Genomic DNA, 56217 nt, shown 5'->3' with positions numbered 1-56217 from the left:
ACGACAAGATCGCCGCCGCCCTCGCCGGCAAGGATGCCACCCAGCAGGCCGAGATTGACCAGATCATGATCGACCTGGACGGCACCGAGAACAAGGCCAGCCTGGGTGCCAACGCCATCCTGGCCGTGTCCCTGGCCACCGCCAAGGCCGCCGCCGCCGCCAAGGGAATGCCCCTGTACGCCTGGATCGCCGAGCTGAACGGCACCGCCGGCCAGTTCTCCATGCCGCTGCCGATGATGAATATCATCAACGGCGGCGAGCACGCCGACAACAACGTCGACATCCAGGAGTTCATGATCCAGCCGGTCGGCGCCAAGAACATCAAGGAAGCCCTGCGTATCGGCGCCGAGGTGTTCCACAACCTGGCCAAGGTGCTGAAGGCCAAAGGCCTGTCCACCGCGGTGGGTGACGAGGGTGGCTTCGCTCCCGACCTGGAGTCCAACGCCGCCGCCCTGGCCGCCATCAAGGAAGCCGTGGAAAAAGCCGGCTACGTGCTGGGCCAGGATGTGACCCTGGCCATGGACTGTGCCGCTTCCGAGTTCTTCGACAAGGAAAAGGGCAACTACAACCTGAAGGGCGAAGGCAAGGTGTTCTCTTCCCAGGAGTTCACCCATTACCTGGAAGAGCTGACCAAGCAGTACCCGATCGTCTCCATCGAAGATGGCCTGGACGAGTCCGACTGGGACGGCTTCGCCTACCAGACCCAGGTGCTGGGCGACAAGATCCAGCTGGTGGGTGACGACCTGTTCGTGACCAACACCAAGATCCTGAAGGAAGGTATCGACAAGGGCATCGCCAACTCCATCCTGATCAAGTTCAACCAGATCGGCTCCCTGACCGAGACCCTGAACGCCATCAAGATGGCCAAGGACGCCGGCTACACCGCCGTCATCTCCCACCGTTCCGGCGAGACCGAAGACGCCACCATCGCCGACCTGGCGGTAGGTACCTGCGCCGGCCAGATCAAGACCGGCTCCATGAGCCGTTCCGACCGTATCGCCAAGTACAACCAACTGATCCGCATCGAGGAAGAGCTGGGTGCCAAGGCCCCCTACCGCGGTCTGGCCGAGGTGAAAGGCCAGGCCTGAGCCCCGCTTTTCATCCTGTCGTGATATCGAAACCCCGCCTCGCGCGGGGTTTCTTTTGTTCGCGCCGCGAATATGGGAAACTAGCGCGCTACTTAGGAGGACCGATGCGCACCCTGACGTTGATACTGCTCGCCCTGTTAGGCACCCTGCAATACCACCTGTGGTGGGGGAAAAACGGTTTGGCCGAATACCACGAAGCCAGGGCCAGTGTCGCCCGTCAGATGACGGATAACGAGCAGTTGGTGGCGCGCAACGCCCTGCTTTACCGGGAAATCGAAGATCTCAATAGCGGCCTGGCGGCGGTGGAAGAGCTGGCCCGCAACGATCTCGGCATGATCAAGCCCGGGGAAACCTTCTACCGGCTGCTGCCTGCGCAGGATATGCCCCGGCGATGAACGCCTGGACGCCCTTGACGGCGATAGTGCCGGCGGCCGGCGTGGGCAAGCGCATGGCCGCGGACATTCCCAAGCAGTACCTGCCGCTGGCGGGCAGGACGGTGCTCGAACATACCCTGAGCCGGCTGCTGGAACACCCCGCCATCACCAGGATTGTGGTGGCCACGGGGGAGCAGGATGAGTGGTTTCCCACGCTGGCCATCGCCCGGGATACCAGGATCGAGCGGGTGATCGGTGGCCGGGAACGGGCCGATTCGGTGCTCAACGCCCTGGCCCGGGTCGATACCGGCCGGGTGCTGGTGCACGACGCGGCCCGACCCTGCCTGCACCGGTGTGATCTGGATGCGCTGCTGACGGCGGCGGATCAGCCGCAAGGGGCCATACTGGCGTGCCGGGTGCGGGATACCATGAAGCGGGGCGATGGCCGGGGCGCCATCATGGAGAGCGTGTCGCGGGACGAGCTGTGGCATGCGCTCACGCCCCAGTGCTTTGCCACCGGGCCGTTGCGCCGGGCCCTGAGCGCGGCACTGCGCCAGGGACTGGCCATTACCGACGAAGCCTCGGCCATGGAGTGGGCCGGCTTCCACCCCCGCCTGGTGGAAGGACGGGGCGACAATATCAAGATTACCCGGCCGGAAGATCTGGCGCTGGCGGCGTTTTTTCTGCAGCAGATGATAGAGAGCGAGACATGATGCGAATCGGGCACGGTTTTGACGTGCATAAATTTGGCGGCGAGGGGCCCTGTATCCTGGCCGGCGTGGCGGTGCCCTACCCGCAGGGGCTGCTGGCCCATTCGGACGGGGACGTGGTCCTGCACGCCCTCTGTGACGCCCTGCTCGGGGCCATCGGCGCCGGCGATATCGGCCGCCACTTCCCGGATACGGATGCGGCCTATGCCGGTATCGACAGCCGCATCCTGCTGCGCGACGTGTTCAAACGAGTCAGGCAGGCCGGCTTTGTGCTCGGCAACGCCGACGTCACCGTGCTGGCCCAGGCGCCCAGGCTGGCGCCTTTTATCGGCGCCATGGCGGCTAATATCGCCGCCGATCTGGAGACGGAGGTCGGCCGGGTCAACGTCAAGGCGACCACCACCGAACAACTCGGCTTTGTCGGCCGCAAAGAGGGCATCGCGGCCGAAGCCGTGGTGTTACTGGTAACAGCATGAACAACTGGCATTATCTGCACGGACAACCGGACTATCGCGGCCGCCTGAAGGCGGCGCCCGAAGATTTTATCGTGCGCGAGGACCTGGGGTTCGAGCCCGGCGGTGAAGGCGAACATATTCTGCTGCATGTGCGCAAGCGGGGCCAGAATACCCAATGGGTGGCGCGCGAGTTGGCCCGGCTGGCCGGGGTAGCCCAGCGGGACGTGACCTGGGCCGGGTTGAAGGACAGGCACGCGGTCACCGAGCAGTGGTTCGGCGTCCACCTACCGGGCAAGGATATGCCGGATTTCTCCCCCCTGGAAAACGACGATGTCCAGATCCTGGCCATTGCCCGCCACCATAAAAAGCTGAAGACCGGCGCCCTCAGGGGCAACTGGTTCGAGCTCAGGATCACCGGACTGGAAGGCGAAGGCGATCTGGACGCCCGCCTGGCGGCCATTGCCGCCCGCGGGGTGCCTAATTATTATGGGGATCAGCGCTTCGGCCGGGACTACGGCAACCTGGAGCAGGCCAGGGCCATGTTCGGCGGCCGCCGCATCAAGGATCGCAACAAGCGGTCGCTGTTCCTGTCTTCCGCCCGTAGCTATCTGTTCAACCTGGCCGCCAGCCATCGTCTGGTGGCCGGCCTGGGGGAACAGCTGTTGGACGGTGACTGCGTGATGCTGGCCGGCAGCCAGTCCTTCTTTACCCTGGGTGAGGACAACCCCCTCGACGAAGTCATGCTGGCACGCTTCGCCACTGGCGATATTCGCCCGAGCGCGCCCCTGTGGGGGCGCGGGCGGCTACCGAGCCAGGAGGCCGCAGCCGAGCTGGAACTGGCGGCGCTGGCGGGGCAGGACGAGCTGTGCGCCGGGCTGGAGGCCAATGGCCTCAAGCAGGAGCGGCGGGCGCTGCTGCTGAAGCCGGAACGGATGGACTGGCAACGGCAGGAACAGGTGTTGCGGTTGTCGTTCTGGCTGCCGGCGGGCAGCTATGCCACCAGTGTGGTGCGGGAGCTGATCAAGGATAGCGAGTTTGATGAAGATATTAGTGAGTAATGACGACGGGGTGAATGCCCTGGGTATTCGTACCCTGAGCCGGGTACTGGCGGAGTTTGCCGAGGTGGTGACGGTGGCGCCGGATCGCAATCGCAGCGGTGCCAGCCATTCCCTGACCCTGGAGGTACCGCTGCGGGCCGACCAGCTCGATGAGTCCGGTTTCTATTCGGTCAAGGGCACGCCTACCGACTGTGTGCACTGGGCGGTCAACAGCCTGCTGGATCCGGATCCGGACATGGTGGTGGCCGGCATCAACCACGGCGCCAACCTGGGCGATGACGTGCTCTATTCCGGTACCGTGGCGGCCGCCACCGAGGGCCGCCACCTGGGCCTGCCGGCGGTGGCGGTGTCCCTGTGCGGCCACCGGTACTTCGACACCGCGGCGCACTTCGCCTCCCAACTGGTGCAGGGATTGCTGCGGGCGCCGCTGTCGGCCAACCAGATCCTCAACGTCAACGTGCCCGACTTGCCCCTGGCGGAGATTCGGGGTATCAAAGTGACTCGTTTGGGTAATCGTCACCGCTCCGAGGCGGTACTGAAAGAATTCGATCCCCGGGGGCGGCCCATCTACTGGATAGGCCCTCCCGGTGCCAAGCAGGATGCGGGGGAGGGGACCGACTTCGATGCGGTGGAACGGGGCTTCGTTTCCATTACCCCGCTCACCATTGACATGACCGCCTATAGCCAGATGGCGGCGCTGGCCGATTGGATAAAAGAAGTGGAGTAACGTGTGCTTACGTTAGCAGGACAGCAGCTCTATCGTCAGCTGCAGCAGCAGGGAATCAAGGATGAACGGGTGTTGCAGGCGATCGCCCGTCTTCCGAGAGCGCAGTTCGTCGATGAAGCCATGGCCCACAAGGCCTGGGAAAACAGTGCCCTGCCCATCGGCTTCGGCCAGACCATTTCCCAGCCCTATATAGTGGCGCGGATGACGGAAATCCTGTTGTCCCGGCAGCCGGGGCGGGTGCTGGAAATCGGGACCGGCTCGGGTTTTCAGACCGCGGTGCTGGCCCAACTGGTCGAGCAGGTGTTTACCATCGAACGGATCAAGGCGCTGCAGTATCAGGCCCGGCGCCGGCTGCAGCGGCTGGATTTACACAACGTGGCCACCAAGCACGGCGATGGCTGGCAGGGCTGGGCCAGTAAAGCGCCGTTCGACGCCATTCTGGTCACGGCGGCGGCCAGCCAGACGCCCCAGGCCCTGCTGGCGCAGTTGGCCGAAGGCGGACGCATGGTGATCCCGGTTGGCCAAAGCAGTCAGACCCTGTGGCTGTACGAACGTACTGGCGACAGTTTTCCGCGTACCGAGCTTGAAGCGGTGCGCTTTGTACCTTTGGTTCAAGGTGAGCTTGAGTGAGACTATTTTCGCGTTTGTATCGACAGGTGATGATGTGGGCGGTGCACCGGCACGCCCCGGTGTATTTGTCCATGACCAGCTTTGTCGAGTCGATATTCTGGCCGGTGCCGGTGGATGTAATGCTGGCCCCCATGGCCCTGGCCAAGCCGGAGCTGGCCTGGCGCTACGCCTCCCTGGCCACCCTGTTTTCGGTATTGGGGGCGGTGTTCGGCTACCTGCTCGGTTATGCCCTGTGGGAGCCATTGGTGGAGCCCTTCATCAACACCATGGGCTATCAGGACAAGATACTACTGGCGCAGCAGTGGTTCAGTGACTGGGGCGTCTGGGTCATCTTTATCGCCAGCTTTACCCCCATCCCCTACAAGGTATTTACCGTCACCGCCGGCTTGTTGCAGATGGCGTTCCTGCCCTTTGTGGTCATCTCCCTGGTGGGGCGCGGCATGCGCTTCTTCCTGGTGTCCGGGCTGATGGTATGGGGAGGGGTCAGGATGGAGCGCAAGCTTATCCAGTATATCGACATCCTGGGTTGGCTCTGTGTCGTCGCGGCGGTGGCCGCTTACCTGTTGCTGAGACACTGATGCGGGGCTGGGGGCATCCTTTCCGGCTGGCGTGTATCAATCTGGTATTGATCGCGCTGTTGGCGGCCTGCTCCTCGTCCCGCCCGGCGCCGGTGGTAGGCGCCGGCGGCCACGCTCGTGGCAATATGCAGGCCGGCGGCCAGGGCTATGTGGTGGTCAAGGGGGATACTCTCTATTCCATCGCCTGGCAGGCCGGCACCGATGTGCCCACCCTGGCCAGGCACAATAATATCAGCCCGCCCTACCAGATTTATCCCGGCCAGACCCTGCGACTGGATGTGGCGGGCCGGGGGCGGGCGAGCTACCGGGTGCGAAGAGGCGATACCCTGAGCGCCATTGCCCGCCGAAGCGGGCAGTCGGTCGCCGATCTGGCCACCCTCAATGGCCTGAAGCCGCCCTATCGCATCTATGTCGGCCAGCCGTTGATCCTGCGTGCGGTGCTATCTCCAGCTTCTTCCCCTGTCGTCAAACCGAGTGTTCCTGAGGTCAAATCGCCCTCTCCGGCCGCCCGGCCGTCCGCCTCCCAGGGGGCCAGCCGCGCCGGCAAGCTGTCTGGTACGAGCACCCCGATAAAATCGACCAAGCCCCTTGCGCCGGTCCGAGGAAAGGAATACGCTGATTCGAAAGTACAAAAAAACGCCGCTGTCAATACCGCTATCGTCTGGCGGTGGCCGGCTCAGGGCCCGGTTATTTCCGGGTTCTCACTGGCCGAAACCGGTAACAAGGGTATTGATATCAGGGGCAGCAGGGGGCAGGCCGTCAAGGCTTCTGCCGCCGGTAAGGTAGTTTACGCAGGGAATGCGCTACGTGGTTACGGCAATCTGATCATCATCAAACACAACGATGATTACTTGTCGGCCTATGCCCACAACGAGGTGCTCCGGGTCAAGGAGCAGCAAGCGGTGAGCGCAGGCCAACACATAGCGGATATGGGAAGCAGTGATACCACTGATGTCCGGTTGCATTTCGAGATCAGACACCAGGGAACATCGGTCGATCCGATGCGATATCTGCCAAAGCGATAGACACCGGGAGTCAGGTAGTACCCGGATTTAGGGAGAACTGCCATGAGTCATAGCAAAGAAATGCTCCACGACGAAGACGTGGACTTTGATGCTGATGTTGAGCTGGAAACGATCGGCACTGCCCAGAGCGATGAAGAGCAGGAGAGTATTCAGGAAGAAGAAATCCTCAGCGCACCCAGTCAACGTACTTTGGATGTAACCCAGTTATATTTGGGGGAAATCGGTTTTTCTCCGCTGCTGACGGCGGAAGAGGAAGTCCATTATGCCCGTCGGGCATTACGCGGCGATCTGGCCGCCCGCAAGCGGATGATCGAGTCCAACCTGCGGCTGGTGGTGAAGATTTCCCGCCGTTACAACAACCGCGGCCTGGCCCTGCTGGATTTGATCGAAGAGGGTAACCTTGGCCTGATCCGGGCGGTGGAGAAGTTCGACCCCGAACGGGGATTCCGCTTCTCGACCTACGCCACTTGGTGGATCCGCCAGACCATAGAGCGGGCCATCATGAACCAGACCCGCACTATCCGCCTGCCCATCCACGTCGTCAAAGAACTCAACGTCTACCTGCGCACCGCCCGCGAGCTGGCGCATCGGCTCGATCACGAGCCTACCGCCGAGGAAATTGCCGAGGCGCTGGACAAGCCCGTGGAAGACGTGTCGCGCATGCTCAAGCTGAACGAGAAAATCAGCTCGGTGGATACGCCCATCGGTGGTGACGGCGACAAGGCCCTGCTCGATGTGATCACCGACGAGCGGGACACGGATCCGGAAACCGAAACCCAGGACGACGACATGCGCTTGAGCCTGGTGCACTGGCTGGAAGAGCTCAATCCCAAGCAGCGGGAGGTGCTGGCCCGGCGCTTCGGCCTGCTCGGCTACGAAGCCTCTACCCTGGAAGACGTAGGCCGGGAGATCGGCCTGACCCGGGAACGGGTACGGCAGATCCAGGTGGAGGCCCTGCGCCGGCTGAAGGAAATCTTGACCCAGCAGGGGTTGTCCATCGATACCCTGTTCCACAGCGATTAAACGCAAGGCGGCTTCAGGCCGTTCGGGATAGTTTTCGGGATAGTTAAAGCAGGACGGCGGAGCCACAAGCTCCGCCGTCTTCTTTTTATCCTCAATGGACAGTTGCGAGCCTACTAGCAGCTTCCGGCCTGACTCTTAGTCGCAAGTCCGGCTGTCTGATTTAACGCAGAGAAGAGGCTACAGGGCCACCTCCGTCGACACGCCGCAAGTACGTCTATGTAGGCTCGCACATGCCGAATGTTGCGGAAACCGGAGGTATCGCCGTGCTGCGACTTGCCACTGGTAACTCGGTCGCGGCAATACCTCCGGTGCAAGGCGCTTCGCGCCCCCTGGCATGTGACGGTCGGTGGAGGCCATCCCTGTTGCCTCTTTCCAGCCCCGACGCCGTCTGATAGTGGTGCCAACAGGCGGCAGCGGGGCGATAGGGAGGACAAAGGGCGCAGCGAAGCCGGCCCTCCGCGCCAGGGCCGGAAAATGCTCCTGCCGTTCCGGCATTCCCGCTATCCATGGCGGTCAGAGGCGCGGCGGAGCCCCCATGGGGCGAGCTTGCTCGCCGTGACGAGCCATTTCGGCCTGACCGAACACCCAGTGAATGTTCGCAGCAGGCCGAAATGGCGAGTATCAGGTCCCACGGCGTGCCGAAGGAGTAGTGCGCTTTGGCCGATGTTTTATGCCTTATCAAACGTCAACAAAAACTTGTGACCAAGAGTCAGGCTTCCGGCTTATAACGTTTGGCGCAGCTTTTTCATCTGATACAGCAGCTCCAGGGCCCGGCGCGGGCTCAGCTCATCCGGCTGTAATTCATCGAGCAGTGCCAGGGCCGGGTCCGGCTCGGCCTCGAACAGGGGCAGTGAGGGTTGGATATCACGCTTTGACCGGGGTTGACTGGCCGGCGGCTGATGGCCCTGCTCCAGTTCGGCCAGCTTCTGTTTGGCCAGCACCAGCACCGCCCTCGGCACGCCCGCCAGGGCGGCCACCTGCAGACCGTAGGAACGGCTGGCGGCGCCTTCCTGTACCGCGTGCATAAAGGCGATGCTGTCCTGGTGCTCCACCGCGTCCAGGTGCACGTTGGCGACCATGGGCCAGAGTCCGGCCAGCTCGGTCAGCTCGAAATAATGGGTGGCGAACAGGGTATAGGCATGCAGCCGGTTTGCCAGGGCATCGGCGCAGGCCCAGGCCAGGGCCAGGCCGTCGTAGGTGCTGGTGCCGCGGCCGATCTCGTCCATCAGCACCAGGCTGTGGCGGCTGGCGTTGTTGAGGATATTGGCGGTTTCGGTCATTTCCACCATAAAGGTGGAGCGGCCCGAGGCCAGATCGTCGGAGGCGCCGATACGGGTGAAGATGCGGTCCACCTTGCCGATCCTGGCTTTTTGCGCCGGCACGAAGGAACCGATATAGGCCATCAGCACGATCAGTGCCGTTTGCCGCATATAGGTGGATTTTCCCCCCATGTTCGGCCCGGTGATCACCAGCATCTTGCGTTGGGCCGAGAGGCTGAGCGGGTTGGCGATAAAGGGATCCGTCATCACCTGCTCCACCACCGGATGGCGTCCCTCCTCGATCTCGATCACCTCGTCATCGGTGAGCTCCGGCCGGCAGTAGTCCAGGCTTTCCGCCCGTTCCGCCAGGTTGGCGAACACATCGGCCTGTGCCAGCGCCGCGGCACTTTGCTGCAGCGGCCCCAGCCGCTCCAGCAGCCGGTCGAGCAGGGCCTCGTAGAGCTTTTTCTCCAGCACCAGCCCCTTGCTCTGGGCGTTGAGCACCTTGTCTTCATACTCTTTCAGCTCGGGGATGATATAGCGTTCGTTGTTCTTCAGCGTCTGGCGGCGCACGTAGTGCACCGGCACCTGGTGGGCACTGGCGCGACTCACCTCGATATAGAAGCCGTGCACCCTGTTGTAGGCCACCCTGAGGGTATGGATGCCGGTGGCGGCTTTTTCCCGTGCCTCCAGCTCTTCCAGGTAGCGGTGGGCGCCGGCGGCCAGCTCGCGCAGCTCATCCAGCTCGGGGCTGAAGCCGTCGCGGATCACACCACCGTCGCGGATCAGCACCGGCGGGGTGTCGACCACGGCGCTTTCCAGCAGCTCTGCCAGTTCGGGGAACTGGCCGATCCGCTCCGCCAGGGAGTCGAGGCAGGACGGCGCCGCCTCCGCCAGTATTGCCTGAATATCGGGCAGGGCCTGCAGGGCGGTGCGCAGCCGGCTCAAATCCCGGGGGCGGGCGGAGCGCAGCGCCAGTCGGGCCAGCACCCGCTCCATGTCGCCCACCTGACGCAACAGCGGCCGTAGCTCATCGTGGCGCCCCTGCTCCATCAGCATGGCGATGAGCTCCTGTCGTCCGCCGAGCTCGGTGGCATTACGGCTGGGCTGGTGGATCCAGCGTTTGAGCAGGCGGCTGCCCATGGGGGTGGCGGTGTTGTCCAGCACTTCCGCCAGGGTATTCTCCACCGTGCCCGACAGGTTGAGGGTCAGTTCCAGGTTGCGGCGGGTGGCGGCGTCCATGATCACCATGTCCTGGCCGCGCTCCAGGCGGATGCCGTTGATATGGGGTAGGGCGGTACGCTGGGTATCCTTCACATACTGCAGCAGGCAGCCGGCGGCGCAGAGGGCGGTGGCGGACTGCTCTACCCCGAAGCCGACCAGATCCCGGGTGCCGAACTGCTGGCACAGCAGGTGACGGGCGGTGCCCAGATCGAACTCCCACTCGGGCCGGCGGCGCAGTCCCTTGCGCTGCTCGATGAGGGGGAACCAGCCGAACCCTTCCGGATAGAGCAGTTCGGCGGGCTGGGTGCGCTGTAGCTCGGCGGTTAGCGCCTCTTCTTCCCGGAACTGGTTGATCACGAAACGTCCGGTGCTGACGTCGAGGATGCCGAAGCCGAACTGCTGACCGTCGTGGTAGACGGCCGCCAGGCAGTTGTCCTGGCGCTCAACGAGCAGGGCCTCGTCGGACAGGGTGCCCGGGGTGACGATGCGCACTACCTGCCGCTCTACCGGCCCCTTGCTGGTGGCCGGGTCGCCGATCTGCTCGCAGATGGCCACCGATTCGCCCAGCTGTACCAGCCGGGCCAGGTAGTTTTCCGCCGCATGGTAGGGCACACCGGCCATGGGGATGGGCGAGCCGGCCGATTGGCCACGCTTGGTCAGGGAGATATCCAGCAATCGCGAGGCTTTCTTGGCATCGTCGTAGAACAGCTCATAAAAATCCCCCATGCGATAGAACAACAGAATGTCCGGATGCTGCGCCTTGAGCGAAAGATACTGTTGCATCATGGGCGTATGCTGGGTTTTGTCTTGATTCATAATCTAAATCAATACCTTATCTTTTTATGAGTGTGTTGCTGAGGCGGATCGCGGGCGATTGGCATTGGCGCTGCCGGCCCGGGTCGGCATAATACCAGCATATTGGCTTGAGCACATGACCCGGGGAGGCGGCTTTGCACCAAGCGACACTGGCACGACAATTGGGCGAGGCATTGCAGGTGCGGGGCTGGATGATGGCGACGGCCGAATCCTGTACCGGCGGCGGTATCGCCTCGGCTCTCACCGATATCGCCGGCAGCTCGGCCTGGTTCGACCGGGGCTTCGTCACCTACTCCAATGCCGCCAAGAGCGAGATGCTGGGCGTGGATCTGGCGCTGATCGAGCGTTGTGGCGCGGTCAGTGAAGACGTGGTGGAGGCCATGGCCAGGGGCGCCTGTGCCAGGTCGGGCTGCGCCCTGAGCGTGGCGGTGAGCGGGGTGGCCGGGCCCGGTGGCGGCAGCGAGGAAAAACCGGTCGGTACCGTCTGGCTGGCTTGTTACCTGGCGCCGGCCGACCGGCTGAGCTGTCGCCGGCTGCAACTCGAGGGTGACCGGAGCGCCGTGCGCCGGCAAAGTATCCAGGCGGCCTTGCAGGACTGCCTGGCCCTGGTGCACGGAACCCGGACTTGATACTGTACGAATAAACAGTATACTCAACCTATATTTCAAGACGCATCAGCAATTCAGCGGAGCACCTCATGGATCAGAACAAAGAAAAAGCCTTGGCCGCCGCCCTGGGCCAGATTGAAAAACAGTTTGGCAAAGGCTCCATCATGCGGCTGGGCGACAACAAGGCTTTGAATGTCGAAGCCATTTCCACCGGCTCCCTGTCGCTGGACATCGCACTGGGCATCGGTGGCCTGCCGACCGGCCGTATCGTCGAGATCTATGGCCCCGAGTCTTCCGGTAAAACCACCCTCACCCTGCAGGTGATTGCCGAGGCACAGCGCCAGGGCAAGGTGTGTGCCTTCGTCGATGCCGAGCATGCGCTGGATCCGGTGTACGCGGGCAAGTTGGGGGTGAATGTGGACGATCTGCTGGTGTCCCAGCCGGATACCGGTGAACAGGCGCTGGAGATCTGCGACATGCTGGTGCGCTCCGGTGCCGTCGACGTCATCATCGTCGACTCGGTGGCGGCGCTGACTCCCCGTGCCGAAATCGAAGGCGAAATGGGCGACTCCCACGTCGGCCTGCAGGCCCGGCTGATGTCCCAGGCGCTGCGCAAGTTGACCGGCAACATCAAGAGCGCCAACTGCCTGTGCATCTTCATCAACCAGATCCGCATGAAGATCGGCGTCATGTTCGGCAGCCCCGAAACCACCACCGGCGGTAACGCGCTCAAGTTCTACGCCTCGGTGCGCCTCGACATCCGTCGTATCGGCTCCATCAAGGAAGGCGACGAAGTGGTGGGCAACGAAACCCGGGTCAAGGTGGTCAAGAACAAGGTGGCGCCGCCGTTCAAGCAGGCCGAATTCCAGATCATGTACGGCGCCGGCATTTCCAAGGAAGGGGAGCTGATCGAGCTGGGCGTCAAGCACAAGCTGATCGAAAAGGCCGGGGCCTGGTACAGCTACAAGGGCGACAAGATAGGCCAGGGCAAGGCCAACTCCATCAAGTACCTGCGCGAACACAAGAACATCTCCGACGAGATCGAGCAGCAACTGCGTCAGCTGTTGCTGCTGGCACCGGGGGCGGCCAAGGAAGACAACGGCGACAAGGATTATGAAACCGTCGCCGAGCTGGACGGACCGGACGGCGGCGACGACTTTTAACCGAAAGGCCGGGACATTCCCGGCCTTTGTTTTAGCAGCACACCATGGAAGCGAACCTTACCCCACAGCAACTCTGGGACTGCGCCCTGAGACTCCTGTCTCGTCGGGATCACAGCCGGCGCGAACTGGCGCAAAAGCTGCGCCAGCGTCAATTCGACCCCGAGTGGATCGAGCAGGCGCTGGATCGGCTGGAGCAGCAGCACTGGCTGGCGGACAGCCGTTTTGCCGCCGTGCAGGTGCGCCAGCATGTGCTGAAAAGGCACGGCCCCCTGCGTATCCGCGCCGAGCTGCAGCGCAAGGGCGTCGGCCCGGCGGAGATCGCGCAGGCACTGGCGGCGGAGGATCCCGACTGGTTCGAACTGGCCCGGCTGTGTTACCGGGCCCGCTTCGGTCCCGACGAGCGGCTGGACATGAAAGAGCGGGCCCGGCGCATGCGCTACCTGCAGGCCAGGGGTTTTGCCCCCGATCATATCCGTTATGCCCTGGAATCGGCCGACGAATAGCACTTTCTCTCCTGCCGCCGCAAGGCGCGTTTTACATTGCCCCGGATACCTTTTAAATTATCCGGGTTAACGCCTATGAAACCCAGCAATAGAACAGGATTATCCATGCAGATGACCACATCTGAGTTACGCACCGCGTTTCTCGAGTATTTCCGCCAGCAGGGCCACCAGGTGGTGGCGTCCAGCTCGCTGGTGCCCCATAACGACCCGACCCTGCTGTTTACCAACGCCGGCATGAACCAGTTCAAGGATCTGTTCCTCGGGCTGGAGCAGCGGGCCTACAACAGGGCGGTCAGCTCCCAGCGTTGCGTGCGAGCCGGCGGCAAGCACAACGATCTGGAGAACGTGGGCTATACCGCGCGTCACCATACGTTCTTTGAAATGCTGGGTAATTTCAGTTTTGGCGACTACTTCAAGCAGGATGCCATCCGCTTTGCCTGGGAATTCCTGACCGGCGTGGTCAAGCTGCCGCAGGACAAGCTGTGGGTGACCGTCTATGCCACCGACGACGAGGCGTTCGATATCTGGGCCAAGGAGATAGGGGTGCCCGTCGAGCGCATCGTGCGTATCGGCGACAACAAGGGCGCGCAGTATGCCTCCGACAACTTCTGGACCATGGGCGATACCGGTCCGTGCGGCCCCTGCACCGAGATCTTCTACGATCACGGCCCCGAGATCTGGGGTGGCCCTCCCGGCAGCCCGGAAGAAGACGGCGACCGCTATATCGAGATCTGGAACCTGGTGTTCATGCAGTTCAACCGGCAGGCGGACGGCACCATGGAGCCGCTGCCCAAACCGTCGGTGGACACCGGAATGGGCCTGGAACGGATCGCCACCATCCTGCAGGGGGTGCATTCCAACTACGAGATCGACCTGTTCCAGGCGCTGATCAAGGCGGCGGCCCAGGCGGTGGGCACCGAGGATCTGGACAACAAGTCGCTGCGGGTGATCGCCGACCATATCCGCTCCTGCTCTTTCCTGATCGCCGATGGCGTCATGCCGTCCAACGAGGGCCGGGGCTATGTGCTGCGCCGCATCATCCGCCGCGCCGTACGGCACGGCCGCAAGCTGGGTGCCGAGCAGGCCTTCTTTTACACCCTGGTGGGGGCGCTGTGCGAGCAGATGTCTGATGCCTACCCGGAGCTGAACAGCCAGCGTGCCGTTATCGAGAAGGTGCTGCGGCTGGAAGAAGAGCAGTTTGCCCGCACCCTGGGGCGTGGCCTGCAACTGCTGGAAGAGGCCATCGACAATCTGGGCGACGGCAAGGTGCTGCCCGGCGAGGTGGTGTTCAAGCTGTACGACACTTACGGCTTCCCGGCGGATCTGACTGCGGACGTGCTGCGTGATCGCGAGCTCAGCATCGATGAGGACGGCTTCGAGACCCTGATGCAGCAGCAGCGGGAGCGGGCCAAGCAGGCCTCCAACTTCGGGGTGGATTACTCCAGGGTGATCAAGGTGGACGGTCACACCGACTTCACCGGCTACCAGCATCTGGCCGAACCGGCCCGGGTGACTGCGCTGTTCAAGGACGGAGAGCCGGTGCCGGCACTGATCGCCGGTGAGGAGGGGGCAGTGGTACTGGACAAGACCCCCTTCTACGCCGAGTCCGGCGGCCAGGTGGGCGACACCGGGGTGATCAAGATGGACGACGGCCTGTTCGTGGTCAGGGACACCCAGAAGGCCGGCAACGGCATACTGCACCTGGGTTACCTGGAGCTGGGTACCCTGGAGCAGGAAGAAACCGTCACCGCCGCGGTCGACAGCTACCGTCGCCAGGCCACCGCACTCAACCACTCGGTCACGCACCTGCTGCACGCCTGCCTGCGCAAGCTGCTGGGCGAGCACGTGATCCAGAAAGGTTCGCTGGTGGGCCCGGACCGGCTGCGCTTCGATTTCTCTCATCTGGAGGCGATGAGCCCGCAGGACATCCGCGAAGTCGAGGACATGGTCAACAAGGAGATCCGGGCCAACCACGCGGTGTCCACCGCGCTGATGGACCTGGACGCCGCCAAACATGCCGGTGCCATGGCGTTGTTCGGCGAGAAATACGATGACGAGGTGCGGGTGGTGACCATGGGTGAGGCGTCCACCGAGTTGTGTGGCGGTACCCACGTACAGCGCACCGGTGATATTGGCCTGTTCAAGATCCTGTCCGAGAGCGGCATCGCCGCCGGTATTCGTCGCATCGAGGCGGTGACCGGTGACGCGGCCCTGGCCTACCTGCATCAGCTGGATCACGAACTGGCCCTGGCTGCCGGCATGGTCAAGGGAGACCTGTTCTCGGTTTCCGCCAAGGTGCGCCAGGTACTGGACCGCAGCCGTCAGCTCGAGAAGGAAATCGAGCAGCTCAAGGCCAGGCTCACCGCCCAGGCGGGTGTTTCCCTGCTGGAGCAGGTCATTGACGTCAACGGCACCAAGGTGCTGGTGGCCAACCTGGAGGGGGTGGATGCAAAATCCCTGCGCGGCTCGCTGGACGACCTCAAGGCCAAGCTGCAGTCCGGGGTGGTGGTGCTGGCGACCGTGGCCGACGGCAAGGTCAGCCTGATTGCCGGGGTGACCAAGGATCTGACCGACAAGGTCAAGGCCGGCGAGCTGGTCAACCTGGTGGCCCGGCAGGTGGGCGGCAAGGGCGGTGGCCGGCCGGACATGGCCCAGGCCGGTGGTACCGAGCCGGCGCAGCTGCCGGCGGCGCTGGCCTCGATCACGCCCTGGTTGACAGAGCGGCTATAATCCTGAACGGTGATAGTGGCAATTTCAGGGGCCTGTCGTTGACAGGCCCCTTGATTTTATGGCCGGCGCCCCCATTTGTTACCGGACGGGGACTAGGTTTTTTAGAGCCTTTATTGGATAATAAATAACATTTTTAACTAATACACAGATTAACAGGAGCAGCCATATGCTGATATTGACTCGTCGAGTGGGGGAAACCCTGATGATTGGTGATGAAGTCACCGTGACCGTGCTGGGCGTCAAGGGTAACCAGGTACGCATCGGCGTCAACGCGCCGAAAGAAGTTTCCGTGCATCGTGAAGAGATTTACATGCGCATACAGGCTGAGAAAGGCACCGGTCAGGACAGCCAGTACTAAGACTTTTCGGGGCGTTTTTTGTTCGGGTTGGCTGCTTTTAACCCATTGTGTTTGAAGACTGTTCGAATGGAAAACTGATTGGAAAAAGTGTTTGACTTATTTTCGCCGGACAGTAATATACGCCCCGCAAACACGGTGAGGTGGCCGAGAGGCTGAAGGCGCTCCCCTGCTAAGGGAGTATGCGGCTTATACCCGCATCGAGGGTTCGAATCCCTCCTTCACCGCCATTTACGCATCCGTAGCTCAGCTGGATAGAGTACTCGGCTACGAACCGAGCGGTCGGAGGTTCGAATCCTCCCGGATGCGCCATATTACACAAGACAGTTTTTTAGAGAAGCATCCGTAGCTCAGCTGGATAGAGTACTCGGCTACGAACCGAGCGGTCGGAGGTTCGAATCCTCCCGGATGCGCCATCTAAGATTCCCGATGATTTCAACATTGCATCCGTAGCTCAGCTGGATAGAGTACTCGGCTACGAACCGAGCGGTCGGAGGTTCGAATCCTCCCGGATGCGCCATTTTCCAAAAACAAAAAGCCGGCCTAGGGCCGGCTTTTTGTTTTCCTCTTTGATGTTCACTCCACCTCCCCCTTGTTATCAATTTGTATACAAACGACATTGATGATGGATTTTCTGCATATTTATTCTTAATTTTTAGCTTTAAATGTGTAAAGTGTGGCTTGAGTCATATTTTTTTTGTAATCTTTACAACATTTTTAGAATGTAACATTGCCAAGGCAACCTCAAGCTGGGTATGCTCTTGGCCGGATATTGTACAGCAAGGAGCATGCTGATGAATCAGGTCACTTCCCAACTGTTTGATGCCGCCACCTTGATGGGGTTGGGGATGGTATTCGTATTTGCCTTCCTGTCCCTGACCATAGTGGCGGTCAAGGTCCTCTCGCGGATTGCCGGCGAAGCAGCACCGCAACCGGTCGCGGTTACGACCACGGCGGCGCCAGCCCCAGCCCCCGGACCGAGCCCGCAGAAACTGGCGGCGATCAGTGCCGCCATTACGCAGTACAAAAACAATAAAAAAGGCTGAGCCCCGCTCAGACACGGACTAACCGGAAACGGAACTTAACGGAGCCTCGTCATATGACTAAACCTCTTGCCATCACCGATGTGGTGTTGCGTGATGCCCACCAATCCATCCTGGCCACCCGCCTGCGCCTGGAAGACATGCTGCCGATCGCCGCCAAGCTGGACGATATCGGCTACTGGTCGCTGGAAACCTGGGGCGGCGCCACCTTCGATGCCTGTATCCGCTACCTGGGGGAGGATCCCTGGGAACGCCTGCGCGCCCTGAAGAAGGCCATGCCCAAGACCAGGCAGCAGATGCTGCTGCGTGGCCAGAACCTGCTGGGCTACCGCCATTACGCGGACGATCTGGTGTACAAGTTCGTCGAGCGGGCGCGCACCAACGGCATGGACGTGTTCCGCATCTTCGATGCCATGAACGACGTGCGCAACCTGGAAACCGCCATCAAGGCGACCGTGGCGGTGGACGGCCACGCCCAGGGCACCATCTCCTACACCACTTCTCCTGTGCATACCCTGGAAATGTGGGTGGACATGGCGAAGAAGCTGGAGGACATGGGCTGCCACTCCATCTGCATCAAGGACATGTCCGGCCTGCTCAAGCCTTATGAAGCAGAGAAACTGATCAAGAGCATCAAGGCGGCGGTCAAGCTGCCGCTGGCGCTGCACTGCCACGCCACCACCGGCCTGAGCCTGCCGACCCACATGAAGGCCATCGACGCCGGCATCGACATGCTGGACACCGCCATCTCCTCCATGAGCATGACCTACGGCCATTCGCCCACCGAGACCCTGGTGGCCATGGTGGAAGGCACCGAGCGCGACACCGGCCTGGATCTGGTCAAGCTGGAAGAAATCGCCGCCTATTTCCGCGACGTGCGCAAGAAGTACGCCCAGTTCGAAGGCAGCCTCAAGGGTGTGGACTCCCGCATCCTGCTGGCCCAGGTGCCCGGCGGCATGCTCACCAACATGGAGAGCCAGCTCAAGGAGCAGGGCGCGGCCGACAAGATGGACGAAGTGCTCAAGGAAATCCCGCGGGTGCGGGAAGACCTGGGCTTTATCCCGCTGGTCACCCCCACTTCCCAGATAGTGGGGACCCAGGCGGTGATCAACGTGCTCACCGGCGAGCGCTACAAGAGCATCACCAAGGAAACCGCCGGCGTGCTGAAAGGCGAATACGGCGCGGCCCCGGCCCCGGTCAATGCCGAGCTGCAAAAACGGGTACTGGATGGCGCGGAGCCCATCAGCTGCCGCCCGGCGGATCTGCTGCGCGACGAGCTGGACAAACTGACCGCCGAATTCCAGGGCCTGGCCAAAGAGGAAAAACTGCGGGTTGCCGCCGACGAGGTGGACGATGTGCTGACCTATGCCCTGTTCCCGCAGATTGGTCTCAAGTTTATCCGCAACCGCGACAACCCGGCTGCCTTCGAGCCGGCCCCCGGTTCCGAGCCCGAGCAGGCTGCTCCCGCGCCTGTTGCCAAAGCCGCCACTGGCGTGCCCGAAGTCTATGCGGTCAAGGTCGACGGCCAGGTGTTCGAGGTGGAAGTGGGTCCGGCCGGCAGCATCAGTGCCGTGCGGGAAAGCGGTGCGGCCGCGCCGGCCGCCGCTCCTGCGGCTGCCCCGGCGGGTGCGGCCGAGGCCGTGCTGGCGCCGCTGGCGGGCAATATCTTCAAGGTGGTGGCCAGGAAAGGTAGCCAGGTCGCCGAAGGTGATGTGCTGCTGATCATGGAAGCCATGAAGATGGAAACCGAGGTGCGTGCCGCCCGGTCCGGTCAGGTCGCCGACGTGCTGGTCAAGGAAGGCGACGCGGTGTCCGTGGGTGACCCCCTGGTCAGTCTGGCCTGAGGAGCGGTGATGGATTCTTTACTGACCCTGTGGCAGGAAACCGGCCTGGCCAATTTCCACTGGAAACAACTGGTGATGATAGTGGTGGGCCTGGGCCTTATCTATCTCGCCATCGCCAGAGGCTTCGAGCCCCTGCTGTTGTTGCCCATCGGCTTCGGCGGCGTGCTGGCCAACATTCCCAACGCGGGCATGGCCGAGCCCGGCGGCCTGCTGTACTACGTCTATGAAGTCGGCATCGGCAGTGGCGTTTTTCCGTTGCTGATCTTCATGGGTGTCGGCGCCATGACCGACTTCGGGGCGCTGATCGCCAATCCCAAGACCCTGTTGCTGGGGGCGGCAGCCCAATTCGGCATTTTCGCCACCCTGTTCGGCGCCATTGCCCTGAACTTCCTGCCCGGGTTCAACTTTACCCTGGCGGATGCCTCGGCTATCGCCATCATCGGGGGCGCGGACGGCCCGACCGCCATCTTCCTGGCGTCGAAGCTGGCGCCGGATCTGCTGGGGGCCATCGCCGTGGCGGCTTACTCCTACATGGCGCTGGTGCCCATTATCCAGCCGCCGATCATGAAGCTGTTGACCACCAAGGAAGAGCGGGCGATCAAGATGGATCAGCTGCGCCACGTGGGCAAACGGGAGAAGGTGCTGTTCCCGCTGATGGTGCTGGCCCTGACCATACTGTTCCTGCCGTCGGCGGCGCCGCTGATCGGCATGTTCTGCCTGGGTAACCTGATGAAGGAATCCGGGGTGGTGGACCGGTTGTCGAAGACCGCCCAGAACGAGCTGATCAACATCGTCACCATTTTCCTCGGCCTGGCGGTGGGCTCCAAGCTGTCCGCCGACAAGTTCCTGACCCTGGACACCCTGGGGATCCTGGCGCTGGGTGCGGTGGCCTTCTCCATCGGTACCGCCGGTGGCGTGCTGATGGCCAAGCTGATGTGCAAACTGAGCGGAGGCAAGGTCAACCCGCTGATCGGCGCGGCCGGGGTGTCGGCGGTGCCGATGGCGGCCCGGGTGGTCAACAAGGTGGGGCTGGAAGCCAACAACCAGAACTTCCTGCTGATGCATGCCATGGGCCCCAACGTGGCCGGGGTGCTGGGCTCGGCGGTGGCCGCCGGCGTGCTGCTGGCCCTGGTGGGCTAAGTCGGTCGCGGCTCTGCAATACCAAAAAGGCGCCTGCGGGCGCCTTTTTGGTCTTTACCCCAAGGACGGGGATAATGCCGGTGGTTGGCAGCGAATCGGCTCGGGACGACAGGGGCGGGGCCGGTATTGCTGCTGCCAGCGTTCGAATTCTGCGGCCGGCATCGGCCTGGCGATGCCGAAGCCCTGTCCCAGATGGCAGTCTAGTCCCAGCAGCATGGCCCGGTGTCCGGCCGACTCGACACCTTCCGCGACCACTTCGCGCTGAAAGGCCCGGGCCAGGCCGATGATCCCTTGCACTATGGCCTTGTCTTCCGGGTTGTCCAGCATGTCGATGACAAAGCTTTTGTCTATCTTGAGCACGTCGGCGGGCAGTCGTTTGAGGTAGGTCAGGGAGGAATAGCCGGTGCCGAAGTCGTCCAGCGCGATACGCAGGCCCAGGCGATGGCAATGGTGGATGATGTCGGTCACCTGCTTGATGTTTTTGATCGCGGCGGTCTCGAGGATCTCCAGCTCCAGCCGGCCGGCGGCGATGGCCTCTCCTTCGGCGAGCAGTCGTTCCAGGACGGGGATAAAACCGGGATCCTGCAACTGATGGGGGGAGATGTTGACGCTCAGGCTTAAGCCATGGCCACGGCGCTGCCAGTCCCTGAGCTGGGCCACCGCCTGGGCCAGCACCCAGTTCCCCAACTGCAGGTCGAGCGGGGTGGCTTCGATTTGCGGCAGGAAATGGGGTGGGGTGAGCAGCCGGCCGTCGGCGTGTTGCCAGCGCAGCAGGGCTTCGGCACCGATCAGGGCTCCGCTGCGCATGTCGATTTTGGGCTGGAAATACAGCAACAAGCGTCGCTCTGCCAGCGCCTGTTCCATTTCCGCCTGCATTTGCTGGCGGGCCCGGGCGTGGCTGTCGTGTTCATCGTCGAAGCGACAGCAGCGGTTGCGACCGGCCTGCTTGGCCCGGTACATGGCCTGGTCGGCCCGGCGGATCAGGCCGTCGACGTCTTCGCCATCTTCCGGATAGATCACCACGCCGATGCTGGCGGAGAGCCTGACCTGTCGTTCTTCCAGCGGGTAGGGCTGGTTGAGCAACTGCAACACTCGGTCGACCGAGGCTTGCCACGACCGCTGCCCGATATGGTCCAGCAGCAGGATGAATTCGTCACCGCCCAGCCGGGCCAGGGTGTCGTCGGGGCCCAGGTGCTGTCCGAGTCGTTCGGCAACCATCACCAGCAGCTTGTCTCCGCCGTCATGGCCGAACTGGTCGTTGATCGGTTTGAAGCCATCCAGATCCAGGTAGCAGATGGCCAATTGCCGGCGGCGGGTCGCTGCCATGGCGCTGGTCATGCGCCGGCTCAGCAGGGTCCGGTTGGGCAGCCCGGTTAGACTGTCGTAGTGAGCCTGGTATTCGAGCGCCTGCTGCTGCTGCTTGAGCAGGGTCACGTCGGATGACATCGCCACATAATGGCCGGGGGTTCCCGCCGGTGACAATACTGCCGATACGGTCAGGTGCTCGGTATAGTTGGTGCCGTCCTTGCGACAGCCGTTGATTTCGCCACGCCAGTATCCCTTGTTTCTCAACTGCCGCCAGACCGGCTCGTAAGCGGCCTCCGTGCCGGGGCGCAGGCTGCCGGGGACACGGCCCAGCACCTCCCCCCTGGCGTAACCGGTCAGCTCGGTGAAGGCGTCGTTGGTGTCCAGTATGCGGAAGCGCTCATCGGTGATCATGATGGCCTCCCGGGCGTGGGCGAAGACGCTGGCCGACAGACGCAGTCGTTCCTCGTCCCGTTTTCGGGCCGAGATATCCGCTACCATGCCGACCATGCGCAGTGGCTTGAGCCGGTCGTCCCTGCCTGTCAGGCTGCCCCTGGCCATCACCCAGCGCCACTGCCGGGACCTGCAGCGTAGGCGCAACTCGCAGTGGAAGGAGGCGGACTCCCCCGCCAGGTGCCGCGTCAGTGCCTCATCCAGCAGGGGTTTGTCGTCGGGGTGGACCAGGCGGTGCAGGTCGCCGCTGGCGAGTCGCTCATTGCCGGCATGACGCCAGGGCAGATGTACCTCGAGTCGATCCTGCTGCAGATCCCAGTCCCAGGTTCCCTGGTTGGCCCCGTTGATCGCCAGCTCCAGATGTTGCCGGCTGGCGGTCAGCTCGTTAAGCAGCACAGTGATCAGCATGGTGATCACCGACATGGTAGCCATATAACTCCAAAGCATAAGCAGATTCTGGTGAGGATTGCCCAGGCTGAAGCCGCCCTGGCCCTCGAGAGTGCCCAGGGCGGCGATGACCGACACCGCCAGTGCTGCGAGTGAGGCCAGGCCAACCCCGGCGCGGATGGCTATCCAGCTCAGTAGGAGAAAGGGGATGAACAACAGGGGCGAAGCGGTGAGGAGGATGGCTTCTCGGCTGTCGGAAAGGAACAGCAGGACGGCAAGCAGCAGCAGCAGCGACAGCACGGTAACCGTTTCCGGCAGGCGCCAGCCCCGGAGTGAGGGAATGAGGCGGCGCCAGGAAAAGGTCAACAGGGGGGTGCCCACGATCAGGGTGCCGATGGCATCACCCAGCCACCAGTACAGCCAGCCACTGAGCCAGAGCCCGGGCGGCAGCTTGCCCGCCAGCCAGATCTGGCTGGCGCCGTTCAGGGCGCTCAGGGAGGCACCCAGCACCACGCCGATAAATAGGAAGGCCAGTAAATCCTGGCGCCGGTCAAGGCTGCTGTGGATGCCATAGTGGCGCAGCAGGCGGACAATCAGCCAGGGAACCAGGGTATTGCCGGAGGCGATGCCGGCGGCTATCCAGAGCGGCAGTCCAGCCAGGTAGTTGATCAGCAGGGCGCCGAGCCAGACCCCCGGCCAGAGCCACTGCCCCCAGCGCAGTAGTCCGGCCAACGCCAGCCCGGCTGGGGCCCAGATCAGGCTGATGTGGGTGCCGGCAAAGGGATGGCTGAGGCAGAGATGGCCGACAACGGCGTAGCTGCAGGCCAGCAGGAGGATCCGGGAGGCCCGATAACCGGGCCGGAGAAGGTGCAGGGCGGGCATGGCGTCACCACAACAGGATATTTACAGTCTGGTTACACGATAGTTTATTTTCAAGTAAAGATAAATGGGGTTGTATGCGCCGCCGACAGGGTGGACGGGGAGCTGCAGTAAAAAAGCTGCCCGGGGGCAGCTTCTGTAACGGCGGGGCTCAGGCCTGGTCTTCCAGGCCGACAATCAGCCAAGGGGCATTGGGCCGGGTAAGATCGCGCTCCAGGTGCCATACCTCGCGGATATCCTGCTCTACGCTTTCGTGGCTGTCGCGGTAGCGGCCACTGAACTTGAGGCTGACCTGGGCCAGGCTGGCACTGTGATCGGCCCGCACCAGTTCCGCATCGACGAACATCACCTCGGTGTGCTGCTCGCCGCTGAGCCTGGCGCGTTCCTGGCTCAGTTCGGCAAAGAGTTCGGGGCTGACGTACTCGCGGATTTTCTCCAGATCGTTCTGGTTCCAGGCTTGCTGCAGGGTGCGGTAGTGCTCGCGGGAGCCTTGCAGAAACGCCTGCATGTCGAAGTTCGGCGGCAGGTTGAAGGGCACCTCGCTGGCACCAAAGCCGGACGCGGCGCCGTTTGCCGGTGCCGGGCGGGCGGCTTCAAACTGCTGCGGGCCACCGTAGGCCGGGCGCGGGGCCGGGGCCTTGGTCTGGCGAAGCATGCGGAAAATCATGATGGCGGCGAAGGCCAGGCCCGCGATCAGGAGGAAGTCCATGAACTGGAAGCCTTCGAAGGCGCCGGAACCGAGCAGGTAGGCGAACAGGCCGCCGGCCAGCAGGCCGCCGAGCAGGCCGCCCATCAGGCCGGATTTCTTGCCGGTCTGCTGGGTCTGGTTGGTGGTGTTGCGGTTGACATTCTGCTGGGTCGGCTGGCTGGGCGCGGTCTGGTACGACTTACCGACCGAGCGGCTGCCACCGCCCAGCTTACGGGCTTCCGCATCGAAAGCGGTGGTGCTGATGCCGACCGCGAAGATCAGGGTAAACAGGGCAAGAAGTTTACGCATAGTAGTTTCCTTGGGTTACAGACAAGCAACATCCTAAAGCAGCGACATGTTATGTCAACTGGTGATTAAGCCGGCAGCCACCGACCGTATCGCCGTGCTGTCGAAGTCAGACGCGTTTGGCCCAGGGAAAGCGCACCGGGTGGCCAAACGGCATAAAGGCGGACCTGGAGGGCCGCTCCGACTGTTCTTTATTCAGGCCAATCGCCGGGTGAGGGATGGCCCCTTCATCAGGGAGCCTCCTGAATCCGGGGAAAGGGGTCCAGCCTGGCGCAAGGGTGAATGGGACTTTCGGACCTCGCGTAAAATCCCGATAATGGTGTTTTGGCAAATCAGTGAGACGACCGATGACAGAAAAGACCGCCACCAAGACCGACAAGGCCGTGGCCCAGCTCAAGATGCCACCCCATTCCTTCGAGGCGGAACAATCCGTGCTGGGTGGGCTGTTGCTGGACAACAACGCCTGGGATCGGGTGGCGGAGAAAGTCTCGGAGCCGGATTTCTACAGCCGGCCGCACCGCTTGATCTTCCAGGCCATGCAGCGGCTGAGCCAGGCGGGCAACCCCATCGATCTCATTACGGTGCAGGAAGAGCTGGAGCGGCACGAGGCGCTGGATACCGTGGGCGGCTTTTCCTACCTGGTGGAAATCGCCAAGAACACCCCCAGCGCCGCCAACATCGGCGCCTATGCGGATATTGTGCGCGAGCGGGCGGTGGTGCGGGAGATGATCTCGGTGGCCAACGAGATCGCCGAGGCCGGTTTCGATCCCCAGGGACGCAACTCCGCCGATCTGCTGGATCTGGCCGAAACCAAGGTGTTCAAGATTGCCGAGAGCCGCACCAATGCCAACGACGGCCCCCAACCCCTGCGGGTGCTGCTCGAGAAGACCATCGACCGCATCGAAGATCTTTATAAAAATCCCCATCAGGGCATCACCGGGGTGTCCAGCGGATACACGGATCTGGATAAAAAAACTGCCGGACTGCAGTCTTCGGACCTGATTATAGTGGCAGCCCGACCCTCTATGGGTAAAACTACTTTTGCAATGAACCTTTGCGAGCACGCTGCACTAACAAATGATAAACCAGTACTCATCTTCTCCTTGGAAATGCCATCTGAGCAGATTATTATGCGGATGCTTGCTTCCCTGGGACGTATCGATCAGACCCGCATACGCACCGGGCAGCTGGATGATGAAGACTGGGCCAGATTGTCCTCGACCATGGGCATGCTGCTGGAAAAGGGTCAGCTCTATATCGACGACTCTTCCGGCCTGACGCCGACCGAAGTCCGCTCCCGCGCCCGGCGCGTGGCGCGAGAACACGGCGGCATCAGCATGATCATGGTGGACTATCTGCAACTGATGACGGTCCCCAGCCTGTCCGATAACCGAACCCTGGAAATCGCCGAGATCTCCCGCTCGCTCAAGGCCCTGGCCAAGGAGCTGCAGGTGCCGGTGGTGGCCCTGTCCCAGCTCAACCGCAGCCTGGAACAACGGGCAGACAAGCGGCCGGTGAACTCGGATCTGCGGGAGTCGGGCTCCATCGAGCAGGACGCCGACCTCATCATGTTTATCTACCGGGACGAGGTCTACCACGACGACAGCCCGGACAAGGGCATCGCTGAAATCATCATCGGCAAGCAACGTAACGGACCCATAGGCAAGGTCCGGCTGACGTTCCAGGGGCAGTTTTCCCGCTTCGACAACTACGCCGGACCGGATTTCGATGATGACTATTAAGGAGCAGAGATGGATGCAACGGGGGCAGTGGCCCGCATCAATCTGGAAGCGGTACGGCACAACCTGCGGGTAGCCAAACAGCTGGCCCCGGGCGCCAGGGCCATCGCCGTGGTCAAGGCCAACGCCTACGGCCACGGTGACCTGACGGTGGCGGCCGCACTCAAGGACGAGGCCGAACTGTTCGCGGTGGCCCGCTTCGAGGAAGCACAAAAGCTGCGGGCCGGCGGTATCCGCCAGCCGATACTGCTGCTGGAAGGATTCTTCAACCTCAGTCAGCTGGAATACGCCGCGCTCAATGATTTTCAGATCTGCATTCACCAGTACGCCCAGCTCGAGGCACTGGAGCAGACCCCGCTGGCCGCACCGGTCACCGTTTGGGTGAAAATTGACTCGGGCATGCACCGGGTGGGCTTTGCCCCCGAGCAGGCCGACGAGGTGTTCGCCCGGCTGGCGGCCATTGCCAGGGTAGTGCAGCCGGTCAATGCCATGACCCACTTCGCCCGGGCCGACGAGCCCGAGCAGCAGGCGGTGACCCAGGCCCAGATCACCCGTTTCAAGCAGGTGACCGCCGGCAAGGTCAAGGCTATCGCGCTGTGCAACTCCGCCGGTGTTATCGCCTTTCCCGAGGCTCACGCCGACTATATCCGCCCGGGTATCATGTTGTACGGTATCACCCCTTTCGGTGACCGGCAGGGCAGCGACTTCGGCCTGCGCCCGGCGATGGACTTCACCACCAGCCTGATCGCGGTGCGCGAGCTCAAGGCCGGCGAGCCGGTGGGCTATGCCGGCTCCTGGGTGAGCCTGCGGGATACCCGTATCGGGGTGATCGCGGTGGGCTACGGCGACGGCTACCCGCGCATGGCGCCGCCCGGAACCCCGGTGCTGGTGAACGGCCGTAGGGTACCCCTGGCGGGCCGGGTATCGATGGACATGGCCACCGTCGACCTGGGGCCGGACGCCACCGACAAGGTGGGAGACGAGGTGCTGCTGTGGGGCGAGGGCCTGGCGGCGGAAGAGGTGGCCCGCCATGTGGGCACCATCGCCTATGAGCTGGTCACCCGGATGACCGCCCGACCCAGGCTCGAATATATCGGTTGATGACAAAGTTGCCTTTTTCACTGGTACGAGTCAGCCAAAGGACCAACTCCCCCGACACGCTTCTGGACAAGACACTCGCGGTTTCAGCCTGCTGCGAACATTCACTGGATGTTCGGTCAGGCTGAAACCGCTCGTCACGGCGAGACGAGCTCGCCCCCTGTATTGCTCGGCCCATGCCGGATGTCGCGGAAACCGCCATCTCATCGCTTTGCGATGCTGGCGGCGGTGCAAGGCGCTTCGCGCCCCCTGGCATGTGACGGTCGGCGGAGCTGTTCCCTTTGCCCGCCTGTTTTGGCATGAGTGTTGCGTGTTTAGGTAAACCCGAAGGCTTGTCAGCAGTCTGCAAGACCGGTCCCGCAAGGAGCCGGCCTTGTCGTTTACTGCACGCTCAGCACCGCTCCCCGTCGTCCTTTTTTACGGAACCAGGCCAGCAGCGCCAAGGCGGGGATGTTCATCAGGATGCCGTAGAGCAGGGCCATCACCGCGAGAGCCTCCGAGCCGAGCTGGGTATAGGCCACCAGCATGGCGGTGGCGCCGTTCTGGATGCCCACCTCGAATGCCAGGCTGCGACAGCTCGCCTCCGGGCACTTGGCCAGGCGGGCGGCCAGGTAGCCGCAGGTCAGGGCCAGGGTGCACAGCAGCAGCATGGCCAGGGCCGGGGGGCCGAACAGGGAAGGCAGGTGCTTCAGGTTGCGGGCCACCAGCGCCAGCAGTACCAGCATGAATGATAGGCTCACCAGTTGCTTGAGCCGGGACTGGTGGCGTTCCACCCAGCGCCGGTAGCGTTGACGAATTCCCATGCCGATCGCCACCGGCAGTATGCCGATCAGCGCCAGCTGCACCATGGTGCGACCCAGGGGCAGGGACAGCTCGTGGCTGTCCAGGCCCAGCCAGTGCAGTTGGGTCATCACCGCCAGCGGCATCCAGACGGGGGTCAGCAGGCCAACCAGCGCGGTGAGGCTCACCGACAGGGCGGTGTCGCCGTCGGCCAGGAAGCTGAACAGGTTGGAGGTGGCGCCGCCGGGAGCGGCGGCCACCAGGATCACCCCGGCGGCAATCGACGTCGGCAGTTCAAGCATGACAATCAGCAGCCAGGCCAGCAGGGGCAGCAGCAGCCACTGCATCCCCAGGCCCAGCAGCAGTGGCCCCGGGGTACCCAGCAGCCGGCTGAAGTGGCTGACTTCCAGAGTCATGCCCATCACCAGCGTCATCAGCGCCAGCATCAGGGGCAGCAAGAGGGTGGTCAATATATCGCTCATGGCGGTAGGCCCCGGTATTGGATAACCGGATACTACCATGGGGGTAGGGGAGGCGACTGATCCAGGTCATGCTTCCGGGTGCCAGCGGTGGATGAACTCTTCCCGCCCCGGATTCCATCTCAGGTAATACCAGGGGGACTCGGTCCGCCAGCGGGGAAAGATGATTTCAATCTGGTTGTCTTCATACCTGTAGAGCGAAGCGCTCAGATTCACCTCGCTCAATACCAGTACGGCCACCGCCAGGATCAGCAGCCACTTGATCAATTTGCCCATAACTCATCCTTGAACAGGGCCGTGACGAGCCTTAACTATATCAGCAGCCTGCGCTTTTTTCCGCCTTGCACTGCCGGCAGTGGCCGTGGGCCTCGATGGACTGGCTGGTGATGGCAAAGCCGTGCAGCTCGGCCTGCTGGCTGAAGGCCCGGTTGATGGCTTCGTCGTGCAGCTCGATGACCAGCCCACACTGGTCGCAGATCAGCAACTGCATGGGATGGTGTTCGGCAAAGTGGTCGCAAAACAGAAAAGCATTGAGCGACTCCACCTTGTGCACGAAGCCCTGGGACAACAGAAAATCCAGCGCCCGGTAAACGGTGGGGGGCTTGGCGCTGGGCTCCAGCTCCTTGAGCCGGTCCAACAGATCGTAGGCGCTGACCGCCCCCTTGTGCTCGGCCATTAGGGTAAACACATGGCGGCGGGTGGGGGTAAAGCGCACCCCGCGCTGCTGGCACAGCCGTTCGGCACGCTCAAGCTGATGTTGAATGGACATAAACGATGACGATCCTCAATGGCTCCTGAGCGCATCTTAGCACAGCCTGATCCGGGTTCATCGGATCGAGGTTGGGTCTGTGAGCCGCCTTGGGTATAATGCGCGCCCTGTGTTCAAAAAGTCGTCGTTCTCATGAGTCATTATCCCAGTGCCCGTTTCTCTGTTGCCCCCATGCTGGACTGGACGGATAAACATTGCCGTTACTTCCACCGGCTGCTCAGCCGCCATGCCCAGCTGTATACCGAAATGGTGACCACCGGCGCCATACTGCACGGCAAGGGCGATTATCTGGCGTTCAATGCGCAGGAGCATCCGCTGGTGCTGCAGTTGGGCGGCAGCGATGCGCACGCGCTGGCCCGGTGCGCCCGGCTCGCCGAGCAGCGCGGCTACGACGAGATCAACCTGAACGTGGGCTGCCCCTCGGATCGGGTGCAGAATGGCCTGTTCGGTGCCTGTCTGATGGCCGAGCCCGGACGGGTGGCGGACGGGGTGGCGGCGATGAAGGCGGAAGTGGCGATACCGGTCACGGTGAAGACCCGCATCGGCATCGACGAGCAGGACAGCTACGAATTCCTCTGCGCCCTGGTCGACAGGCTGGTGGACGCCGGGGTGGACGCGCTGATCGTGCACGCCCGCAAGGCCTGGCTCAAGGGCCTGAGCCCGAAGGAGAACCGGGAGATACCGCCGCTCGACTATGAACGGGTCTACCGGCTCAAGCGGGACTTTCCGGGGCTGACCATCGCCATCAACGGCGGCATCAAGACCCTGGCTGAGGCGCGGGAACATCTGCGTCACCTGGACGGTGTCATGCTGGGGCGGGAAGTCTACCAAAACCCCTACCTGCTGGCGCAGGTGGACGGCGAGCTGTTCGGGGATCGGCATGATGTTATCAGCCGGCACCAGGTGATCCGCGAACTGCTGCCCTATATCGAGCAGGAACTCGGCAAGGGAACCTATCTGGGCAACATCACCCGCCATACCCTGGGCCTCTTCCAGGGCCTGCCCGGTGCCCGGGCCTGGCGCCGTCACCTGAGCGAAAACGCTCACAAGCCCGGCGCCGGCATCGAGGTGGTCGAGGCCGCCCTGGCCAAGGTAGCGGAGCCGGTGGTCGACTATAGTTAAGGCATCCTCAGCCAACAGAAGGAGCCTGACCCATGGACAGCCATGCATTGACCATCGAGTTTCCGGAATACGTCGACAAAATTGCTCAGCTGAAGCAGCAGGATACGGAGTTTGCCCGGATGGCGAACGAGTATCACAAACTGGATCACCAGATAGCGGGGTTGGAATCCCGGAATATGCCGATATCGGACGAGGATTTCGAACAGCTTAAAATGCAGCGCCTGCGGCTGAAGGATGAAATCTACCAGCGGTTGCTGAACGGGCTGGGATAAGGGTGTGGCGGAAAGGGCGACGCCGTCCCTTTTCGCTTCCAATAGTCAAAACCGATTAAATGTATTTATAAAAACAGTTATAACAATCAAATTATTCCCGGCATACTGAGTCCATTCCCGAAAACAATCTCCAAATGAGGACCTCAGTATGTTGAGCAACAAAACAGGCCGGGCCGTTCCACAAGTGACTTTCCGTACCCGCCAGGGTGAGCAGTGGGTGGATGTGACCAGCGATGATCTCTTCAAGGGCAAGACAGTGGTGGTATTCTCCCTGCCCGGCGCCTTTACCCCCACCTGTTCCTCCACCCATCTGCCGCGTTACAACGAACTGGCGCCGGTGCTGTTCGAAAATGGTATCGACGACATCGTCTGCATCAGCGTCAACGACACCTTCGTGATGAACGCCTGGCTCAAGGATCAGGAAGCGGAGCACATCCGGGTGATCCCGGACGGCAACGGCGAGTTTACCGATGGCATGGGCATGCTGGTCGACAAGCAGGAGCTGGGTTTCGGCAAACGCTCCTGGCGCTATTCCATGCTGGTGAAAGACGGCATCATCGACCAGATGTTCATCGAGCCGAACAAGCCCGGTGACCCCTTCGAAGTGTCCGACGCCGACACCATGCTGGCCTACATCAACCCCGAGGCCGCCAAGCCCTCCGCCATCACCCTGTTCAGCAAGCCGGGCTGCCCTTTTTGTGCCCGGGCCAAGCAGATGCTGCTGGATCAGGGCATGCGCTACGAAGAGGTGATCCTGGGCCAGGATGCCACCAGCATTACCCTGAAAGCGGTGTCCGGCCGATCCACTGTGCCGCAGATCTTCATCGACGGCCGCCATATCGGCGGCAGTGACGAACTGGCCGAATACCTGGCATAAACTAGGGTAAAAGGGGCGCGAGCTTTTTTCATCCCTGTTGCACGGAGGTTTCTGCCCATGAAGCACATCACCGCCGACGTGGTCATCATCGGCAGCGGCACCGCCGGCCTGGCCGCCTATCGCACCGCCCGGGCTCACCACAAGAAAGTGGTCATGATAGAGGGCGGCCGCTATGGCACCACCTGTGCGCGGGTGGGCTGCATGCCGTCCAAGCTGCTGATCGCCGCGGCCGACAGCGCCCACCGGGTCGCCGAGGCGCCCGCCTTCGGCGTCCACCCGGGGGAGTTCAGGATCGACGGCCGGCAGGTCATGTCCCGGGTGAAAGCCGAACGGGATCGTTTCGTGGGCCTGGTGCTGGCATCGATTGACTCGATACCGGCGCAAGACAAGGTGGCCGGCCATGCCCGTTTTGTGGACCAGCATACCCTGATGGTGGACGAACACACCCGTATTACCGCTACTTCGCTGGTGATCGCCACCGGTTCACGGCCTACCTTTCCCGACGCCTGGCGCGAGCTGGGCACCCTGCTGCAGGTCAGCGATGATGTGTTCGAGTGGGACCGGCTGCCCCGGTCGGTGGCGGTGTTCGGCCCCGGCGTCATCGGCCTCGAACTGGGGCAGGCGTTGCACCGGCTCGGGGTGAAGGTGTGGATGTTCGGGGTCGGCGGCCAGTTGGCGGGGCTGACGGATCCGGTGGTGATGGCCTGTGCCGGCAAGGGGTTTGCCGGGGAATTCTTTCTGGATGCGGATGCCAGGGTCGGCCGGATGGAGCGGGTGGCGGACGGGGTGGACATCGACTTCCTCGACGCCGAGGGCGTCAGCGAGCGCATTCGGGTAGATCTGGTGATCGCCGCGACCGGCCGCCTCCCCAACGTCGAGCGGCTGGGGCTGGAGCGGCTCGGCATGGCGCTGGACGATAAAGGGGTACCGCTGGCCGACGCCTACACCCTGCAGACCAGCCTGCCCCATATCTTCGTGGCCGGTGACGCCAGCAACCAGCTTCCGTTGCTGCACGAAGCCAACGCTCAGGGGCGGATAGCGGGGGACAACGCCGGCCGCTTTCCCGATATCCGGGCCGGCCTGCGGCACAGCCGACTGGCGGTGGTGTTTACCGATCCCCAGATTGCCATGGTGGGCGCCGGCTACCGGGAGCTGGAGCGACGCTACGGTGGTGGCGGCTTTTTTGCCATCGGCCAGGCCTCTTTCGAGGATCAGGGCCGCAGCCGGGTGGTGCTGCGCAACCGGGGGATGCTGCGGCTCTATGCGGAGCAGGGCAGCGGACTGTTTCTGGGGGCCGAGATGAGTGCCCCGGAAGCCGAACACCTGGCGCATCTGCTGGCTTGGGCGCACCAGAGCCGGATGACGGTGGCACAAATGCTGGAGATGCCGTTTTACCATCCGGTGATCGAAGAAGGCGTGCGCACGGCGCTGCGGGATCTCAACGCCGGGCTGCACCGGGGGCCGGCGATGGTCGATCGCTGCATGGAGTGCGGGGTGGGCGACTAGCCCCGGCGGGCCTTTCTATTTACCGCCAGATCGGTAACTATTGGCGCTAAACGTCAGTATAACGGTGAAAACGTGAATTTAAGGGATCTCGAATATCTGGTGGCGCTGGCCGAGGAGCGGCATTTTCGCAAGGCGGCGGAAAAGTGTTTTGTCAGCCAGCCGACCCTGAGCGGCCAGTTGCGCAAGCTGGAGGACGAACTGGGGGTGCTGCTGATGGAGCGGACCTCGCGCAGGGTGCTGTTCACCCCGGCGGGGGAGGCCATTACCGCCCAGGCGCGGCGGGTACTGGCGGCCACCAAGGAACTCCGGGACATCGCCCGTACCTTTACCGAGCCGATGTCCGGCGAGCTGCATATCGGCCTGATCCCCACCGTGGGGCCTTACCTGCTGCCGCATATCATTCCCGCCCTCAAGCAGCACTTTCCCGAGCTGCATATCTACCTGTACGAGGCCCAGACCCAGGTGCTGCTGAAGCAGTTGGCGGACGGCGAGCTGGACTGCCTGATCCTGGCCCAGCTCGACAATATGGATAATTTCGGCTCCCTGCCGCTGTATGACGAGCCGATGATGCTGGCGCTGCCGGCGGATCACGCCTGGGCCGGGCGCGAGCGTATCAGTCTGAACGAGCTGAAAGGCGAGAAGCTGCTGATGCTGGAAGACGGTCATTGCCTGCGGGATCAGGCCATGGGCTTTTGCTTTGCCGCCGGGGTGGGGGAAGACAATCATTTCCAGGCGACCAGCCTGGAAACCCTGCGCAACATGGTGGCGGCCGGATCAGGCATGACCCTGATCCCCCGCCTCGCCATCGGCCGCCACAACGGCGGGCTGGGGGTGAACTATGTACCCGTTGCCGATCCGGAGCCGAGCCGTACCATCTCGTTGCTGTACCGCATTCATTCGGTGCGGCGGCCCTGTTTCAACGAAATGGCCAAGGTGATCGGGCAACTGGTCAATACCCTGCTGTAATTGAAGCAGGGGCCTCTGGCCCCGCTGTCAGAACAGTTCATCGGTGATGCTGGTGCCGCCGAACTGCTGGCTGCCGCCGGCCCGGCCATAGCGTCTGGGCTCGCTGCCTTCCACAAAGTACTCGGTCAGCCCCCGGCCATCGGTACGCAGGCCGCTGCCGGTGTCGATGTTCACCGTCACCAGCTTTTCCGGCACCGGGCGCTGGCGTTCGGGGAAGTCCTTGAGCGCCACCTTCATGTAGTCGATCCAGATGGGCAGGGCGGTGCTGGCCCCGAATTCACCACCGGCCACCTGCTCCGATCCCAGGTTGGGATTATGGGCGGTGCGGCCCAGGGGACGGCCGAAGTCGTCGAAGCCGACCCAGGCGGTGGCCACCCGGTCGGGGGTAAAGCCGGAGAACCAGGCGTCGCGGGAGTCGTTGGTGGTGCCGGTTTTGCCGGCGATATCCTTGCGCTCCAGGGCCCGGCCAGCCCGCCAGCCGGTGCCGTTCCAGCGCCGTCCGCTGCTGCTGCCGCCCCAGATGGCAGAGCTGAGGGCATCGGTCACCAGAAAGGCGTTTTCCGGGCTGATGATCGGTGTGACCACCGGCTTGGACTGGTACAGCACCTGCCCGTGCGCATCCTCGATGCGTTCCACCACAAAGGGCGTGACCTTGCTGCCGCCATTGGCGAAGGCGGCGTAGCCGGTCGCCATTTCCAGCGGGGTGGCCGACGGCGACCCCAAGGCAAGGCTTTCGGTGGCGGGGATGCGGGCGGTGTTGAAGCCGAAATCATTCAGCCGCTGCATGGCCACGGGGATGCCGGTGTCGCGCAGCAGGCGGATGGACACCACGTTTTTGGAGCGAGCCAGGGCCTCGCGCACCCGGATGGGGCCGTCGTAGACATTAGGCGAATTGCGCGGCCGCCAGGCGTTGCCGCTGCCCGCGTCCCAGTGGTTGATGGGGGCATCGTTGACCATGCTCGCCAGGGTGAAGCCGTTGTCGAGGGCGGCGGAATAGATGAACGGCTTGATGTTGGATCCCATCTGCCGCTCGGCCTGCTCGGCCCGGTTGAACTTGTTGAGGGTGAAGTTGAAGCCGCCGACCAGGGCGGTAACCGCGCCGCTGTGGGGCTCCAGCGCCACCAGGGCGCCGTTGATGTCCGGCAGCTGGGCCAGCATCCAGCCCTCGCCCAGGGGGCGGACCCAGATCTGATCCCCGCTGGCCAGGATGTCTTTTGCCTGGCGGGGGGCATTGCCCTGGCGGTTGTCGGCGATATAGCGCCGGGCCCACTTGATACCGTCCCAGTCGAGACTGCGCTCGCCCTTGCCCTTGACCACCATGGTGGCGCTGCGCTCGGCGACGGCGGTGACCACCGCCGGCTCCAGCGGCCAGTAGCCGGGCTGTTCATCTAGGTGCTGGCGGATCCGCTCCGCGCCCCAGGGAGTGCCCTGCCACAGTTGCTCGACCGGACCGCGATAGCCATGGCGCAGGTCGTAGGCCAGCAGGCCGTCGACCAGCGCCTGGGTGGCGGCCTGCTGTTCGTCCGCGTACACGGTGGTATAGATGTTCAGGCCGCGGGTATAGGCTTCATCACCGAAGAGGGTGAGGGCGAACTGGTGCGCCATCTCCGCCAGGTAGGGGGCGTTGAGGGTGATTTCCGCGCCATGGTAGCGGGCCGCCACCGGCTCGGCCATGGCCTGGTCGTACTCGGCCTGGCTGATCTTGCCGGTTTCCAGCATGCGGCCCAACACCAGGGCCCGGCGCTCGCCCGCCCGTTGGGGGGAGCGGATGGGATTGAGGACGGAGGGCGCCTGGGGCAGGCCGGCGATCATCGCCATTTCCGCCAGGGTCAACTGGTCCAGGGTCTTGCCATAATACACCTGGGCGGCGGCGGCGACGCCGTGGGAGCGGTGACCGAGCGGGATCTTGTTGAGGTACAGCTCCAGGATCTCGTCCTTGGTGAGCAGGCTCTCGATATGCAGGGCGAGGAAGATCTCCTTGATCTTGCGGATCACGGTCTTTTCCCGGCTCAGGAAGAAGTTCCTGGCCACCTGCTGGGTGATGGTACTGGCGCCCTGGCGCTTTTCCCCGGTGGTCAGCCAGATCACCGCGGCCCGGGTGATACCGATGGGATCGATGCCCGGGTGTTCATAGAAACGGGCGTCCTCGGTGGCCAGAAAGGCCGCGATCAACTGCGGCGGCATCTGCTCGATGGCGATGGGATTACGCCGCTGCTCCCCGTACTGGGAGATCAACTCGCCATCCTGGCTGAAGACACGCATGGGGGTTTCCAGACGCACATCCCTGAGCGTGGACACATCCGGCAATTCCGGCCTGAGCTGCTGATACACCACAAAGATGGCGGCAACACCACAAAAAACCAAGAAGAGACCGAACAAGAACAGGCGAGAAAGCCATTTGAGCATGGAGCGAGAACCCGACAAATCATTTTTTAACCAATAGCGAGCAAGTATATCCTGTGTTAGCCGCTTTATTCGAGCGCTTTGTTTTTCTACGCAATAATTTCATCCGGCTGGTTGAGTCCGTCTATCCTTACTAAGACCAATAACAACAAACGCATGGACGCCTATGTTGAGCCTGTTCAGGAACAAGGATTTCCAGTGGATGGTCGGAGTCGACTTCGGCTCCAGCAGCATCAAGGCGGTGGCGCTCAAGGGCAGTGAAGGCCACTACCAGATCGAAGCCATCGCCAGTATTCCCACCCCCAAGGGCTGTATCGTCGATCACCAGTTGCAGGACGTGGCGCAGGTGGCCCATGCCCTGAAACAGCTCCGGCGCCAGCTGAACAGCCGGTACGACAAGGCCGCCACCGCGGTCACCGGCAGCAGCGTCACCACCAAGGTGATACTGGTGCCGCGCAACCTGTCGGCGGAGGAGCTGGAAAACCAGGTATTGATCGAGGCTGAGCAGCATATTCCCTACCCGCTCGATGAAATCAGCCTGGACTACGAAACCCTGGGCATCAACGCCAATCACCCGGAGCGGGAAAACATCCTGCTCAGCGCCGCCCGCACCGAGAGCGTCACCACCCGGCTCGCCGCCTTGCAGGAGGCCGGCTGGAACACCAAGGTCGTCGACATCGGCGTGCATGCGCTGGCCCGGGCGGTGAATGCCTGCCTGACGGCGCAGAAGACCAGCGCCCAGATGCTGGCGCTGGTGGATGTCGGCGCCGAGTGCCTGACCTTTGCGGTGGTCGAAAACGGCGAGGTGATCCACAGCCGGCTGCAAAACTTCGGCGGTGGCCAGTTCACCCGCGAGCTGGCCAAACTCACCGACATGCCCGAGGACGAGGTCGAGCGGGAAAAGGTCGACAATCGCCTGCCCGAGGCGCTCAGGCACGACGTGGAACAACAGCACATCACCGCTATCTTGCAGCACATACGTCGCAACATTCAGCTTTTTTGCAGCAGTTCCGGCAACAAGCCGCCGACGGCGCTGTTTCTCAGCGGCGGCGGTAGTCGGGTGCCCAGGCTGGCGAAGGTACTGGAGCAGGAACTGAGCGTGCCGGTATTGCAGCCGGATTTCGGTCATCTGCTCGGCGGCAAGCGGACGGATGACGGGGACGCTGCCTACATGACGGCGCTGGGACTGGCGTTGAGGAGTTTCACACCATGTCCAATATAAACCTCTTGCCCTGGCGGGACAGCGTCAGGGCGCGGCAGAAGAAGCAATTCCTGGTGACCCTGGCCGTCGCCGCCCTGGCGACGGTGGGGCTGATGCTGCTCGGCAACGGCTGGATCCATCGCCAAATCGCCCAGCAGCAGGAACGCAACCAGTTCCTGCAGACCGAAGCGGTCAAGCTCGATCAGGTACTGGGGGAGATACGGCATATCAAGGAGCAGCGGATCCAGCTGCTGGAGCGGATGCGGCTGATCGACGCCTTCCAGCAGCGGCGCAACTTTTCGGTGAAGCTGTTCAACCAGATGCCCGAACTGGTGCCCCCCGGCGTCTACCTGAGCTCGATGAACGTCGCCGCCAACCGCATCGATGTGGTGGGTAAAACTGAAGCCTATACCCGGGTGGCGAACATGATACGGCAAATTGAGGATACCGGCTGGCTGGGCGAGCCGAGGATCAGCTCGATTTTCGCCAGCGATGTACAGCCGATAGCGCTGAGCCAGTTTTCCATGCTGTTTCAGGTAAGGGAACCGACCCCGGGAGAAATGCAATGAACTGGCAACAGGTGAACGAGCTGGACTTCGACAACATCGGGCAGTGGCCCAAATCGGCCAAGCTGGTGGCCATCGCCCTGGTCTGCGCCGTGCTGGCCGGCGCCATCGGTTACTTCTTTATCAAGGACAGCCTGGCCCGGCTGGACCGGACCAGGGCCCAAGAGCTGCAGCTCAAGGCCGCCTTCGAGGAAAAGGCCCGGCAGGCGTCGGCGCTCGGGGCCTACCAGCAGCAACTGGAAGACTTGCAGACCCAATTGGAGGCGCAGCTACGCAAGCTGCCCAACAGCCTGGAGATCGCCGGCCTGCTCGACGACATCAGCTTTGTGGCCACCGACAACGGCCTGCGGCTGGAGCGCATCAACTGGGAGGCCGAGCGCCCCAGCGAGTTCTCGACCGAGCTGCCGATGCGGATCATCGTCAGCGGCAACTACCATCAGCTGGGCCAGTTCGTGGCCGACGTGGCGGCGCTGCCGCGTATCGTCATCATCGACAGCTTCAACCTGAGCCGTTCATCCGGCGAGCAACTGAACATGAGCATGCTCGCCAAGACCTATAAATACAATGAGCAGGAGGCGCCATGAGACACCGCCTGTTATTGCTCCTGTTGCTCTCGCTGACCGCCTGTGTGGAAGAGGGGGATCTGCGCCAGTACGTGGCCGAGGTCAAGGCCCGGCCGGCGGCGCCCCCCGAGCCGTTGCCGGAAATGAACGAATACGTGCCCGAAGCCTACCGGCCGGAATCGGATCGCAGCCCCTTCGTGGAGCCGCAGCCGGAAAACGTACGGGAAACCGCCGCCACCAGCACGGACTGTGTCCAGCCGGCGTTCACCCAGCCGAAAGAGCCGCTGGAGCAGTATTCGCTCGATAACCTCTCGCTGCGGGGTACACTGGGCGACAGCCAGGGGTTGTGGGCCCTGATCCAGGCCCGGGACGGCACCACCTACCGGGTCGGCATCAAGCAGCGAATGGGACTGAACCACGGTGAAGTCACCGGCATCAGCGGCAATGAAGTGGTGCTGAAAGAATACATTCCCGACGGCAAGGGGTGTTGGGATACCCGGGATACCAAACTGACGTTGTCCAAAGCCGGATAATAACAGCGCAGGGAGTGCGATATGAGAAGACACATGGGTGTTAAGTGGATGGCCTTGGTGGCGTGTGCTCTTATGCTGGTGGGACGGGCCCAGGCGGTGAGCCTGGAGAGCCTCAAAGTCAATCCGCTGACCGGAGACCAACTGCTGCTGGAACTGGAGTTCGACATGCCGCCCCTGGGCGTCACCGAGCTGATGCGCTATCAGCCGGACCGGCTGGTGCTGCAGATCCCCGATGGCCGCTCGGCCCTGCGGGAAAACGTGATTCCCATCGAGCGCCAGGGCATCGAGCTGGTGGATGTACGCCGGGTCGGCCGCAACCTGGAGGTGGCGGTTGGCATGGACAGGGTACAGCCCTATCAGGTCACGGTCGAGGATAACAGCCTGCGCCTGTTGCTGGGGCGGGCGGTGAGCGGCACCAGCAGTAGCGGCGCTACCCTGCCGCCCGGCGCCATCAATTCGATTACCGGGGTCGATTTTCGCCGCGGCCGCGACGGCCAGGGCCAGGTGCTGGTCAACCTGGACAAGTCCAGTGCCGCCGTGGACATGCAGGTGCGCGGCAATCAGCTGATCGCCCAGTTCCACAATACCCATATTCCCGATGAGCTGCTGCAGGCCCTGGACGTCAACGATTTCGCCACCGTGGTCAGCAGGATCACCAGCTCCCGCGACAGGGGCACCGCCCTGCTGACGGTGGAGACCACGGGCGCCTTCGACTACCGCTACGATCAGTCCGAGCGCATGTTCGTGCTGGAAGTGGCCCGGCCGGCCGCCGCCGCCGCGGTGGCAAACGATGATCGGCGTCGTTACACCGGTAAGCCTATCTCGATGAATTTCCAGGATATTCCGGTGCGCACCGTGTTGCAGCTGATCGCCGACTTTAACAACTTCAACCTGGTCACCACCGATTCGGTGCAGGGCAATATCACCCTGCGCCTGGACGGCGTGCCCTGGGAGCAGGCGCTGGACATCATCCTGCAGGTGCGCGGACTGGACAAGCGGCTGGACGGCAACATACTGCTGATCGCCCCGGCCGCCGAACTGGCCCAGCAGGAGCAGCAGCAGCTGGAGAACCGCCAGGCCCAGGAGGTGCTGGCGCCGCTGGTGACCGAATTCCTGCAGGTGAACTACGCCAAGGCCACCGATGTGGTGGCGCTGCTGAGTAACGAGAGCACCCGGCTGCTGACCGAGCGCGGGGCTATCGCGGTGGATGACAGGACCAACACCCTGGTGATCAAGGACACCCGGGAAAGCATCGACAATATTCGCCGCATGCTGGAGCTGCTCGATATTCCCATCAAGCAGGTGGTGATCGAGGCGCGGATGGTGACCATCGACGACGGCTTTGAAGAAGCCTTTGGAGTGCGCTGGGGTTACAGCAACACCACCAGCACCAGCGGCAACCGCAATCAGCAGTCGGTCAGCGGTACCCTGGAAGGGCTGCGCAGCGCCGTGGATAACTCGCTCAACGTTAACCTGCCGGTGGCCGGTGCGGCGGGCAATATCGCCTTCCAGATAGCCAAGCTCGGCGGCGGCCGCATCCTGGATCTGGAGCTGTCGGCGCTGGAGCGGGAAAACCGCGCCGAGATCATCGCCAGCCCCCGGGTGACCACCTCCAACCAGAAACCGGCGTTGATCGAGCAGGGCACCCAGATCCCGTTTTCCTCCACCAGCAACGCCGGTACCGAGGTGGAGTTCCAGGATGCGGTGCTCAGCCTCAGGGTCACCCCGCAGATCACCCCGGACAACAGGGTGGTGCTGGATCTGACCGTCACCCAGGACACCATCGGCGAGCGGATCCCGCAGGCCACCGGGGGCGAGGCGGTGGCCATCAACACCCAGTCGATCACTACCCAGGTGCTGGTGAACGACGGCGAAACCCTAGTGCTGGGCGGCATCTTCCAGCAGAACATCACCCGCAACGTCACCAAGGTACCGGTGCTGGGCGACATTCCGGTGGTCGGCAACCTGTTCAAGACCACCAGGGACAACAACGCCAAGCGCGAGTTGATTATCTTCGTCACCCCCCGTATCGTGCACGACAGCCTCTGAATACCGCGCCGTTCCCCGGTTTCTGGCCGGGAAGCGGCGTTGCCCTTGCCAGCGACCAGCACAGTTGCGATAATCCGGCGTCCAATTTCAGAAAGTAAAGGTTAGGTTCATCGTCGACCCTGCGGTGTTCGTGGGGCGCATTTGTTTGTGAGAATTTCGTGTAACATGGCTGAGAAACGCAATATCTTCCTTGTAGGGCCTATGGGTGCGGGCAAGAGCACCATTGGTAAATACCTGGCGCAGCAACTGCATATGGAGTTTTATGACTCCGATCATGAGATTGAGCGTCGAACCGGTGCCGATATCAGCTGGGTGTTTGATGTAGAAGGCGAAGAAGGCTTCCGCCAACGCGAAGAAAAGGTGATCAATGACCTGAGCGAGCTGCAGGGCATCGTCCTGGCGACCGGCGGTGGCTCGGTCAAGAGCAAGGAAAGTCGCAACCGGCTGTCGGCCCGGGGCATCGTCGTCTACCTGGAAACCACGGTGGAGAAACAGCTGGCCCGAGTGCAGAAGGACAAGCGTCGTCCCCTGCTGCAGACCGAAGAAGCCCCCGAGGACGTGCTGGCGCGGCTGGCGACGGAGCGCAACGAGCTGTATCTGGAAATTGCCGACTATGTGGTGCGCACCGACGAACAGAGTGCCAAACTGGTCGCCAACCAGATAGTCGAACTGATCGGCCTGTAACAGGCAGGAGATCCATGGAAAGGTTAACCGTCAACCTGGGGGAGCGCAGCTACCCCATTATCATCGCCGAAGGTGCGCTGGGTGAGGCCTCGCTGCTGCGCGACGCCGTCAAGGGCAAAAGAGTACTGGTGGTCACCAACGAGGTGGTCGCGCCGCTCTACCTGGACGGCCTGGTCACCTCGCTCTCTCCCCTGCAGGTCGACACCCTGGTGCTGCCCGACGGCGAGCAGTTCAAGACCCTGGACACCTTCAACCAGGTCATGAGTACGCTGCTGGCCGGCAACCACGGCCGGGATACCACCCTGATCGCCCTCGGCGGCGGGGTGATCGGCGATCTCACCGGCTTTGCCGCCGCCTGCTACCAGCGCGGGGTGCCCTTCATCCAGGTGCCCACCACGCTGCTGGCCCAGGTGGACTCTTCCGTCGGCGGCAAGACCGCGGTCAACCATCCATTGGGCAAGAACATGATCGGTGCCTTCTATCAGCCGGATCTGGTGCTGGTAGATACCCTGTGTCTGCAATCCCTGCCCGAGCGGGAGTTCGCCGCCGGCATGGCCGAAGTGATCAAGTACGGCATCATCTGGGACGCGGCCTTCTTCTCCTGGCTCGAGCAGAACCTGCATCGTCTGCAGCGGCTGGACGCCGATGCCCTGGCCCATGCCATTCGCCGGTGCTGTGAAATCAAGGCGGAGATGGTGGCCAGCGACGAGCGGGAGCACGGGGTGCGGGCGCTGCTCAACCTGGGCCATACCTTCGGCCATGCCATCGAAGCGGAAATGGGCTACGGCAACTGGCTGCACGGCGAAGCGGTGGCGGCGGGCACCATGCAGGCCTGCGAGACCGCCCTGCAGCGTGGCGACATGAGCACCGACGAGGTGGCCCGGGTCGAAGCCCTGCTGATCAAGGCGCATCTGCCGATCCAGGGTCCTGCCGAGATGGGCATTGGTCACTACCTGCCGCATATGCTGCGCGACAAGAAGGTGCTGGGCGGCAAGTTGCGTCTGGTGCTGCCGCTCGGCATCGGCCGGGCCCAGGTGGTGGACGACGTCACCGAACAGCAACTGGCCCGGGCGGTAACGCCGGAACGGATGAAGTGACCGGGGCGGTTGCTGTCCCTGTTCCCCTGAAATCTCAGCAGCAGCTGCTGGCGCGGCTGCTGCATTTGTCCCGTCTGGATACCGATTTTATCTTCCTCACCGGGCCGCAAGGCGCGGGGAAATCCTATATGGCCGCCCTGCTGGCCGACCGCTGCGAGCTGCAACTGCCGGTGATACTGGATGCTCAGGCGCTCAACACCAATGCCCGTTTCCGAGATGCCCTGCTCGGCCACTGGTTTCCCGGGGGGATCTTCGATGCCGACGAACCGCTGGCGGACTCGATGCAGCGCCTGCTGGCGGCGAGCCCGGGCAAGCGGTTGCTGCTCGTGGACGATGCCGAATGGCTGACCGATACCCTGCTGGCGGAGCTGTGGCAGCTTTACCTGCTGCTGCCGCCCCGGTTCCGTCCCTGCGTCCTGCTGCTCGGCTCTCCCGACTGGGCCCGGCAGGCGCGACAGCAGCTCGACGAGTCCACCGGCAAGGTGCTCGAGGTGGAAGTGCCGCCGCTCGATGAGGCGGACAAAGAGGATTTATGGCACGCTCTGGGGTATAAGAATACTCCGGACAGCGCCCCCGGCGGGGCGTATCCGGGGGATGCCAGTGCCATGAAGGAGCCGCAGATGAGAAAAACCGGTTATCAGCAGTTGCTGGAGCAGCGCTGGATCAAGGTCGCGCTGACCGCCCTGATCCTGCTCGGCCTGTTCATACTGATCATGACCCTGCTGGGAGACCGGCAGCCAGCCCGGCCGGAGCAGGCGGGGCCTTCGCCCGTCCCCGCCCGGGAGGCGCCGCTGCCGGTGCCCGCCGAGCCCCTGACCCTGTCGCCCTCCGCCGACGAGCCGGCCCCCTCGCCCGACGACCACGGCCTGGTGCAGGAGTGGGCCAACGAGACCCTGCCCGATGCCCCGCAGGTGGCAACCCGGGTGGCGGAAACCCCCGATGACAGCGACAAGGAGCGGGTGGTGATCGAAGACGAGGTGGTCAGCCGGTTGCTGCAACGCGAGCGGGAGGGCAGCCGCCAGGACGCGGCCGGCCAGGCGGCGCAAGCGGAGCCCCCCGCCGGGTTGAGTCCCCTGTCGGTGCTGATGCAAAAACCGGCGCAGCGCTATACCCTGCAGTTGATGGCGGGCAAGGACCGGGCGGCGCTGTATCGGCTGGCCTCCAGGCATACCCTGACCCCGGCCTGGATCTACCCCCGTACCATCAGCGGTCAACCCTGGTTTGTGCTGGTGTTCGGCGATTTCGACTCTCCCGAGCAGGCCCGGCGCGCCATCGGGGTGTTGTCGTCCGAGCTGCAGGCGGCCAAACCCTGGCCCAAGCCGTTCGGCCAGGTGCAAAAAGAAGTCAAACCATAGTCATGACCTCGGCTTGCGGTTACAATGCGCGCCCTGCACCGGTTCGGCAAAGACAGCGACTATGACTAAAACTCGGGCATTTCTGAAATGGGCCGGCGGCAAATACGGCCTGGTGGAAAGCATCAACCGTCGCCTGCCGGAGGGGCGGATGCTGGTGGAGCCCTTCGTGGGGGCGGGGTCGGTGTTCCTGAATTCCGATTACGACGCCTACCTGCTGGCCGATATCAATGCCGATCTGATCAATCTGTATCAGCTGCTCAAGACGCGGCCCGACGGCGTTATCCGCGATGCCGCGACCCTCTTTAGCGCCGCCAACAACGACAGGGCCGCCTACTACCGCTTTCGTACCGAGTTCAACCAGGAACGGGACGGTTACCGTCGCGCCCTGCTGTTCCTGTATCTGAATCGCCACGGCTATAACGGCCTGTGCCGCTACAACCAGAAGGGGGGCTTCAACGTCCCCTTCGGCGCCTACAAGAAGCCCTATTTTCCCGAGCGGGAGCTGTGGTTCTTCGCCGAAAAGGCGCAAAAGGCCACCTTCGTCTGCCAGAGCTACCACCAGGTGTTTGCCCAGGCACGGGCGGAGCAGGTGTTCTACTGCGATCCGCCCTATGCGCCGCTGTCCACCACCGCCAGCTTCACCACCTATGCCGCCAACGGCTTTACCCTGGACGATCAGGCGATACTGGCGCGACTGGCGCGGGAAACCGCGGCCTTGGGCGTGCCGGTGCTGATCAGCAATCACGATATCCCGCTGACCCGCGAACTGTACCGGGACGCGGATCTCGACGTGGTGGCGGTCAAGCGCACCATCAGCCGCCACGGCCACAACCGCAAGAAGGTGGATGAGCTGCTGGCGCTGTTCCGGGCCCCGGCACCGGCCGAGGTGATCGCGCTCGAACAGGAACGGGCCGCCGGCGGCTAGGCGAGCACCCAGCGCACGATCAGCACCAGCAGCAATACGAACAGCACGATGGCCAGCACCCCCAGGCCGATATAGGGCCAGGGACTGCCCTGAAACTGCAACTGGCGATGATGCTCCGACTGGACCCCGAACAGGGCCGCCGCCACCGCCTGCAACCGATGTTTCCAGCTCATGACGCACCTCGTTGGACCAACTTCTGCCTAGCATAGACGGCTTGCTAGAGAATCACCGGGCGCTGGGGTAGAATTGGTGCGTTTTTTGCGCTTAAGGGAACCCCCAATGAAAGACTATCTGATCGCCCCCTCCATTCTCTCCGCCGATTTTGCCCGCCTGGGCGAGGATGTGGCCCGGGTGCTGGAGGCCGGAGCCGATGTGGTGCACTTCGACGTGATGGACAATCACTATGTGCCCAACCTGACCATAGGTCCCATGGTGTGCAAGGCCCTGCGCGACTATGGCATTCAGGCTCCGATCGATGTGCATCTGATGGTCAAGCCGGTGGACAGCCTGGTTCCCGAGTTTGCCAAGGCCGGGGCCTCCATCATCACCTTCCACCCGGAAGCGTCCGAACATATCGACCGCACCCTGGGCCTGATCAGGGAGCAGGGCTGCCAGGCCGGCCTGGTGTTCAATCCCTCCACCCCGCTCAGCCACCTGGACTACGTGATGGACAAGGTCGATGTCATCCTGCTGATGTCGGTCAACCCCGGCTTCGGTGGTCAATCCTTTATCTCCGCCACCCTCGACAAGCTGCGCCAGGCCCGTCGCCGCATCGACGAGAGCGGCCGCCATATCCGCCTGGAAATCGACGGCGGCGTCAAGGTCGACAACATTCGTGATATCGCCGAGGCCGGGGCCGACATGTTCGTGGCCGGCTCCGCCATCTTCAGCCAGCCCGACTATAAGGCGGTGATCGACCAGATGCGCGGCGAACTGGCCAAAGCCCATGGCTGAACGCGACATCGAGCTGATCCAGTTCGATCTGGACGGCACCCTGATCGACAGCGTGCCCCAACTGGCCCTGGCGGTGAACCGGATGCTGGCGCACCTGGGCCATGAACCGGCGGCGGAGCAGGCGGTGCGCCACTGGGTGGGCAACGGCGCCGACATGCTGGTGCGCCGGGCGCTGACCGCCGCCCTAGGGGAGGAGCCGGACGCCGGGGCGCAGCAGGCGGCCCGCGCCGCCTTCGATGCGGCCTACGAGCGGGTGGCCGACCAGGGGCTGGTGTTTTATCCCGGCGTGCTCGATACCCTGGCGGCCCTGCGCCTGGCGGGCAAGAAACTGGCCATCGTCACCAACAAGCCCTACCGTTTCGTGCCCGCCATCCTGGCGGCCGCCGGCCTGAAAGACCGGTTCGAGCTGGTGCTGGGCGGTGACAGCCTGGCGGTGAAAAAGCCGAGTCCCGAGCCCCTGCTGCACGTGTGCCGGGAACTGGACATCGATCCCGCCCGCACCCTGATGGTGGGCGACTCGGAAAACGACGTGCTGGCGGCCAGGGCGGCGGGGATAGCGGTGGTGGGGCTGACCTACGGCTACAACTACGGCCGGGATATCGCCGACAGCGGCCCCGACTGGGTGATGAGCGACTTTGCCGGGCTGGCGACGCTTTTACGGGTTTAACAGATTGACACAGAAAGGATGACCATGGCTAAACCAATAGTACTCAGCGGTGCCCAGCCTTCGGGCCAGCTGACCATCGGCAACTACATGGGCGCGCTGCGCCAGTGGGTGAAGATGCAGCAGGACTACGACTGCCTGTACTGCATCGTCGACATGCACGCCATTACCGTGCGCCAGGATCCCCAGGCGCTGCGTTCCGCCTGCCTGGACGCGGCCGCGCTCTACCTGGCGATCGGCCTGGAGCCGGAGCAGAGCACCATCTTCATCCAGTCCCATGTGCCCGAGCATGCGGAGCTGGGCTGGATCCTCAACTGCTACACCCAGTTCGGCGAACTGTCGCGTATGACCCAGTTCAAGGACAAGTCCAGCCGCTACGCCGAGAACATCAACGCCGGCCTGTTCACCTACCCGGTGCTGATGGCGGCCGACATCCTGCTGTACCGGGCCAACCAGGTGCCGGTGGGCCACGATCAGAAGCAGCACCTGGAGCTGACCCGGGACATCGCCTATCGCTTCAACCAGCTCTACGGCGAGGTGTTCACCGTGCCCGAGCCCTTTATTCCCGAAGAGGGGGCCCGCATCATGAGCCTGCAGGAGCCGACCAAGAAAATGTCCAAGTCGGACGACAACAGCAACAATTTCATCGGCCTGCTGGAAGATCCCAAGAGCATCGCCAAGAAGCTGAAGCGGGCGGTCACCGACTCGGAAGATCCGCCGGTGGTGCGCTTCGATACCGAGCAGAAACCCGGCGTCTCCAACCTGCTGACACTGATGTCCGGCGCCACCGGCCGCGGCATTCCCGAGCTGGAGCAGCACTTCGAAGGCAAGATGTACGGCCACCTGAAAACCGAGACCGCCGAGGCGGTGCTGGCCATGCTGGAGCCTATTCAGCGCTGCTTTCACGAGCTGCGCGAAGACGAAGCCGAGCTGAAAAAGGTGCTGTCCCTCGGCGCCGACAAGGCCCGGGTAAAAGCTGTACAGACCCTGGAAAAGGTATATGATGTGATCGGCTTCGTACCGAAGAGCCGTTAAACAATTAAGGAGCCCGAGGGCTCCTTTTTCGATGGTTTTACTGGATCTACTCCCATATATGAGCGAACAACACATCCTTGAGCGGGAACTGACCGACAAGCTGTACTGGCTGCGCAAGTTTCGCATGGCCAAAAACGACAAGACCCTGGAGCTGATGGTGTCCAAGGCGGTGGATGACCATCACCAGCAGGCGGCGGTGGTGGCGGCCATCTACCTGGCCGAGTGCCAGCGCGAACGGGAAATGGCCCAGGGGCGTTTCCTCGATCAGTAAGCTTTCCGGCCTCCGCCCGACCTGCCTATGCAAACGCCTACTCCTTTGAAACCTGTTGTCACAGGCTGACGCGTTACTTTCCTCCCGCGTTGTCATTTCCGCCGGTTCCGGTTCATGATTAAGTTAGCTACTGCGCATCGGTCAGCGGTATCGGCGATGAGAGGAGTGACAGCAATGAAACATGCGATATTCAGACGCGGGGCGCTGTTGCTGCCGCTGCTGGGTGTGCTGGGTTTTGGACTGGTGGTGCCGGAGGCCCAGGCCGACCGGGATGATCGCCGTTACGAGCGACACGGCAAGCACCACAAGGATTTCCGGCAGCACAAGCACGAGCGGCATTTTCGCGGCGATCGCCGGCATTTTCGCAGCGAACGGCGCCATTACTTCCGCTCGCGCGACCGGGTGGTGGAGCGCCATTACTATCCCAGCCCCCGCCGCCACTACGCACCGGGGACCCGCATCTCGGTGGTATTGCCGCTGGGGACCATCGTTTCCGGCCTGCCGGGAGGCTATATCAGCCTGAGCCTGGGGGATGGGCCCTACTATTTTCACGGCGGCAACTATTTCCGCCCCCATCACTGGGGCTATCAGGTGGTGTCGGCACCGCCCGGCCACCGCTGGTAACGGCGGTGTATTAATCGGCCAGCTCCGGCCTGTCCCTGAACTGCTCCAGCGCGTCGGGATTGGCCAGGGCGCCGACGTTCTTCACCGGCTCACCCTGAACTACCTGGCGCACCGCCAGCTCGACGATTTTTCCTGACCTGGTTCTGGGGATGTCGTTCACCGCCAGGATTTTGGCCGGCACATGGCGGGGGGTGCACTGGCGGCGGATCCGCTCACGGATGCCCTGCTCCAGCGCGGGCGTGAGCACCTCGCCTCGCGCCATCTTCACGAACAGCACCACCCGCACGTCGTTCTGCCAGTGCTGGCCGATCACCACCGAATCCTGGATCTGCTCGAACTGGTTGACCTGGCGGTAGATCTCGGCGGTGCCGATACGCACCCCGCCCGGGTTGAGCACGGTGTCGGAGCGGCCGTAGAACAGCATGCCGCCCTGTTCGGTGAGCTCGACGAAATCCCCGTGGTGCCAGACCCCGGGCCAGGTGGCCCAGTAGGCGGCGTGGTAGCGGCTGCCGTCTGCGTCGCCCCAGAACCCCAGTGGCCGGTTGGGAAAGCTGTTGCAACACACCAGCTCGCCCCGCCGGCCGACCAGGGGGTGGCCCTCGTCGTCGAACACCCGCACGTCCAGCCCCAGGCCGATGCACTGGCATTCGCCCCGGTACACCGGGCTGATGGGGTTGCCGAGCACGAAGCAGCCGCAGATATCGGTGCCGCCGGAGATGGAGGCCAGTTGCAGATCCGCCTTGATATGGCGATAGACGTAGTCGAACTGCTCCGGCTCCAGGGTCGAGCCGGTGGAGCAGAGGGTGCGCAGGGCGCCCAGATCGTGGCCGTCGGCCGGGTGGATATGCTGCTTCTCCAGTGCTTCCAGGTACTTGGCGGAGGTGCCGAACAGGGTGACCCTTTCCCGCTCGCTCCAGTCCCACAGCACCCGGCCGTCGGGGGCGAAGGGGGAGCCTTCGTACAGCAGCAGGGTGGCGCCGCTGGCCAGGGCGGACACCAGCCAGTTCCACATCATCCAGCCGCAGGTGGTGAAGTAGAGTACCCGGTCGCCGGCACGGATGTTCGAGTGCAGTTGGTGCTCCTTGAGGTGATTGAGCAGTATGCCGCCGATGCCGTGGACGATGCACTTGGGTTTGCCGGTGGTGCCGGAAGAATACAGGACATAGAGCGGTGCGTTGAAGGGCATGGGGGTGAAGCGCAGCGGCTGGCCGCGGTGGCGCTCGAGCAGCTCAGGCCAGTGCAGGGCGCCGTCGTCCGGGGTCAACTGGTGCCGGCCGATATAGGGGATCTGCACCCAGTGGCGCACGCTGTCCAGGCCGGCGACGATGTCCCGGGCCTTGGCGCTGGTGTCGTGCAGCTTGCCGTTGTAGCGGTAGCCGTCGGCGCTGAACAGCACCTTGGGCCGGGTCTGGCCGAAGCGGTCGATGACGCTGTCGACCCCGAAGTCCGGCGAGGTGGAGGTCCAGACCGCCCCCAGGGCGGCGGTGGCCAGCATGGCGACTACCGTCTCCGGCAGGTTGGGCAGGTAGCCGGCCACCACGTCGCCGGGGCCGATGCCCTCGGCCTCGAGCCAAGCGCGCAGGGCCGCCACCCGGGCTTCCAGCTCGGCCCAGCTCAGCCGTAGGTGTCCCTGGCCCTCGGCCTGGAACAGCAGGGCGTCCTCCCGGGCGAAGGTGTGGGCCTGGGCCAGCAGGTTTTCGGCGAAGTTGAGCCTGGCCTCGGGAAACCAGCGATCCTGCTCGGGGCTCTGGCCCCTTTCCAGCAATACTTCTCCCTTGTGGCCGATAACGCCGGCGAAGTCCCACAGCCGGCTCCAGAAGGTCTCGCCGTTATGCACCGACCAGGCGTGCAGGCCGGCGTAGTCGTCGAGGGGCAGACCCTGCTCCCGGTTCAGTTCGTCGATAAAGCGGTAGAGCCGGCTCTGCTCGATGCGGGCGCGATCGGGCCGCCAGAGGGGCTCGTGAGTGGTATTCATCTAGACCTCCTGATGATGGTCGGGATGGGCGGCGGCGAAGGCCTCCAGCCGCTGGCAGGTCGCGTCGATGGCGATCAGGCGCGGATAGGGGGCGAGATCCAGGCCGAAGCGGCGGGCGTTGTAGAGCTGGGGCACCAGGCCGAGGTCCGCCAGGCCCGGGTGCTCGCCGCAGCAGAAGGGCGAGGCCCCGCCCGCCAGCTGCCGTTCCAGGGCGGCCAGGCCCTGCTGCAGCCAGTGGTGGTACCAGGCCAGCTTCTGCTCTTCGCTCGCGCCCAGCTCCCTGACCAGGTATTGCAGCACACGCAGGTTGTTGAGCGGGTGGATGTCGCAGGCCACCTGCAATGCCAGGGCGCGGGCGCGGGCACGGGCGAAGACCCCGGCGGGCAGCAGCGGCGGCTCGGGAAAGCGCTCGTCCAGGTATTCGATGATGGCCAGGGACTGGCCGAGCAGGCCCTCACCAGTGTCCAGGCTGGGCACCAGCCCGGTGGGGTTGAGGGCGCGGTAGTCCTCGCCGCGCTGGGCTCCCTCCAGCAGGTTGACGGGGACGGCCTCCCAGTCCACCCCCTTCAGGTTGAGCGCGATCCGCACCCGGTAGGCGGCGGAAGAGCGGGCGTAGTCATAGAGCCTCATGTTTCACCACCTTCTGATCGATGGCGCCGAAGATGGAGTGGCCGGCCTCGTCCAGCATCTCGATGCGCACCCGGTCGCCAAACTTCATAAAGGGGGTGCTGGCCTCGCCCTGGTCGATGATCTCCAGCATGCGCCGCTCCGCCAGGCAGCAGGAGCCGGTGCTGCGGTCCACGTTGGAGACGGTGCCCGAGCCGATGATGGTGCCGGCGCAGAGCGCCCGGTTGAAGCTGACGTGGGCCACCAGTTGGGTGAAGTCGAAGGTCATGTCGGTGCCGGCGTCGGGCTCGCCGAACAGCTCGCCGTTGAGGTGCACCCGCAGCCGGCGGTGTACCTTGTGTTCCCGCCAGTGGTCGCCCAGCTCGTCCGGGGTCACCGCCACCGGCGAGAAGGAGGAGGCGGGCTTGGACTGGAAGAAGCCGAAGCCCTTGCCCAGCTCGCCCGGGATCAGGTTGCGCAGGGAGACGTCGTTGACCAGCATCAGCAGCCGGATATGCTCGCCGGCCCGCTTCGCCGGGGTGCCCATGGGCACGTCGTCGGTGACCACCGCCACCTCGCCCTCGAAGTCGATGCCCCAGGCCTCGTCCGCCAGGCGGATGTCCTCGCGCGGGCCGATAAAGCCGTCGGACACCCCCTGGTACATCAGCGGATCCGTCCAGAAGCTGGCCGGCATCTCGGCGCCGCGGGCCTTGCGCACCAGCTCGACGTGGTTGACGTAGGCGCTGCCGTCGGCCCACTGGTAAGCCCGGGGCAGGGGCGAGGCGCAGGCGGCCTGGTCGAAGGGGAAGCTGCCAGCGCAGTCGCCCCCGTTCAGTTGCCGGTACAGGGCCTGCAGTTTTGGCTCGGTCTCGGCCCAGTTGTCGAGCGCGGCTTGCAGGGTGGGGGCGATGGCCCCGGCCTCGACCGCCCGGCTCAGATCTCGGGACACCACGATAAGCCGGCCGTCGCGGCCCTGTTTGAGAGAGGCTAGTTTCACAATAATCTCCTTAATATTCCTTGTTCGGCCCTGGGCCTGTCGTGTTTCTGCCGGCGTGGACGTTGCCTTGTCATTCCCGCGCAGACGGGAATCCAGGCGAGCACACCTTTATCCGTTACGGGCTTCCACCTGAGCGGAAGCAGGCTATTCTTTCTTCCAGCTTCCAGCTTCCAGCTTCCAGCTTCCAGCTTCCAGCTTCCAGCTTCCAGCTTCCAGCTTCCAGCTATCCGCCCTTCACCTGCCAGGAATTCACATAGTCCGGGTTTTCCACCCCCTCGGGCAGCTCGGCCACCTCCAGCGGCAGCCGGGCATCGATCATCACCGCTACCTCGTCGGTCTCGGTGCGGGCATGTTTGGCGCCGGCGGCGAAGGCCTTGGGATGGGGACCATGGGTAAAGCCACAGGGGTGCAGGGTGATCATGCCCGCGTCGATATTGTCCCGGCTGAAGAAGTTGCCCTTGTGGTAGAAGATGACCTCGTCGTAGTCGTCGTTGTTGTGGTAGAAGGGCACCTTGAGCGCCCCCGGGTCCGACTCTATGGGCCTGGGCACGAAGGTGCAGATCACGAAGCCGTTAGCGACGAAGGTGGTGTGGGCCGAGGGCGGCAGATGGTAGCGGTGGCTCATCAGCGGGCGGATGTCGCGCCAGTTGAGCCGGAACACGGTGAGATCGCCCTTCCAGCCCCGGGCGTCCAGCGGGTTGAAAGGGAAGCTGATGCGGTTCATCTGCTCCCGGGCCTTGAGCAGTACCTGCCATTCGCCGGGCCGAGCGCTCTGGGCCCGGAAGGCGTCGTCGATGCGCGGGTACTCCAGCACCGCCGGGTCGAAGATGGCGTGGGCGCCCACCAGGCCGCGCTCGGCGTTCAGGTAGGAGCCGTTACTGGCCTCGATCATCAGCAGGGTCACCGGCTCTTCGAGTTCCAGCCGCCAGGTGGTGGAGCGGGGCAGGATCAGGTAGTCGCCATCCCCGAAGGCCAGCCGGCCGTAGTCGCAGTAAAGCCAGCCCCGGCCCCGGTGCACGAACAGACACTCGTCGCCGTCGCCGTTGCGCACCAGGTGATTCATGGATTGCTCGCTCTTCCAGAGCCGCACCCTGACGTTGGCGTTGTGCAGCAGCGGGGCGGCATCCCAGGGGCTCTGGCCCGGTGGCGTCAGCTTGTTGGTGTCGAAGGCGCGGGGTCGCAAGGGGCCTTCCCAGGCGCTCCAGCCGGTGGGGGCGTGCTCATGGTACATATGAGTGGCCGGACCGAAGAAGCCCTCCTTGCCGATTTCCCGCTCGAAGGTGCCCGCCGGCATATCGCAGTGGGCCTGGTGCGAGGTGTCGCCCTCGCGGATGGGAAATTGAAACCATTTACGCATCTGGTGATTCTCCACGAATGCCATTTAGTTACATTTGTTACCAATATTCACTCATCCCGCGTATATTTCAAGTGCTCATGTTAAAATATAGTAAATTTATTGGCCCTTTCTGGCGTTTTGAGGGCAAACTACCGGTTCATTCGGGCTGAAAATAGTTACACTGGTTTTTATTTCATGGTCTTGGCCGGTGCTGGCCGGCCGCTGAGGAAACGGCATGGCTGAGAAAAAAACACATTTTGTGCTGGACGATTTTGTTCCCTACAAGCTGATGTTGGTGGCGGAGCGGGTGGGTAGCGGGCTGGCGGCCTTCTATCGGGAAGAGTTCGGCATCACCCGGCCGGAATGGCGGCTGTTCGCCGCTATCGGCCACCGGGAGAAAATCATCGCCCGCGAGCTGGCCGAGCTCACCTGCATGGACAAGGTGAAGGTGTCCCGCGGGTTACAGGGACTGGAGGAAAAAGGCCTGATCACCCGGGTGCCCCTGCCGGAAGATCAGCGCGCGGCCCAGGTGGCCCTGACCGGGGAGGGTATCGCACTGTATCGGAAAATGGTGCCCCGGGTGCTGGAATGGGAGTCTCGGCTGATCGACTGCCTGTCGGCCTCCGAGTACCGGGATCTGGTCAACGGGCTGGATCGGCTGCTCAAGCGGCTGGACGAGCTGTAGCGCCCGCCTTGGGTATACTTGGGGAAGTGCCTGCCACCGGAGTGCCCCATGTCCGCCGATGTTTCCCCTGCCTTCGATCAACGGCTGCTCGACACCCTGGTGCGAGCCCTCGCCAGCAGTTCGGGCCAGCCGTTTTTCGAGCAACTGGTGCGGCAACTGGCGCTGGTGCTCGGCGTCAAGGGTGCCTGGGTTACCGAATGGCTGCCGGCCCGGCGTCGGCTGCGGGCATTGGCGTTCTGGTTCGATGATCACTATATCGAGGACTATGAGTACGATATCGGCGGCACCCCCTGCGAGCCGGTGATCAACCGTTGCGAACTGACCCTGGTGCCGGAGCGGGTGATCGAGCTCTACCCGCAGGATCCGGATCTGCCGGCGCTGGGGGCGGTCAGCTACCTGGCCCAGCCCCTGGTGGATGCCGGCGGCGTGGTGCTCGGCCACCTGGCGGTCCTGGATGACAAGCCCCTGACCGCCAGCCCCGGCGTGCTGTCGGTGTTCCGGCTGTTTACCGCCCGTGCCGGTGCCGAGCTGGCCCGGTTGTGGCGGGATCAGGCGCTGGCCGAGCGTGAGACCAGGCTGCGTGTGCTTACCGCCGAAGCGGCGCAGCTGCGCGAGGATATCCGCCAGTTGCAAGGCGAGGCGGAGATCCTGGGCGAGAGCCCGCCGATGCGCCGGATGCGGGAAGAGCTGGGGCGGGTGGCGGCGCTGGACACCACTGTGCTTATCACCGGTGAAACCGGCACCGGCAAGGAGCTGGTGGCCAGCGCCCTCCATCGCCAGAGCGGCCGGGCCGCCATGCCCTTTGTCCGGGTCAACTGCGCCGCCATCGCCCCCGGACTGCAGGAGAGCGAATTTTTCGGCCATGAAAAGGGCGCCTTCACCGGCGCCCTGCAGCGGCGGGAAGGGCGCTTCAAACAGGCCGACGGCGGCACCCTCTTCCTCGACGAAGTGGGGGAGATGCCGCCGGATCTGCAGGCCAAGCTGCTGCGGGTGCTGCAGGAGGGGGAGTTCGAGCGGGTGGGCGGCGGCCGTACCGAAAAGGTCGACGTGCGCCTGCTCGCCGCCACGCATCGGGATCTGGCGGCCATGGTGGCGGCGGGGACCTTTCGCCAGGATCTCTGGTATCGGCTCAACGTCTTCCCGCTGCGGGTGCCGCCCCTGCGTGAGCGGGGCGACGACATCCTGCTGCTGGCCCGGGCCCTGCTGGCGCGTTTCGCCCGTCGTCATGGCCTGCCCCTGCCGGAACTGAACGAACAGGACGAGCGCCGCCTGCGCGGCTACCCCTGGCCGGGCAATGTGCGGGAGCTGGAAAACGTGCTGGAGCGGGCGCTGATCATCAGCCCGGATGGCCGCCGCCTGGCCCTGGACCGTGCCCTGCCCGAGATGGCGCCGGCGCCCTTGCCCATGGGGCCTGGCGAGCCTGCCATCCTCACCGCGGCGGAGCTGGCGGCGCTGGAGAAAGCCAACCTCGAGCGGGCCCTGGTCCACTGCCACGGCAAGATAGCGGGGGCCGACGGCGCCGCGGCCCTGCTCGGCCTGCATCCCAATACCCTGAGTTCTCGCCTGAAATCCCTTGGCATCAAACGCTGACGATCCCCGGATCCCGTGGCCGTGGCGCCCGAGCTTTCGTGAAAAACGGGATATCGGGAGCGGGGGAGAGCCGGGGATAAATAACAATCCATTGATAAAAAGGCAGATTAAGCTCCCTCGTCGAT

53 protein-coding genes and 4 tRNA genes (1 of these 57 running past the window's edge) are annotated in these 56217 nt (G+C 63.4%); 45 read left to right on the top strand and 12 right to left on the bottom strand.

From position 1 onward, the window contains the following. The 10 genes from eno to rpoS all read left to right on the top strand — a co-directional run. Nucleotides 1-1088 carry the 3' portion of a phosphopyruvate hydratase gene (gene eno, locus C7H85_RS08120; protein ID WP_106729195.1) on the top strand. Its footprint begins 214 nt before the window's first position, so 1088 of the gene's 1302 nt are visible here — the last part of the coding sequence; the start codon falls outside the window, past its left edge; it ends in the stop codon at nucleotides 1086-1088. 104 nt (nucleotides 1089-1192) lie between these two features. After that, a complete protein-coding gene (gene ftsB / locus C7H85_RS08115) occupies nucleotides 1193-1483 on the top strand; it encodes a cell division protein FtsB (RefSeq protein WP_106729194.1) in 291 nt (96 codons plus the stop codon). Further along, nucleotides 1480-2175, top strand: a complete 696-nt coding sequence (gene ispD, locus C7H85_RS08110; RefSeq protein ID WP_106729193.1) for a 2-C-methyl-D-erythritol 4-phosphate cytidylyltransferase — start codon at nucleotides 1480-1482, stop codon at nucleotides 2173-2175. The genes ftsB and ispD overlap by 4 nt, the downstream gene beginning before the upstream one ends. Beyond that, nucleotides 2172-2648 carry a 2-C-methyl-D-erythritol 2,4-cyclodiphosphate synthase gene (gene ispF, locus C7H85_RS08105; RefSeq protein WP_106729192.1) on the top strand — a complete coding sequence of 159 codons (477 nt, stop codon included), beginning with the start codon at nucleotides 2172-2174 and terminating at the stop codon, nucleotides 2646-2648. Before ispD ends, ispF begins: the two co-directional genes overlap by 4 nt. Then, complete coding sequence (truD, locus tag C7H85_RS08100) at nucleotides 2645-3685, top strand: tRNA pseudouridine(13) synthase TruD (protein ID WP_106729191.1); 1041 nt, start codon at nucleotides 2645-2647, stop codon at nucleotides 3683-3685. The genes ispF and truD overlap by 4 nt, the downstream gene beginning before the upstream one ends. Beyond that, entirely contained in the window at nucleotides 3666-4412 is a 747-nt protein-coding gene (gene surE / locus C7H85_RS08095) for a 5'/3'-nucleotidase SurE (RefSeq protein WP_106729190.1), read from the top strand. The genes truD and surE overlap by 20 nt, the downstream gene beginning before the upstream one ends. A gap of 3 nt (nucleotides 4413-4415) precedes the next feature. After that, nucleotides 4416-5042 (top strand): protein-L-isoaspartate(D-aspartate) O-methyltransferase, encoded by a 627-nt coding sequence (locus C7H85_RS08090; RefSeq protein WP_106729189.1) that lies wholly within the window; start codon nucleotides 4416-4418, stop codon nucleotides 5040-5042. Then, the gene (locus tag C7H85_RS08085; RefSeq protein WP_106729188.1) at nucleotides 5039-5620 is read left to right on the top strand and encodes a YqaA family protein; all 582 of its coding nucleotides are present in this window, start codon (nucleotides 5039-5041) and stop codon (nucleotides 5618-5620) included. Before C7H85_RS08090 ends, C7H85_RS08085 begins: the two co-directional genes overlap by 4 nt. Beyond that, nucleotides 5620-6645 (top strand): LysM peptidoglycan-binding domain-containing protein, encoded by a 1026-nt coding sequence (locus tag C7H85_RS08080; protein ID WP_106729187.1) that lies wholly within the window; start codon nucleotides 5620-5622, stop codon nucleotides 6643-6645. Before C7H85_RS08085 ends, C7H85_RS08080 begins: the two co-directional genes overlap by 1 nt. A gap of 42 nt (nucleotides 6646-6687) precedes the next feature. Further along, nucleotides 6688-7668 carry an RNA polymerase sigma factor RpoS gene (gene rpoS / locus C7H85_RS08075; protein WP_106729186.1) on the top strand — a complete coding sequence of 327 codons (981 nt, stop codon included), beginning with the start codon at nucleotides 6688-6690 and terminating at the stop codon, nucleotides 7666-7668. A gap of 722 nt (nucleotides 7669-8390) precedes the next feature. On the opposite strand, the gene mutS is transcribed toward rpoS, so the two are convergent. Beyond that, the gene (gene mutS, locus C7H85_RS08070; protein ID WP_425445062.1) at nucleotides 8391-10967 is read right to left on the bottom strand and encodes a DNA mismatch repair protein MutS; all 2577 of its coding nucleotides are present in this window, start codon (nucleotides 10965-10967) and stop codon (nucleotides 8391-8393) included. A gap of 191 nt (nucleotides 10968-11158) precedes the next feature. On the opposite strand from mutS, the gene C7H85_RS08065 reads away from it, so the two are divergent. The 12 genes from C7H85_RS08065 (at nucleotide 11159) to C7H85_RS08010 (ending at nucleotide 20353) form a co-directional block, all read left to right on the top strand. After that, nucleotides 11159-11596 carry a CinA family protein gene (locus C7H85_RS08065; RefSeq protein WP_245879619.1) on the top strand — a complete coding sequence of 146 codons (438 nt, stop codon included), beginning with the start codon at nucleotides 11159-11161 and terminating at the stop codon, nucleotides 11594-11596. A 68-nt stretch (nucleotides 11597-11664) separates the two neighbouring features. After that, nucleotides 11665-12738 (top strand): recombinase RecA, encoded by a 1074-nt coding sequence (recA, locus tag C7H85_RS08060; RefSeq protein WP_106729184.1) that lies wholly within the window; start codon nucleotides 11665-11667, stop codon nucleotides 12736-12738. A gap of 44 nt (nucleotides 12739-12782) precedes the next feature. Next, the gene (locus C7H85_RS08055) at nucleotides 12783-13241 is read left to right on the top strand and encodes a regulatory protein RecX (RefSeq protein WP_106729183.1); all 459 of its coding nucleotides are present in this window, start codon (nucleotides 12783-12785) and stop codon (nucleotides 13239-13241) included. A gap of 105 nt (nucleotides 13242-13346) precedes the next feature. After that, the gene (gene alaS / locus C7H85_RS08050) at nucleotides 13347-15971 is read left to right on the top strand and encodes an alanine--tRNA ligase (RefSeq protein ID WP_106729182.1); all 2625 of its coding nucleotides are present in this window, start codon (nucleotides 13347-13349) and stop codon (nucleotides 15969-15971) included. A gap of 166 nt (nucleotides 15972-16137) precedes the next feature. After that, complete coding sequence (gene csrA / locus C7H85_RS08045) at nucleotides 16138-16329, top strand: carbon storage regulator CsrA (protein ID WP_094040499.1); 192 nt, start codon at nucleotides 16138-16140, stop codon at nucleotides 16327-16329. A gap of 134 nt (nucleotides 16330-16463) precedes the next feature. Beyond that, a tRNA-Ser gene (locus C7H85_RS08040) sits at nucleotides 16464-16556 on the top strand. A gap of 5 nt (nucleotides 16557-16561) precedes the next feature. Further along, a tRNA-Arg gene (locus tag C7H85_RS08035) sits at nucleotides 16562-16638 on the top strand. Between the two features lie 27 nt (nucleotides 16639-16665). After that, nucleotides 16666-16742: transfer RNA gene (locus tag C7H85_RS08030), tRNA-Arg, on the top strand. 27 nt (nucleotides 16743-16769) lie between these two features. After that, nucleotides 16770-16846: transfer RNA gene (locus tag C7H85_RS08025), tRNA-Arg, on the top strand. 274 nt (nucleotides 16847-17120) lie between these two features. Further along, a complete protein-coding gene (locus C7H85_RS08020; RefSeq protein ID WP_106729181.1) occupies nucleotides 17121-17372 on the top strand; it encodes an OadG family transporter subunit in 252 nt (83 codons plus the stop codon). 53 nt (nucleotides 17373-17425) lie between these two features. Beyond that, nucleotides 17426-19213: a sodium-extruding oxaloacetate decarboxylase subunit alpha gene (oadA, locus tag C7H85_RS08015; RefSeq protein ID WP_106729180.1), complete on the top strand. Its 1788-nt coding sequence runs from the start codon at nucleotides 17426-17428 to the stop codon at nucleotides 19211-19213. 9 nt (nucleotides 19214-19222) lie between these two features. Continuing rightward, on the top strand, nucleotides 19223-20353 hold the full coding sequence (locus C7H85_RS08010) for a sodium ion-translocating decarboxylase subunit beta (protein ID WP_106729179.1): 1131 nt from the start codon (nucleotides 19223-19225) through the stop codon (nucleotides 20351-20353). Nucleotides 20354-20407: 54 nt separating this feature from the next. Here C7H85_RS08010 and C7H85_RS08005 read toward each other — a convergent pair whose 3' ends face one another. Then, nucleotides 20408-23380 (bottom strand): bifunctional diguanylate cyclase/phosphodiesterase, encoded by a 2973-nt coding sequence (locus C7H85_RS08005; protein ID WP_106729178.1) that lies wholly within the window; start codon nucleotides 23378-23380, stop codon nucleotides 20408-20410. A gap of 148 nt (nucleotides 23381-23528) precedes the next feature. Beyond that, on the bottom strand, nucleotides 23529-24374 hold the full coding sequence (locus C7H85_RS08000) for a Tim44 domain-containing protein (RefSeq protein ID WP_106729177.1): 846 nt from the start codon (nucleotides 24372-24374) through the stop codon (nucleotides 23529-23531). A 344-nt stretch (nucleotides 24375-24718) separates the two neighbouring features. Here C7H85_RS08000 and dnaB point away from each other — a divergent pair, with 344 nt between their 5' ends. Together dnaB and alr are read left to right on the top strand one after the other, a co-directional pair. Beyond that, a complete protein-coding gene (gene dnaB / locus C7H85_RS07995) occupies nucleotides 24719-26113 on the top strand; it encodes a replicative DNA helicase (protein ID WP_106729176.1) in 1395 nt (464 codons plus the stop codon). Nucleotides 26114-26122: 9 nt separating this feature from the next. Continuing rightward, nucleotides 26123-27211, top strand: coding sequence for an alanine racemase (gene alr / locus C7H85_RS07990; protein WP_106729175.1), 1089 nt, complete (start codon nucleotides 26123-26125; stop codon nucleotides 27209-27211). Nucleotides 27212-27588: 377 nt separating this feature from the next. Here the strand turns inward: alr and C7H85_RS07985 are convergent, their stop codons facing one another. From C7H85_RS07985 to zur, 3 genes are all read right to left on the bottom strand, one after another. Continuing rightward, nucleotides 27589-28470, bottom strand: a complete 882-nt coding sequence (locus C7H85_RS07985; protein ID WP_106729174.1) for a bile acid:sodium symporter family protein — start codon at nucleotides 28468-28470, stop codon at nucleotides 27589-27591. 66 nt (nucleotides 28471-28536) lie between these two features. Next, nucleotides 28537-28743 (bottom strand): hypothetical protein, encoded by a 207-nt coding sequence (locus tag C7H85_RS07980; protein WP_106729173.1) that lies wholly within the window; start codon nucleotides 28741-28743, stop codon nucleotides 28537-28539. 40 nt (nucleotides 28744-28783) lie between these two features. Further along, nucleotides 28784-29236: a zinc uptake transcriptional repressor Zur gene (zur, locus tag C7H85_RS07975; protein WP_106729172.1), complete on the bottom strand. Its 453-nt coding sequence runs from the start codon at nucleotides 29234-29236 to the stop codon at nucleotides 28784-28786. 132 nt (nucleotides 29237-29368) lie between these two features. On the opposite strand from zur, the gene dusA reads away from it, so the two are divergent. The 5 genes from dusA to oxyR all read left to right on the top strand — a co-directional run bounded on the left by dusA (nucleotide 29369) and on the right by oxyR (nucleotide 33979). Continuing rightward, the gene (gene dusA / locus C7H85_RS07970; RefSeq protein ID WP_106729171.1) at nucleotides 29369-30358 is read left to right on the top strand and encodes a tRNA dihydrouridine(20/20a) synthase DusA; all 990 of its coding nucleotides are present in this window, start codon (nucleotides 29369-29371) and stop codon (nucleotides 30356-30358) included. 32 nt (nucleotides 30359-30390) lie between these two features. Continuing rightward, nucleotides 30391-30630 carry an HP1242/YdcH family protein gene (locus C7H85_RS07965; RefSeq protein WP_106729170.1) on the top strand — a complete coding sequence of 80 codons (240 nt, stop codon included), beginning with the start codon at nucleotides 30391-30393 and terminating at the stop codon, nucleotides 30628-30630. Between the two features lie 148 nt (nucleotides 30631-30778). Then, nucleotides 30779-31507: a glutathione peroxidase gene (locus C7H85_RS07960; RefSeq protein ID WP_106729169.1), complete on the top strand. Its 729-nt coding sequence runs from the start codon at nucleotides 30779-30781 to the stop codon at nucleotides 31505-31507. A 57-nt stretch (nucleotides 31508-31564) separates the two neighbouring features. Further along, entirely contained in the window at nucleotides 31565-33013 is a 1449-nt protein-coding gene (locus C7H85_RS07955) for a dihydrolipoyl dehydrogenase (protein WP_106729168.1), read from the top strand. 72 nt (nucleotides 33014-33085) lie between these two features. Continuing rightward, on the top strand, nucleotides 33086-33979 hold the full coding sequence (oxyR, locus tag C7H85_RS07950) for a DNA-binding transcriptional regulator OxyR (protein ID WP_106729167.1): 894 nt from the start codon (nucleotides 33086-33088) through the stop codon (nucleotides 33977-33979). A 27-nt stretch (nucleotides 33980-34006) separates the two neighbouring features. Here the strand turns inward: oxyR and C7H85_RS07945 are convergent, their stop codons facing one another. Next, on the bottom strand, nucleotides 34007-36241 hold the full coding sequence (locus tag C7H85_RS07945; RefSeq protein ID WP_245879597.1) for a penicillin-binding protein 1A: 2235 nt from the start codon (nucleotides 36239-36241) through the stop codon (nucleotides 34007-34009). A gap of 307 nt (nucleotides 36242-36548) precedes the next feature. Here C7H85_RS07945 and pilM point away from each other — a divergent pair, with 307 nt between their 5' ends. The 9 genes from pilM (at nucleotide 36549) to C7H85_RS07900 (ending at nucleotide 45355) form a co-directional block, all read left to right on the top strand. Beyond that, a complete protein-coding gene (gene pilM / locus C7H85_RS07940; protein ID WP_210433596.1) occupies nucleotides 36549-37604 on the top strand; it encodes a type IV pilus assembly protein PilM in 1056 nt (351 codons plus the stop codon). Next, nucleotides 37592-38152, top strand: a complete 561-nt coding sequence (locus C7H85_RS07935) for a PilN domain-containing protein (protein ID WP_106729165.1) — start codon at nucleotides 37592-37594, stop codon at nucleotides 38150-38152. Before pilM ends, C7H85_RS07935 begins: the two co-directional genes overlap by 13 nt. Then, nucleotides 38149-38733 carry a type IV pilus inner membrane component PilO gene (locus C7H85_RS07930; protein WP_106729164.1) on the top strand — a complete coding sequence of 195 codons (585 nt, stop codon included), beginning with the start codon at nucleotides 38149-38151 and terminating at the stop codon, nucleotides 38731-38733. Before C7H85_RS07935 ends, C7H85_RS07930 begins: the two co-directional genes overlap by 4 nt. After that, complete coding sequence (locus C7H85_RS07925; RefSeq protein WP_106729163.1) at nucleotides 38730-39245, top strand: pilus assembly protein PilP; 516 nt, start codon at nucleotides 38730-38732, stop codon at nucleotides 39243-39245. The genes C7H85_RS07930 and C7H85_RS07925 overlap by 4 nt, the downstream gene beginning before the upstream one ends. A gap of 21 nt (nucleotides 39246-39266) precedes the next feature. Then, a complete protein-coding gene (locus C7H85_RS07920; RefSeq protein ID WP_106729162.1) occupies nucleotides 39267-41294 on the top strand; it encodes a type IV pilus secretin PilQ in 2028 nt (675 codons plus the stop codon). Between the two features lie 165 nt (nucleotides 41295-41459). Continuing rightward, complete coding sequence (aroK, locus tag C7H85_RS07915; protein WP_106729161.1) at nucleotides 41460-41978, top strand: shikimate kinase AroK; 519 nt, start codon at nucleotides 41460-41462, stop codon at nucleotides 41976-41978. A gap of 14 nt (nucleotides 41979-41992) precedes the next feature. Continuing rightward, nucleotides 41993-43075 (top strand): 3-dehydroquinate synthase, encoded by a 1083-nt coding sequence (aroB, locus tag C7H85_RS07910; RefSeq protein ID WP_106729160.1) that lies wholly within the window; start codon nucleotides 41993-41995, stop codon nucleotides 43073-43075. Next, nucleotides 43072-44430 carry an SPOR domain-containing protein gene (locus C7H85_RS07905; RefSeq protein ID WP_106729159.1) on the top strand — a complete coding sequence of 453 codons (1359 nt, stop codon included), beginning with the start codon at nucleotides 43072-43074 and terminating at the stop codon, nucleotides 44428-44430. The genes aroB and C7H85_RS07905 overlap by 4 nt, the downstream gene beginning before the upstream one ends. A gap of 61 nt (nucleotides 44431-44491) precedes the next feature. Continuing rightward, entirely contained in the window at nucleotides 44492-45355 is an 864-nt protein-coding gene (locus C7H85_RS07900) for a Dam family site-specific DNA-(adenine-N6)-methyltransferase (protein WP_106729158.1), read from the top strand. Here C7H85_RS07900 and C7H85_RS07895 read toward each other — a convergent pair. Further along, nucleotides 45352-45528 carry a DUF2970 domain-containing protein gene (locus C7H85_RS07895; protein ID WP_106729157.1) on the bottom strand — a complete coding sequence of 59 codons (177 nt, stop codon included), beginning with the start codon at nucleotides 45526-45528 and terminating at the stop codon, nucleotides 45352-45354. The two genes, C7H85_RS07900 and C7H85_RS07895, sit on opposite strands and share 4 nt — an antisense overlap. Nucleotides 45529-45634: 106 nt before the next feature. On the opposite strand from C7H85_RS07895, the gene rpe reads away from it, so the two are divergent. The 5 genes from rpe to C7H85_RS07870 all read left to right on the top strand — a co-directional run bounded on the left by rpe (nucleotide 45635) and on the right by C7H85_RS07870 (nucleotide 48903). Then, nucleotides 45635-46309, top strand: a complete 675-nt coding sequence (rpe, locus tag C7H85_RS07890) for a ribulose-phosphate 3-epimerase (protein WP_106729156.1) — start codon at nucleotides 45635-45637, stop codon at nucleotides 46307-46309. Then, nucleotides 46302-46976, top strand: a complete 675-nt coding sequence (locus C7H85_RS07885; RefSeq protein WP_106729155.1) for a phosphoglycolate phosphatase — start codon at nucleotides 46302-46304, stop codon at nucleotides 46974-46976. Before rpe ends, C7H85_RS07885 begins: the two co-directional genes overlap by 8 nt. A gap of 24 nt (nucleotides 46977-47000) precedes the next feature. After that, nucleotides 47001-48008 carry a tryptophan--tRNA ligase gene (gene trpS / locus C7H85_RS07880; protein ID WP_106729154.1) on the top strand — a complete coding sequence of 336 codons (1008 nt, stop codon included), beginning with the start codon at nucleotides 47001-47003 and terminating at the stop codon, nucleotides 48006-48008. A gap of 58 nt (nucleotides 48009-48066) precedes the next feature. Further along, nucleotides 48067-48279, top strand: a complete 213-nt coding sequence (locus C7H85_RS07875) for a hypothetical protein (RefSeq protein WP_106729153.1) — start codon at nucleotides 48067-48069, stop codon at nucleotides 48277-48279. Between the two features lie 174 nt (nucleotides 48280-48453). Then, nucleotides 48454-48903, top strand: a complete 450-nt coding sequence (locus C7H85_RS07870; protein WP_106729152.1) for a DUF6515 family protein — start codon at nucleotides 48454-48456, stop codon at nucleotides 48901-48903. A gap of 10 nt (nucleotides 48904-48913) precedes the next feature. On the opposite strand, the gene C7H85_RS07865 is transcribed toward C7H85_RS07870, so the two are convergent. The 4 genes from C7H85_RS07865 to C7H85_RS07850 all read right to left on the bottom strand — a co-directional run bounded on the left by C7H85_RS07865 (nucleotide 48914) and on the right by C7H85_RS07850 (nucleotide 53838). Beyond that, on the bottom strand, nucleotides 48914-50878 hold the full coding sequence (locus C7H85_RS07865; RefSeq protein WP_106729151.1) for an acetoacetate--CoA ligase: 1965 nt from the start codon (nucleotides 50876-50878) through the stop codon (nucleotides 48914-48916). Then, complete coding sequence (maiA, locus tag C7H85_RS07860; RefSeq protein ID WP_106729150.1) at nucleotides 50879-51508, bottom strand: maleylacetoacetate isomerase; 630 nt, start codon at nucleotides 51506-51508, stop codon at nucleotides 50879-50881. Beyond that, nucleotides 51495-52481: a fumarylacetoacetate hydrolase family protein gene (locus C7H85_RS07855; RefSeq protein WP_106729149.1), complete on the bottom strand. Its 987-nt coding sequence runs from the start codon at nucleotides 52479-52481 to the stop codon at nucleotides 51495-51497. The genes maiA and C7H85_RS07855 overlap by 14 nt, the downstream gene beginning before the upstream one ends. A 223-nt stretch (nucleotides 52482-52704) precedes the next feature. Beyond that, a complete protein-coding gene (locus tag C7H85_RS07850) occupies nucleotides 52705-53838 on the bottom strand; it encodes a homogentisate 1,2-dioxygenase (RefSeq protein WP_106729402.1) in 1134 nt (377 codons plus the stop codon). A 214-nt stretch (nucleotides 53839-54052) separates the two neighbouring features. Here C7H85_RS07850 and C7H85_RS07845 point away from each other — a divergent pair, with 214 nt between their 5' ends. Together C7H85_RS07845 and C7H85_RS07840 are read left to right on the top strand one after the other, a co-directional pair. Then, complete coding sequence (locus C7H85_RS07845) at nucleotides 54053-54502, top strand: MarR family winged helix-turn-helix transcriptional regulator (RefSeq protein ID WP_106729148.1); 450 nt, start codon at nucleotides 54053-54055, stop codon at nucleotides 54500-54502. Nucleotides 54503-54550: 48 nt separating this feature from the next. Further along, nucleotides 54551-56092, top strand: a complete 1542-nt coding sequence (locus C7H85_RS07840; protein ID WP_106729147.1) for a sigma-54 interaction domain-containing protein — start codon at nucleotides 54551-54553, stop codon at nucleotides 56090-56092. Nucleotides 56093-56217: the final 125 nt, after the last annotated feature.

It is taken from the genome of Zobellella endophytica (assembly GCF_003012775.1).
GTDB lineage: Bacteria > Pseudomonadota > Gammaproteobacteria > Enterobacterales > Aeromonadaceae > Oceanimonas > Oceanimonas endophytica.
This window is presented reverse-complemented; position numbering and strand designations above follow the sequence as displayed.

Excerpts from the sequence above, each read along its gene's own strand:
- alaS (WP_106729182.1), top strand. The coding sequence starts at position 13,347 with ATGCAGATGACCACATCTGAGTTACGCACCGCGTTTCTCGAGTATTTC.
- csrA (WP_094040499.1), top strand. The coding sequence starts at position 16,138 with ATGCTGATATTGACTCGTCGAGTGGGGGAAACCCTGATGATTGGTGAT.
- zur (WP_106729172.1), bottom strand. The coding sequence starts at position 29,236 with ATGTCCATTCAACATCAGCTTGAGCGTGCCGAACGGCTGTGCCAGCAG.
- C7H85_RS07850 (WP_106729402.1), bottom strand. The coding sequence starts at position 53,838 with ATGCGTAAATGGTTTCAATTTCCCATCCGCGAGGGCGACACCTCGCAC.
- aroK (WP_106729161.1), top strand. The coding sequence starts at position 41,460 with ATGGCTGAGAAACGCAATATCTTCCTTGTAGGGCCTATGGGTGCGGGC.
- alr (WP_106729175.1), top strand. The coding sequence starts at position 26,123 with ATGGATGCAACGGGGGCAGTGGCCCGCATCAATCTGGAAGCGGTACGG.
- rpe (WP_106729156.1), top strand. The coding sequence starts at position 45,635 with ATGAAAGACTATCTGATCGCCCCCTCCATTCTCTCCGCCGATTTTGCC.
- C7H85_RS08005 (WP_106729178.1), bottom strand. The coding sequence starts at position 23,380 with ATGCCCGCCCTGCACCTTCTCCGGCCCGGTTATCGGGCCTCCCGGATC.
- C7H85_RS07985 (WP_106729174.1), bottom strand. The coding sequence starts at position 28,470 with ATGAGCGATATATTGACCACCCTCTTGCTGCCCCTGATGCTGGCGCTG.
- C7H85_RS07945 (WP_245879597.1), bottom strand. The coding sequence starts at position 36,241 with ATGCGTGTCTTCAGCCAGGATGGCGAGTTGATCTCCCAGTACGGGGAG.
- pilM (WP_210433596.1), top strand. The coding sequence starts at position 36,549 with ATGTTGAGCCTGTTCAGGAACAAGGATTTCCAGTGGATGGTCGGAGTC.
- aroB (WP_106729160.1), top strand. The coding sequence starts at position 41,993 with ATGGAAAGGTTAACCGTCAACCTGGGGGAGCGCAGCTACCCCATTATC.
- C7H85_RS08080 (WP_106729187.1), top strand. The coding sequence starts at position 5,620 with ATGCGGGGCTGGGGGCATCCTTTCCGGCTGGCGTGTATCAATCTGGTA.
- C7H85_RS07935 (WP_106729165.1), top strand. The coding sequence starts at position 37,592 with ATGTCCAATATAAACCTCTTGCCCTGGCGGGACAGCGTCAGGGCGCGG.
- C7H85_RS08000 (WP_106729177.1), bottom strand. The coding sequence starts at position 24,374 with ATGCGTAAACTTCTTGCCCTGTTTACCCTGATCTTCGCGGTCGGCATC.
- ispF (WP_106729192.1), top strand. The coding sequence starts at position 2,172 with ATGATGCGAATCGGGCACGGTTTTGACGTGCATAAATTTGGCGGCGAG.
- C7H85_RS07920 (WP_106729162.1), top strand. The coding sequence starts at position 39,267 with ATGAGAAGACACATGGGTGTTAAGTGGATGGCCTTGGTGGCGTGTGCT.
- C7H85_RS07960 (WP_106729169.1), top strand. The coding sequence starts at position 30,779 with ATGTTGAGCAACAAAACAGGCCGGGCCGTTCCACAAGTGACTTTCCGT.
- C7H85_RS07965 (WP_106729170.1), top strand. The coding sequence starts at position 30,391 with ATGGACAGCCATGCATTGACCATCGAGTTTCCGGAATACGTCGACAAA.
- ftsB (WP_106729194.1), top strand. The coding sequence starts at position 1,193 with ATGCGCACCCTGACGTTGATACTGCTCGCCCTGTTAGGCACCCTGCAA.
- C7H85_RS08055 (WP_106729183.1), top strand. The coding sequence starts at position 12,783 with ATGGAAGCGAACCTTACCCCACAGCAACTCTGGGACTGCGCCCTGAGA.
- trpS (WP_106729154.1), top strand. The coding sequence starts at position 47,001 with ATGGCTAAACCAATAGTACTCAGCGGTGCCCAGCCTTCGGGCCAGCTG.
- C7H85_RS07895 (WP_106729157.1), bottom strand. The coding sequence starts at position 45,528 with ATGAGCTGGAAACATCGGTTGCAGGCGGTGGCGGCGGCCCTGTTCGGG.
- dnaB (WP_106729176.1), top strand. The coding sequence starts at position 24,719 with ATGACAGAAAAGACCGCCACCAAGACCGACAAGGCCGTGGCCCAGCTC.
- C7H85_RS07840 (WP_106729147.1), top strand. The coding sequence starts at position 54,551 with ATGTCCGCCGATGTTTCCCCTGCCTTCGATCAACGGCTGCTCGACACC.
- oadA (WP_106729180.1), top strand. The coding sequence starts at position 17,426 with ATGACTAAACCTCTTGCCATCACCGATGTGGTGTTGCGTGATGCCCAC.
- C7H85_RS08020 (WP_106729181.1), top strand. The coding sequence starts at position 17,121 with ATGAATCAGGTCACTTCCCAACTGTTTGATGCCGCCACCTTGATGGGG.
- ispD (WP_106729193.1), top strand. The coding sequence starts at position 1,480 with ATGAACGCCTGGACGCCCTTGACGGCGATAGTGCCGGCGGCCGGCGTG.
- rpoS (WP_106729186.1), top strand. The coding sequence starts at position 6,688 with ATGAGTCATAGCAAAGAAATGCTCCACGACGAAGACGTGGACTTTGAT.
- surE (WP_106729190.1), top strand. The coding sequence starts at position 3,666 with ATGAAGATATTAGTGAGTAATGACGACGGGGTGAATGCCCTGGGTATT.
- C7H85_RS07925 (WP_106729163.1), top strand. The coding sequence starts at position 38,730 with ATGAGACACCGCCTGTTATTGCTCCTGTTGCTCTCGCTGACCGCCTGT.
- dusA (WP_106729171.1), top strand. The coding sequence starts at position 29,369 with ATGAGTCATTATCCCAGTGCCCGTTTCTCTGTTGCCCCCATGCTGGAC.
- C7H85_RS07845 (WP_106729148.1), top strand. The coding sequence starts at position 54,053 with ATGGCTGAGAAAAAAACACATTTTGTGCTGGACGATTTTGTTCCCTAC.
- maiA (WP_106729150.1), bottom strand. The coding sequence starts at position 51,508 with ATGAGGCTCTATGACTACGCCCGCTCTTCCGCCGCCTACCGGGTGCGG.
- truD (WP_106729191.1), top strand. The coding sequence starts at position 2,645 with ATGAACAACTGGCATTATCTGCACGGACAACCGGACTATCGCGGCCGC.
- C7H85_RS07930 (WP_106729164.1), top strand. The coding sequence starts at position 38,149 with ATGAACTGGCAACAGGTGAACGAGCTGGACTTCGACAACATCGGGCAG.
- C7H85_RS08065 (WP_245879619.1), top strand. The coding sequence starts at position 11,159 with ATGATGGCGACGGCCGAATCCTGTACCGGCGGCGGTATCGCCTCGGCT.
- mutS (WP_425445062.1), bottom strand. The coding sequence starts at position 10,967 with ATGAATCAAGACAAAACCCAGCATACGCCCATGATGCAACAGTATCTT.
- C7H85_RS07980 (WP_106729173.1), bottom strand. The coding sequence starts at position 28,743 with ATGGGCAAATTGATCAAGTGGCTGCTGATCCTGGCGGTGGCCGTACTG.
- recA (WP_106729184.1), top strand. The coding sequence starts at position 11,665 with ATGGATCAGAACAAAGAAAAAGCCTTGGCCGCCGCCCTGGGCCAGATT.
- C7H85_RS07870 (WP_106729152.1), top strand. The coding sequence starts at position 48,454 with ATGAAACATGCGATATTCAGACGCGGGGCGCTGTTGCTGCCGCTGCTG.
- C7H85_RS08010 (WP_106729179.1), top strand. The coding sequence starts at position 19,223 with ATGGATTCTTTACTGACCCTGTGGCAGGAAACCGGCCTGGCCAATTTC.
- C7H85_RS07885 (WP_106729155.1), top strand. The coding sequence starts at position 46,302 with ATGGCTGAACGCGACATCGAGCTGATCCAGTTCGATCTGGACGGCACC.
- C7H85_RS07875 (WP_106729153.1), top strand. The coding sequence starts at position 48,067 with ATGAGCGAACAACACATCCTTGAGCGGGAACTGACCGACAAGCTGTAC.
- C7H85_RS07900 (WP_106729158.1), top strand. The coding sequence starts at position 44,492 with ATGACTAAAACTCGGGCATTTCTGAAATGGGCCGGCGGCAAATACGGC.
- C7H85_RS07955 (WP_106729168.1), top strand. The coding sequence starts at position 31,565 with ATGAAGCACATCACCGCCGACGTGGTCATCATCGGCAGCGGCACCGCC.
- C7H85_RS07865 (WP_106729151.1), bottom strand. The coding sequence starts at position 50,878 with ATGAATACCACTCACGAGCCCCTCTGGCGGCCCGATCGCGCCCGCATC.